Genomic DNA, 57,671 nt, shown 5'->3' with positions numbered 1-57,671 from the left:
TGCCCACGGTGTTGGTCAGCGCGCGCGCCTCGCTCATGAAGCGGTCGATCCCCAGGATCAGCGCCAGCCCGGCCACCGGCACGCTCCCCACCGCGCTGAGCGTGGCGGCCAGCACGATGAACCCGCTCCCCGTCACCCCCGCGGCGCCCTTGGAGGTCAGCAGCAGCACGGCCAGCAGCGTCACCTGGTGCATCAGCGTGAGCGGCGTGTCGGTGGCCTGGGCGATGAAGACGGCGGCCATGGTCAGGTAGATCGCCGTCCCATCCAGGTTGAACGAGTACCCCGTCGGCACCACCAGGCCGACGACGGATTTCGCCGCGCCCAGGTTCTCCAGCTTGGCGATCAGCCGCGGCAGCACCGCCTCGGAGCTCGACGTCCCCAGCACGATCAGCAGCTCTTCCTTGATGTAGCGCACGAAGCGGACGATGGAGAATCCGTGCAGCCGCGCGATGATTCCCAGCACGACGAAGACGAAGAGGAGGCAGGTCGCGTAGAAGCTCGCCATCAACCCCGCCAGCGACGCCAGCGTGCCGATCCCGAACTTGCCGATGGTGAACGCCATCGCCCCGAACGCCCCGATCGGCGCCACCTTCATGATGATCCCCACCATCCCGAACAGCACGTGCGACACGCGGTCGATCAGGTCGAACACGATCCGCCCGCGCTCGCCCAGCCCGTGCAGCGCGAAGCCGAAGAGGACGGCCACCAGCAGCACCTGCAGGATCTCCCCTTCCGCGAACGCGCCGACGAGGGAGGCGGGGATCACGTGCAGCAGGAAGTCCGTCGGGCCCGCCATCTGCCCCGGCTTCGTGTAGCTGGCGACGGCGCCCGCGTCGAGCGAGGCGGGGTTCACGTGCATCCCCGCGCCCGGCCGCGCCAGGTTGATCACCAGCAGGCCCACGATCAGCGCGAGGGTGGAGACGAGCTCGAAGTAGAGCAGGGCCAGGCCGCCGGCCTTCCCCACCTGCTTCATGTTCTGCATCCCCGCGATCCCCGTGACCACGGTGCAGAAGATCACGGGGGCGATGATCATCCGCACCAGCTTCACAAAGGCGTCGCCGAGCGGCTTCATGGCCGCGCCCGAGGCCGGCGCCAGCACGCCCAGCAGCACTCCCAGCGCGATGGCGCACAGCACCTGGAAGTACAGCGAGCGGTAGATGGGGAGCTTTCGGGCCGGTTCGGACATCGGTGGCTTCTGCAGTGCGGGGGGAGACCACGGGCGGGAGAACCGTACGAAAGTACAGGAAGTACGGAAGTACGATGTCCACCAAGCTGCGCGCCGAAGCCACGGCGCGCCACTCCTGCCCCCCGCCGCGCTGCAGGGACGAACGCGAGAACCGGAGCACACGGGATGCGTGCTCCGGTCCTGTTGCCGGTGCCGTCCGGCCGTCAGCCGATCCGGATCACCAGGCGCAGCGCGGGCTCTGCAGGCAGGTGAGCTGGGTGAAGCCGAACCAGGTGTAGTCCAGCCCGTACGCCACGATGTCCTGCCCCTGGGTCCACGAGGGAAGCTGCACGGCGAAGCGGTGCGCGGTGCCGCCGTTGCACAGGCTGTTCACCGCCGGCTCGCTCCCGCCGTTGGCGTAGCCGTACGCCGCGAAGGTGCCGCCGGAGTACAGGTCCACGCGGTTGGACTTCGTGGGCACGTCCTTGTCGCAGGTCCAGCCGCTGGCCACGCCGGTGGCGCTCACCCCGTCCAGGTAGCCGATGGGGTCGTACGAGTCGAACGGCAGGTACTCGCGCGGCGTCTGGATCCAGTCGTACCCCAGCTTGCCGTACGTCTGGTGGCGGCCCCACGAGTAGAAGCCGTTGTCGAACGAGCCGAGCAGGAAGTCGTTGTCGTTGAAGCTGTTGGACGTGTACGTGCCCGCCGTGGGCAGGCTGGTGGTGATGTAGGTGGTGAAGAACTTGTCCAGGCGGTACATCTGCGGCTTGTACTTGTCCGGGCCGCCGCAGTAGTAGGTGGCCGGGCCCAGCTGCCAGTTGCCGCTGCCGTCCTTGTACGGGCTCACGCAGTTGGTGGCGAAGCTGTCGGCCGGCGTGGAGAGCACCGCGCGCTGCATCTCCTCGAAGAGCAGGCTCACGGTGTACTTCTTGGTGCTGCTGAAGGTGTACGGCGCGCCCGAGGCCTCCAGCCCCAGCACCGTGGCCGCGATGCTGGTCATCAGCCCGAAGCCGTACGAGGGCATCTGCTGGCCGTGGTTCAGGCTCAGCGTCTTCGGCGGCACGCCGCCCACGTTCACCCCCGCCACGCCGTTGCACAGCGTGGGCGTTCCCGCGCTCTGGTGGATGCAGACCGCGGTGAAGGTGCTGTCGATGTAGGTGCGCGCCTTGGAGCGGAAGCTCTCCACCCCGGTGGACGCGTCGCCGCGGCGGTACTTGTACGCCGCGATCCAGGCGTACCCCGAGGCGGCGATGGAGTAGTCGTCCACGCACTGGTTGCCGCTCTCCTTCGTGCACCCCAGGTCGCGCCCGGCGGCGAAGGCCGTCTCCACGCGCCGCAGCTGCGTGTCCAGCGCCTGCGTGGCGAAGCCGTTGGCGCCGATGCGGTTGGCCGCCGCGAAGATGAGCGCCACGTTGGCGCCCTGCAGCCACTCGGTGAACTTGGTGGGCGCCGCGTCCATCGTGGCCTTCACCTTGGCGGTCAGCGCGGTGGAGGCGCCCTCGGCGCAGCTCGCGTTCTCGGCGTCGGCGAAGATGCGGGCGTAGTCGTTCAGGTCCAGGTTCACGTCGTTGCGGAACCCGCTGGTGAAGGCGCCGTCGTTCACCCGGCAGCCGGCGGGGTTCACGATGGCCTGCGGTCCGCCGGGGCGCGGCCCCGCCGGCGCCAGCGGCCCCTGGTCCGCGCACGCGGCCGCCGTCACGAGCGCGAGCGTCGCGAGCACGGTCGCGCGCACTGCGTACGAGCTGTTGCGATTCATCCTGCTCCTTGGTGGGAAACGGGGTGGGAATTCCGCCGCATCGGGTTCGCGGCCCCGGTGCCGCACGCGCCCCTCATCCCCACCCCTTTCCACCCATCGCATGCATCACCTTACCCGACTATAAACACATGTCGCAGAGATTGCAAGGCGGTATCATTCTCACCGATGTTGTTGCAGACGCTGGATTTTCAAATCTTCCTCACCTCATTCTTAAGCTCTTTATAGGCTTTTGCATCTCCTGACGTGATCCGACCGTGACGAGATCCGCGAAAATCGGGAGATGGGGATCGCGAGACGGAGATGCACGTTCCGGCGGCGCCTGCCGCGTGCGCGGTACGGGTGCTGCACACGCCCCGCCGCCACGCTCACGTCCCTTTCCCACGCATGATGATTCCGGTTTTGACGGAAGAACGCACGACCCACCGCCCGCTCGTTCTGGCCGCGCTGGTGCTGGCCATGTTCATGTCGGCCATCGAGGGCACCATCGTCGCGACCGCGATGCCGAGCATCGCGGCGGAGCTGGGCGGGTTCAGCCTGTACAGCTGGGTGTTCTCGTCCTTCCTGCTCACGCAGGCCATTGCCATCCCCATCTTCGGCAAGCTGTCGGACCTGCACGGGCGCAAGCCGGTGTTCATCGGCGGCGTGGTGGTGTTCCTCGCGGGCTCCATCCTCTGCGGCTTCGCGCGGTCGATGGGAATGCTGGTGGCCTTCCGCTTCCTGCAGGGGATGGGCGCCGGCGCGGTGCAGCCCATCACCACCACGCTGGCGGGTGACCTGTACTCGCTGGAGGAGCGCGGCCGCGTGCAGGGCTACCTTTCCAGCGTGTGGGGGTTCTCGTCCATCGCGGGGCCGCTGGCGGGCGGGTTCATCGTGCACAGCGTGGGGTGGCCGTGGATCTTCTGGGCCAACGTGCCGTTCGGGATCGCAGCCATCGCCCTGATCGTGGCCTACCTGCACGAGGGGCTGGAGCGCACGCGCGTGCGCACCGACTTCCCCGGCGCGGTGCTCCTCTTCGCGGCGGTGGGCACGCTGATGCTGGCGCTCACGCAGGCCAGCGAGTGGAGCGCCGGCGTGCTGGTTCCCCTGGTGGCCGTATCGGCGCTGGCGTTCGCGCTCTTCGTGCGGCAGGAGCGGCGCGCGCCGGACCCGCTGATGCACATGGAGCTGTGGGCCATGCCGCTGATCCGCTACGCCAACCTGGCCACGCTGACGGCGGGGATCATGATGATCGGCATCATCACCTTCCTGCCGACGTTCGTGCAGGGGGTGCTGGGCGGCTCCGCGCTGCTGGCCGGGTTCACGCTCTCGGTGATGACGCTGGGATGGCCTCTGGCCTCGTTCGCGGCGGGCCACCTGATCGTGCGGGCCGGCGTGCGGCGGCTGGCGCGCCTCGGCGGCGCCGCCACCCTCGCGGGGACGCTGGCCATCGCGCTGCTGGCGGCGCACGGATCGCTCGGCGCGGGCGCGGGGTCGTTCGTGCTGGGGGTGGGGCTGGGGCTGCTGGGCACGACCTTCGTGGTGGCCATCCAGACCAGCGTGCCGTGGAGCCAGCGCGGCGTGGCCACCGCGTCGAACATGCTGATGCGCATCCTGGGGAACGCGCTGGGGGCGGCGCTCTTCGGCGGGGTGCTGAACTGGGGGATGAGCCGGTGGCTGGCGCGGACGGGGCTGCGCGGCCGCGTCTCGCTGGACAGCATCCAGGAGTTGATGGGCCAGGCCGCGCCCCGCGCCGCCGCCCCGCTCCCCGCCGCGGTGACGGCGACGCTGCGCGCGGGCCTGTCGCACAGCCTGCAGCTGGTGTTCTGGGGGATCATGGGGATGGCGGTCATCACCCTGGCCGCCGCCTTCCGCGTCCCCGAGATGGAGCGCATCGACGACCCGTCTTGATCGTGGGATGATCCCGGGAATCAGCGTCCGGCGCCGATGGACGAAGAGCGAGGCAGCCCACGCGCACGCGGGCTGCCTCGCTCTTGCCACAATGGAAGTGCGCGCTCCGGCTTCCTCAACGGCGGCTGAAGCCGCAGCAACAACCACGGGAAGCCTCGCAAACTGCGCGAGGCTGTTCGGCCCGGCAACTGGTTCCGGCCGCGGAAGACGCCTCCCTTTTCATCCGCCGTGGCCGCGCAAACCCACGGTGTTCAACGCTGGATGAGATTACGGGCGCGTTCTCGCCGTTACGCGCCGAGGGCCTTCACCAGGCTCTTCAGATGATCCTTCAGCACGGCCCAGTTCGGCGCGCCCTCCGCCGGCAGCGCGGCGCGAACCCCTTCCGCCTCCGCACGGGCGGTTCCGGAGAGCTCGCGAAGCGCGAGGATCTTCGCCACCTCCTCGCGGCCGTCCGACTTGCGGAAGAACTCCGCGTCGTGCGCTATCGCCGCGAGCCGCGCCGCCTCGCTCCATGCTCCGGCGGCGAGGTACGCCTCATCGAAGGATTCCTTCGTGCTTTGCCGCGCTTCGTCCAATTTCAACTTCAGCTGCGCGGGCGGCTTATCCGCATTACTGCCAATGCTGTCGAACATCTGGACCAGGAACGTTGCGCCGGGCACGTTCGCGGCGTTCGCGGCTGCCTGGGCGCTGGCGTGAATGGCAGCGGTATCTCCCGCCCTGACCGCGAGCTCCAGGTCCACCAGCAACGCGCCGAGCCGGCCGGCGCGGTGCAGGTCCTCGATGTTCTCCTCCGGCGCGCCGCGCTTGAGGAAGAAGACGTTACTGGTCCACGGCTCATCCGGTGACGACGCTGGCGTCTGCAGCCGCGCCGCGAGCCGCGCGGGGTCGTACGGGTCGCCGCCGCGGGAGCGGAGCACGGGGATGAGCGCGAGCCCCACGAGCACGGCGGCGATCGCGCCCCAGGCCGCGATCGGAATCCGTCGGCGCGAGCGGATCGGAATCACGCGCGCGTCCGCTGCCTCCTCGGACACCACACCCACCTCATCCGTCGGCGCGATGTCCGGCGCGGGTGAGATGTCCGGCGTCGGTGAGATATCGTCCGTGGACGCGATGGCGGGAGCCGCGATGAAGGTCTCCATGTCTCCATCGTCCGCCCCGAGCTCCGGCGCGGGCACTTCCGATGCCGGCTCGCGCTCGCGGAGAATGGCCGCGGCGTCGGCGTAGACGAGGTAATCCTCGTCGCTATCCGAGAGGCGCGCGAGCAGGTCCTCCCGCTCGGCATCGGCCAGCCGGCCGTCGAGCAGGGCGGCGAGCCGCGCGTCGTCGATCGAAGTATCCTTCACCCCATCCTCCATGGGTGCATGCGTCCCATTGTCATTGGATGGCCCCGAAGACCCGGGATTTCCGATTCCGCCGCTCACGAGCCGGGCTCCTCGAACATGTCGTGCACGTCGCCGCCCGAGATTCCCTGGTTCTCCATCGACACCTTCAGCTGCTGGCGCAGCCGCTCGATGCGGCGGTAGAGCGCGCGCTGGTCCAGCTTCAGCGCGCGCGCCACGTCGGCCACGCTGCGCCCGTCCGCCAGGTTCATGCGCACGATCACCCGCTCCTCGGGCTTCAGCGTGCGCATGGCGCGGAAGAGCGCGGCGCGCACGGTCCGGCGCTGCCGCTCCATCTCCTCCGCCTGGATGCGCTCGTCGGCGCGGCTGGCGGCGGGCGACAGGTCCAGCGGGTCGGCGCCCACCTCTACCGGGCGGAGCGGCGAGCGCGCGGGGAGCCGGGCCAGGAGCCGGGCCAGCTCGATGTCGGACATGTCCGTGCGCCCCGAGGTGCGCAGCCGCTCGCCGGCCTCCTGCAGCGTGCACCCGTCGCGGTTCACCAGCACCTCCAGGTCCTTGGCCACCTGCCCCAGCCGCTCCGCCACCGCCGACGGCCGCCAGCGCCCCAGCCGCTCGCGCGTGTGGGCGTGGAAGAGGCGCGTGACCACCACGGTCAGGAAGGTGTTCAGCTCGCTTTCGCCGCGGTATTTCCGGAGCACGGCGTAGTCGTCCTCCATCAGCCGTTCCTTGGCCCAGCTGGCGAACTCCTCGGCGTCGTCGCCCCACACGCTGTACATGCGGCAGATCGACGCGGCAATGCCCTCGATCGCGGGGAGCGAGTCGAGGAAGAGCGTTCGGGGATCCATTCGGTCGAGCATCACCGGAGGGGACATAGGTGACCCGAAGGGGGCGGGAGGATGGGTGCCCCAAGGTAGATCGCATGCGTAGCAGAATGCAACAGCTTCGACATCCAAAAGTTCCCGGATCTTCGATCTCCTACCTTTGAAGAAGGTTCGGCGGGTGCGAGCGGTGGCGCGGCGCAAGCGGCCCGCTGGGCGGATGCCTGGCGGTGGAGGGCGAATGAATTCGCATGCAACAACAGCACAAAGTCCCTGCGGGACTGCCGTCCAGCTCCCCCGCGCGTGGGCAGCACCGGTGTTGGAAGACTCGGGCTGCACCGGTGCCGGAGATCAGCCCCGAAGCATCGGCAGCAGTCCCGCAGGGACTTCGTGCCCTTGTTGCCGCGAATTCATTCGCCTTCCCCGAGCTTTCCAAGCCTTTTCCAAGTCTTCCTGCAAGCACCAACAACAAAAGCGGGGAGACCGAAGTCCCCCCGCTCGCCCTGCCGCGTCTCGCGATACCGGCTTACCGCGCCGCGGCGTCCGGCAGCGTTACCGTGAAGCGCCGGTCGATGGCGGGCGCCAGGCAGGTGCCCTCGGTGCACGCCATGTACGTCACCGACAGCTCGGCGGTGGCGGCGCCGGGGCGCGCGAAGGTGACGGGCTGGCGCAGCGTGACCGGCCCGGCGGGATAGACGGGAAAGCGCAGCCCCAGGATGCCGACAACCAGGTCGCTCACGGCCCTGTCCGCCACCATCGGCCCGGCCGCCCGCAGCGACGGGGAGGAGGCGATCTCCAGCAGCGTGGGGCGGCCGATCCCGCGGATCCCTTCCTTCGGCAGGTCCTTGCCGTAGAGGTGGAAGCCGGGCTTGGTGGGCGTGAACGTCCCCGTCAGCCAGGTTTTCCCGGCGGCGTCGCGTTCCAGCCGCACCTCCACCGCCACGTCGCGCGCGGTGAAGCTCTCCAGCGCCCACGGACCATGCGCCGCGCCGGCATCGCCGCGGCGCGCGAGCCAGGTGCCGCCCACGCCGAGCGCGCCTGCCGCAGCCACGACGGCGATCAGGAGACGGAGGGAGAGGCGCATCTCAGGAGCGCGGCCCGGCGGCCACCCACTGCTCCAGGCGCCGCCGCACGTCGGCGGCGGTCATCCGGCGCGCGCCCTCCATCGAGCCGTCGCGGGTGTTGGCCAGGATGGCGCCGCTGGGCGCCAGCACCACCACCGCCGGCACGCCGCCCTCGATGGGGCTGCCGTACTTGCGCACGATCTCCAGGTTGTGGTCGAACTGGCCCACGTCGACCTTCACCACGTGGAAGTGGCCGCGCAGGTACGGCTGCACCGCGGCGTCCTGGAAGAGCCGCTCCAGGATCACGCAGTCCAGGCACCAGTCCGCGCCGAAGTCCAGCAGCACCAGCTTGCGGTCGCGCGCCGCGGAGGCCAGCGCGGCGCGGATCTCGGCGTGGGCGTCGGCGCGCGGGTCGTACAGCGGCCGCTGCGCCTGCTGCGCGCGGGCGTGCGCGGCGCCGGCCAGCGTGAGCGCGGCGGCGGCCGCGAGCGTGCGCAGCGCGCGAAGGGTGCGGTGGGTCATCGGAGATCTCCTGCGGATCACCGGCGGGCGGGAGGGGGGACTTCGAATCGTTCGAACCGCGTCCTCGAAAAATGCAGGAAAACGCGCTCCGCCACAACGGGCGTTCCCGGCGGAACGGCGCGGATCTGCGTGGACACGCCGGGTCCGCGCCCGCCGGGTCACATCGCGAAGGAATTCACCACGGTGAAATCGGAGTTCAGCACCAGCAGGGGGGAGAACCCGGTCCATATACGGCCGTCCGGAACCACCCACGTAAAGGCGACGAAGTAGAAGCCACCTGCCCTGTAGTAGCTGAAGACCTGCGGGTAACGCGCATTCACGGGCTGGACCATCGCGCGGAGCCGCTGGCACGCGGCGGCGTCCGATCCATCCGTCAGGAGGACGAGGCTCGACTCGGCCGCGGTGATTCCGTACTGCTGGCGAGGCGTCGCCCAGTTCTCCGCGGTGAGGAAGCGCCCCACTGTGGCTCGCGTCCGAGGGGCCTCGGGAGGACATGTGCTTTGCGCGGCGGCGGCGGACGCTGCCGCCCCAACGATCATGCAAGATCCGATCACCGCGAGGAGTACGTTACGCATAGGGCGGCTCTCTTCCGGCCAGAGGCCTGGTTTCTCAGTAACCACAGCGGTTCACCCGGCTGGAAGCCGTGTAGTTGCAGGCACTCAGGACCAGTGCTCCCGCGAACAGCCCAGCCCGCGCCGGGATCACGACCTTCGCGGTACGTGCGTGAAAATCTTCCACATCTGTATCCACTTTTTGGCGTGATGTTCCCTGAGGGATGACATCGCTGCACGCTCAGAGTGCGAGACCGGAAACGTCCGCCTCCCTGCCTTGATCGGATCACCGCCCGCCACTGAATTCAAATAACGCTCTACATGGATCGTTTCTGACGCGTCATCTTCCGTGCGGCTCCCGTACCGTACGGTCGCGCACCCGGTTAATTGCTCGTTGTTACAGAACAATTCACGTCCACTTGTGAACGCAATGTCGATTGCGGAGCGCTCCGTGTGCGCGGCGGCGGTCCGGGAGCGATTCCGGCATCCGAAGGCGGCGAGGCGGCCACGGGCGCTTTTTGCGCCGCAGGGACGCCAATGTGCGCGCAAGTGCACGCCTGTGAACGAAGTGCAGATTTTATCCTAACCCCAAAACTACTACAATTCGTCTCACGGCCGTGTTAGATTGGCGGCCACAGCACCCCGACGGCGCAGGGCGAAGGCGGACTGGCGAGCGGCTGCTCGCCGGTCCCGAAGTGGCTTCGTCCCGCACGTCCCACCACGTTCTGTCACGGGATGCGCGCAGCGGCTCGCCGAGCCGCGCGATGCAAGCTCATGCGCTCCACGGCTTTGTCCGGAGGAGTGCAGAGCGCCTTTTTAGCCACGAGATGAACACTCTGTCACTCTGGTGTCGCTACGATTCGGTCCGGCCGTTCCCGTCCACCGGGTGCGAGTGTTGAGCGCGGGCGGCGAAGGGGCCACGCCGCGGACGATTTCCGCCACGCGCGGGTGGGCGTGCGCGCACCATCCGTTCGAGGCGCACGCGGCGTCCACGCCGGACGCGCCCGCGGTCTCCGGCGGCGGGCGCGCGGCGACGTACGCGCAGGTGGAGCGGACCGCGCGCGCCGTGGCCGCGCGTCTTCGCGCGCTGGGCGTGGGCCCGGAGCGGCGCGTGGTGGTGCTGATGGAGCCCGGCCCCGCCTTCGCGGCGGCGCTGATCGGCGTGCTGAAGGCGGGGGGCGCGTACGTGCCCATCGACCCCGAGTACCCGGCGGAGCGCATCGCCTTCGTGCTGGAAGACTCGGGCGCGGCGGCGGTGCTGACGCACGGGGATGCCGCGCATCGCCTTCCCCCGACCCATCTTCCCGTCCTCGACGTCGAGGCGATCGATCCCGCGGCGGGGGGTGGGTTCGTGGCAGCGGAGGTGGACCCGGACAACCTCGCGTACGTCATCTACACCTCGGGATCGACCGGCCGGCCCAAGGGCGTGGGCGTCACGCACCGCGCGCTCGTCTCCCTGCAGCGCGTCACGACGAACCTGTGGGGGCTCGCGCCGGGCGACCGCGTGGGGCAGCTGCCGTCCGTCGGGTTCGACATGAGCGTGGAGCCGATCTGGGCCGCGTGGGCGGCGGGCGCGGCGCTCCTTTTCCGCCCGCGCTCGGTCCCGGCGCTGGGGCCGGGGTTCTGGCGCTGGGTGGCCGACGAGCGGATCTCCATCCTCAATCCCCCCACGGCTTTGTGGCACGCGTGGGTGGCGGACATGGCCGCGTCCGGCGCGCGCGTTCCGGAGTCCGTGCGCCTCCTGGTCACCGGCGGCGAGAAGCCGCAGGCCGCGGCGCTCGCCCGGTGGCGCGAGATCGCCCCCGGCGTGCGGTGGATGAACTGCTACGGCCCGACCGAGGCTACCGTCTGGGCGACGAGCTGGGAGCTCCCCGCGGACGGCTGGCAGGGCGACGCGCCGATCGGCTCCGCCCGCGCCAACGCGCGCGCCTACGTCGTCGGCGAGGATGGATCGCAGGCGGCGGAGGGCGAGGTGTGCATCGGCGGGGTGTGCGTGGCGCGGGGATACCTGGGCCGCGCCGCGCTGACGGCGGAGAAGTTTGTCCCCGACCCGTTCGCGGAGGCGCCGGGCGCGCGGATGTATCGCACCGGCGACCGGGCGAGATGGACGGAAGCGCACCCGGGTTCGTCGCGCGCCGAACCCACTTTCGCACTTTCACACTCTCGCACTTTCGCACTTCTGTTCCTGGGCCGGATCGACAACCAGGTGAAGGTCGGCGGGTTCCGCGTGGAGCCGGGTGAGGTCGAGGCGGTGCTCTCCGAGCACCCGGACGTGGCCGCGGCCGCCGTTGCCGCGCGGCGCGGGGAGGATGGGGCCATGCGGCTGCACGCATGGGCCGTCCTCCGCGACGACGCGGCGGACGGCGACGCCGGGGCGCTGCGAGGGTGGCTGGGCGAGCGGCTTCCCGCGTACATGGTGCCATCCACGCTCACCTTCCTCGACTCCCTGCCGCTGAACGCGAACGGGAAGATCGACCGGCGCGCGCTCCCCACGCCCGCGTCCGCATCGCCCGAATCCCCCGATCTCCCTGCCGGGCTGGGCGAGACGGCGCGCGGGGTGATGGAGATCTTCCGCGAGGTGCTGGGCGCCGCGGTGGGGCCCGACGACGACTTCTTCGCGGCGGGCGGGCACTCGCTGCTGGGGATGCTGGTGCTGTCGCGCGTGCGGCGGCGCTGGGGGGTGGAGCTGCCGGTGAGCGCGGTGTTCGACGCGCGCACGGCGGCCGCGCTGGCCGAGCGCATCGACGCCGCGGCGGGGACGGAGACGGCGGGGGAGCCGCCGCTCGCCCCGATCGCGCGCGACGGCGCGCCGCTGCTGCCGTCGTTCCAGCAGCAGGGGCTGTGGCTGCTGCACGAGATGGAGCCGGCCGGGTTCGCGGCGTACAACATCCCCCTGGCCGTGCGGCTCTCGGGCGCGCTGGACGCCTCCGCGCTGCGGCGGGCGCTGGCCGGGATCGTTCGCCGGCACGAGGCGCTGCGCACGGTGTTCGCCACCACCGCCGACGGGCTGGCGCAGGTGGTCAATCCCCCGGCGGACGATTTCGATCTCCCGCTCGACGATTTCTCCGCGCTGCCGCGGGATGCGGCCGAGGCCGAGGCGCGGCGCGTCTCCGAGGCGGTCGCCGCGGAGCCGTTCGACCTTGCCGCCGGCCCCATGCTGCGGGGGCGGCTGGCGCGCATCGCCCCGGACGAGCACCTGCTGGCGCTGAACGTCCACCACATCGCGGCGGACGGGTGGTCGCTGGGCATCCTCTTCGGCGAGCTGTCGAAGCTGTACGAGGCGATCGTCTCCGGGCGTCCATCTCCCCTTCCCCCTCTCCCGCTGCAGTACGCGGACTTCGCGGCGTGGCAGCGCGCGCGGCTGACGGACGAGGTGCGCGCGGCGCAGCTGGACTACTGGCGCGCCCGGCTGGACGGCGCGCCGGGCGTCCTCGATCTCCCCACCGACCGCCCGCGCCCCGCCTCGCCCTCGCACGAGGGCGGCATCGTCCGCTTCACCGTGCCCGCCACTCTGGCCGCGCGGCTGCGGGAGGCGGCGCGGCGCCACGCGGCCACGCCGTTCATGGTGCTGCTGGCCGGCTTCGACCTCCTCCTCCACCGCCTGGGCGCGGGGGATGATCTCGTCGTGGGCTCGCCGGTGGCGGGGCGCGCGCGGCCGGAGACGGAGGGGCTCATCGGCTTCTTCATCAACACCGTGGCGCTGCGCGCCGAGCTGCGCGGCGACCCCACCATCGGCGAGCTGATCGGCCGGGTGCGCGAGGCCACGCTGGGCGCCTACGCGAACCAGGAGCTGCCGTTCGAGAGCGTGATCGAGGCGCTGAACCCGCAGCGCGTGCCGGGGGTGACGCCGTTCTTCCAGGTGTCGTTCGCCATGGGGAACGTGGAGATGGACCCCGTGGACCTGGGCGGCGTGCGCGCGCGCCCCGAGGACGTGTACAGCGGCAGCACCAAGGCCGACCTGTTCCTGGAGATCCGCGAGAGCGGGGGCGCGCTGCACGGCGACCTGGAGTACGCCGCCAGGCTGTGGGAGCCCGCCACCGCGGAGCGCATCGTCGCCCTCTATCTCCGCCTGCTGGAGGCGGTCGCGGGGGATGCGGATCTCCCGCTCTCCGCCGCCATCGCACGGGTGGACGAGCCGCGGGCGCGCGCCGAGGCCGAGGCGTGGAACCGCACCGCCCGCCCCTACCCGCGCGAATCGACCATCCACGCCGAATTCGCCGCCGTCGCCGCATCCAGGGCTGACGCGGTCGCGCTGCGCTGGGACGGCGGGGAGATGACCTACGGCGCGCTGGACGAGCGGTCGAGCCGCCTGGCGAACCATCTCCGCCGCCACGGTGTGCGTGTCGACCAGCCGGTCGCCGTGCTGCTGCCGCGCGGGCCGGAGATGGTGATCGCCTTCCTCGCCGTGCTGAAGGCGGGCGGCGCGTACGTCCCGCTGAACCCGCAGTACCCGGCCAGCCGCAACGCGCTGATGCTGGAGGATTGCGGGGCGCGCGTGCTGGTGACGGCTGAGGGGACGATCGAGGGGACAAGGGACAGGGGACAGGGGACAGGGGGGATCGGGCACGACAGGGTGACGGTCGTGCGGGTGGATGCGGACGCGGGGGCGATCGCGGCGGAGAGCGCGGATGCGCCAAGCGTCGCGGTGGATGCGGAGAACGCGGCGTACGTCATCTACACCTCGGGGTCGACGGGGCGGCCGAAGGGCGTGGTGGTGCCGCACCGCGCGGTGCTGCGGCTGGTGATGAACGGCGGCTTCGCGGAGATGGGCGCGGGGGAGACGTGGCTGCAGATGGTCCCCGCGTCGTTCGACGTCTCCACCTTCGAGGTGTGGGGGCCGCTGCTGAACGGCGCGCGGATGGCGCTGTATCCCGCCGGCACGCCGGACCCGGCCGCGGTAGGCGCCTTCATCCGCCGCCACGGAGTGACCTCGGCGTGGATGACGTCGGCGCTCTTCCACCAGGTGGTGGACCAGGACCTGGCCGCCTTCGCCCCGCTGCGGCAGCTGATGTCCGGCGGCGACGTGGTGTCCGCGCCGCACGCCGCGCGGGTGATGGAGGCGCATCCCGCGCTGCGCGTGATCAACGGCTACGGGCCGACGGAGAACACCACCTACTCCACCTGCCACACGCTGGAGCCGGGGGACGCGGAGCTCGTCTCCATCCCCATCGGCACGCCCATCTCCAACTCCACCGCGTACGTGCTGGACGCGGAGATGCGCCCCGTGCCCGCCTGCGTGCCCGGCGAGCTGTACGTGGGCGGCGACGGACTGGCGCGCGGATACCTGAACGCCCCCGCGCTCACGGCCGAGCGCTACCTCCCGAACCCCTTCGCGGCCGACGGGTCGCGATTGTACCGCACCGGCGACCGCGTGCGCCGCCGGGCGGACGGCGTGCTGGAGTTCCTGGGGCGGCTGGACCAGCAGGTGAAGATCCGCGGCCACCGCACCGAGCCCGGCGAGCTGGAATCGCTGCTGGCGCGCCATCCCGCCGTCGCCGACGCGGTGGTGACGGTACGCGAGGCGGCGCCGGGGGACCGGCAGCTGGTGGCCCACGTGGTTCCCGCGCGCGGCTACGAAGGCGTGGCGGCGGAGCTTCCGGCGCGGCTGCGGGAGCACGCGCGCGGCGCAGTGCCGGAGCACATGGTGCCCGTGGCCGTGGTGGTGATGGACGCGCTGCCGCTGACCGCGAACGGAAAGGTGGACCGCCGCGCCCTTCCCGCGCCGAAGCTGGGCGGCGACGCGGCCGCCACGGGCGCCGAGCCGCAAACGGCCACGGAGCGGCTGCTGGCGGCCACGTGGGCCGAGCTGCTGGGCGTGGAGCAGGTTCCCGCCGACGCCAGCTTCTTCGAGATCGGCGGGCACTCGCTGCTGGCCGCGCAGATGGCGGCGCGGGTGCGCGAGGAGTTCGGCGTTCCCCTGTCCCTCCCGCAGGTGCTGGCGGCGCCGACGGTCTCCGCGCTGGGCGCGCTGCTGGACGCGGAGATGGCGGCGCTGCGCGCGGAGCTGGAGGCCGAGCTGTCGATGCTCACCGACGAAGAGGTCCGCGCGCTCCTGGAGGCCGAGGAAGCGTGGGACGGCACCGCGGCGGCGGGAGATTGAACCGAAGATGACCGACGTCGTGAACCCGCTGACCGAGCTTTCCCCCGAGCGCCGCCGCCTGCTGGAGTTGCGGATGCGCGCGCGCCAGGCGCAGGCCGCCGGCCCCGAGCTGCGCCCCGTCGCCCGGCCGGACGGCGTCGCGCCGCTCTCCGCCAGCCAGGCGCGGCTCTGGGTGATGGAGCGGATGGAGACCGGCGGCAACGCCTACAACGCCTCGTTCGCCGTCCGTATCCGCGGGCCGCTGGACGTCGCCGCGCTGCGGGGCGCGCTGGACGCCGTCGTGGCGCGCCACGAGACGCTGCGCACCACCTTCGCCGAGCGCGACGGGGTGCCGGTGCAGATCGTCCACCCGCCCGCGCCCTTCCCCCTCGCCACCCTCGACCTCTCCCATCTACCGGGCGAGGAGCGGGAGGCGGAGCTGATGCGGCGGGGGAACGAGGACGCGCGCGCGGGCTTCGACGTGGTGGCCGGCCCCGTCTTCCGCGTCACCCTCGTCCGGCTGGGGGAGGAGGAGCACGCGCTCTTCGTCGCCATGCACCACCTGGTGACCGACGGGTGGAGCCTGGGAGTGCTGGCGCGCGACCTGGGCGCGGCGTACGCGGCGCTGCGCGAGGGGCGCGCGCCCGATCTCCCCCCGCTGCCGGTGCAGTACGCGGACTTCGCGGCGTGGGAGCACGAGCGCCTGCGCGGCGCGGAGCTGGAGCGGCTGGTGGCGTACTGGCGCGGCGCGCTGGAGGGCGCCCCGGCGGCCATCGACCTTCCCACCGACCATCCCCGCCCGGCGCAGGCCAGCCACCGCGGCGGCCGGGTGTACGCCCGCATCCACCCCGCGCTGGCGGCCCGCCTGCGCGAGCTGGCGCAGGGCGAGGAGGCCACGCTCTTCCACGTCCTCCTCGCGGCCTTCCGCCTGGTCCTCGCGCGCCACGCGGGGGAGGAGGACGTGGTGATCGGCACCCCCGTCGCCAACCGCCCGCGGAGCGCGCTGGAGGGGTTGATCGGCTTCTTCATCGACACCGTGCCGCTGCGCGCGCGCGTCCGCCCGGAGGCGACGTTCCGCGAGCTGGTGCGCGCCGAGAAGGCGGCGGCGATGGCGGCGTTCAGCCACAGCGGTCTCCCCTTCGACCGGCTGGTGGAGGAGCTGCGCCTGCCGCGCGACCCGGCCCGCAACCCCGTGTTCCAGGCCGCGCTGAACCTGCAGAGCGCGCGGGTGGACCTGCTCCGCCTGGCCGGCGCGGAGGTGACGCCGCTGGACACCGAGCACGGCTCCACGCCCTTCGAGCTGGCGCTGGACAACTGGCCGGACGACGACGGCGGGGTGACGGTCCACGCCGAGTACGCGGACGCCGTGTACGCGCGCGAAACGGTGGAGCGCATCGCCGCGCACGTGGTGCAGGTGCTGGAGCACGGCGCGTCGTCGCCCGACACGCGGCTGGCGGAGATGCCGCTGGCCTCGGCGGAGGAGATGGCGCGCGTGGCGGAGTGGGGGCGCGGCGGCGAGGGGCTTCCCGCGCCGGAGACGCTGCACGGGATGATCGCCGCGCGGGCGGCGGCGCGCCCCGATGCCCCCGCGCTGGCGTGGGACGGCGGCGCGCTGGGCTACGCGGAGGTGGAGGCGCGCACGGACGTGCTCGCGCGGCGGCTCCGCGCGCTGGGCGTCGGCCCGGAGACGGTGGTGGGGATGATGCTCCCGTCGTCGCCCGAGGGGATCCTGGCGATTCTCGGCATCCTGAAGGCGGGCGGCGCGTACGTCCCCCTGGACCCCGGCTTTCCGGACGCGCGCATCGCCCACGCGCTGGGGGATTCGGGCGCGGTCGCCGTGGTCGCGCGGCCGGCGGACGCGGCGCGGGTGGCGCCCCTCCCCGTCATCCCCATCGACTCGATCGAGTGGTTCGAGACGGGGAATGGAGATGCGGATCGGGATGGGGATGCGGATCTCCCCCGCTTCGCCGCCGGGCCGGACAACCTGGCGTACATCATCTACACCTCCGGATCGACCGGCATGCCCAAGGGCGTGGCCGTGTCGCACGCGGGGGCGGTGGCGCACGCGCATGCGTCGGTGCGGGCGTACGGCTTCCGCGCGGACAGCCGCTGTCTGCTCTTCGCCTCGCTGACCTTCGACGGCTCGGTGGAGCAGATCTTCGCCACCTGCGCGGCGGGAGGATGCGTGATCCCGCGCGGCCCCGAGGTCCCCGGCCCGGCGGAGCTGGCGGAGCGCGTGGAGCGGCTGGGCGTAAACATCGCCCTGCTGCCGACCGGCTACTGGACGCAGCTCACGCACGACACCACCGCGCTCGCCGCGGTGAAGCGCCAGCTGCGCGTGGTGATCGCCGGCGGCGAGGAGATGCGCGCCGACGCGCTGCGGCGCTGGGAATCGACCCCCGGCGAGGCGCGGCTGATCAACGGCTACGGGCCGACGGAGATCGTGGTCGTCGCCGCGGCCTTCGCCGTCCCGCGCGGCTTCGCGGCCACGAACCCGGCGCGCGTCCCCCTCGGCCTGCCCCTGCTGGGGCGCGAGCTGCGGGTGCTGGACGCGGAGCGGCACCCGGTCCCCGCCGGCGTCCCCGGCGAGCTGTTCATCGGCGGGGCGATCATGGCGCGCGGCTACCACGGCGGCCCCGCGCTCACGGCGGAGCGCTTCGTCCCCGATCCGTTCTCCGGCGTGCCGGGGGCGCGGATGTACCGCACGGGCGACCGGGTGAGATGGTTCGAAGAAGTGCGTGAGTGCGGAAGTGCGGAAGTGCGTGGGTTCGGTGGCGCCGAGGGTTCGGAGCGCGAAGCATGCACTGACGCACTGACGCACTCCCGCACTCCCGCACTCCCGCACTTCCGCACTGGGGTTCTCGAGTTCCTGGGCCGCGGCGACGCGCAGGTGAAGGTCCGCGGCTTCCGCGTGGAGCCGGGGGAGATCGAGGCGGCGCTGCGGACGCACCCGAACGTCGCGGAGTGCGTGGTGGCGGCGCGGCCGGACGCGGCGGGGGTGCTGCGGCTGGCGGCGTACTTCGTCCCGCGCGGCGCGGCGCCCAGCGGCGGCGAGCTGCGGGCGCACCTGGCCACGCGCGTGCCGGAGTACATGCTGCCGACCGCGTACATGGCGCTGGACGCCATCCCGCTCAGCGCCGCGGGGAAGGTGGACCGCCGCGCCCTTCCCGATCCCGGCGCGGGCGATGCCGAGGCGTTCGCCGCGCCGGAGACGCCGGACGAGGCCGCGCTCGCCGCCATCTGGGCCGAGCTGCTGGGCGTGGAGCGCGTGGGGGTGGAGGACGACTTCGTCTCGCTGGGCGGGCACTCGCTGCTGGGCATCCGCGTCGTCTCCCGTGTCGCCGCGCGGCTGGGGGTGGAGCTGCCGCTGCGCGCCGTCTTCGAGGCGCCCACCGTGCGCGCCCTGGCCCGCCGCGTAGCCGAGGCGCGCGTGGAGAGCGAGGGCGCGCCCGCGGGCATCATCCCCCCCGCCGACCGCGCGGCCCCGCTCCCCGCGAGCTTCGCGCAGGAGCGGATGTGGTTCCTGCAGCAGCTCGATCCCCGGTCGCCCGCGTACAACGTCGCCCTCGCGCTGCGGCTGTCCGGCGCGCTGGACGGCAACGCGCTGCATCGTGCGCTCGCGGAGATCGTCCGGAGGCACGAGGTGCTGCGCACGGTGTTCAGGGAACAGGGGACAGGAGACAGGGGACAGGGAACGGAGGGGATCGAGCAGATCGTGCTCGGCGCCGATGCGTTCGGGTGGGAGATGCTGGATCTGTCGCATCTCCCGAAGTCCCAGGCGGATGCGGAGGCGAAGCGGCGGGCGGGGGACGAGGCCGCGGCGCCGTTCGACCTGGCGCGCGGGCCGGTGCTGCGCGCGGTGCTGATGCGCATCTCCGACGGCGAGCACGTGCTGTCGCTGGTGATGCACCACGCGGTGAGCGACGCCTGGTCGTGGGAGGTGATGGAGCGCGAGCTGGCCACCCTCTACGCCGCCTTCCGCCGCGGCGAGCCAAGCCCGCTGCCGCCGCTTCCCGTGCAGTACGCGGACTTCGCGGCGTGGCAGCGCGGGTGGCTGCGCGGCGAGGCGCTGGAGCGGCAGGCCGCCTTCTGGCGCCAGCGGCTGGCCGGCGCACCCGCCGTGCTGGAGCTGCCGTCCGACCGCCCGCGGCCGCCGGTGCAGGACCTCCGCGGCGCGCTGCTCCCCTTCCGCCTCTCGGGCGACGCGGCCGACGGCGTGCGCGCGCTCGCCGCGGCGGAGGGGGCCACGCCGTTCATGGTGCTGCTGGCGGCGTTCTCCGTGGTCCTCCAGCGCTGGAGCGGGCAGGACGACCTGGTGGTCGGCACGCCGGTGCTCAGCCGCCCGCGGCCCGAGCTGGAGCCGCTGATCGGCTTCTTCAGCAACACCCTTCCCGTCCGCGCGGACCTCTCCGGGCGCCCGGCGTTCCGCGAGCTGCTGCGGCGCGTGCGCCAGACCACGCTGGACGCCTTCGCGCACCAGGACCTGCCCTTCGAGCGGATGGTGGACGAGGTGCGCGCCGAGCGCAGCCTGAGCCACACCCCGCTCTTCCAGGTGATGCTCGCGCTGCAGCACGGCGGCCACGCCGGGCTGGCGCTGCAGGGCGTCACCGCCGGCGAGGTGGAGATCGCGCACGGCACCTCGCGCTACGACCTGACGGTGATGCTGGCGCAAGGCGCCGACGGCTCGTTCACCGGCCAGGCCGAGCTCGCCACCGCGCTCTGGGACGAATCCACCATCGCGCGGATGATGCGGCACCTGGACGCCGTCGTCCGCGCCGCCGCGGCGGACCCGGACGCGCCCGTCGCCACGCTCCCGCTGCTGGACGCGGACGAGCGCGCGGCGGTGACGGACGCCGTCAACCGCACGGAGCGGGGATGGGACGCCGCGCTCGTCCACGACCTGGTGAGCGCGCAGGCGGCGCGGACGCCGGACGCGCTCGCCGTGGAGTTCGCGGGCGAGCGCGTGACCTACGCGGAGCTGGAGGCACGCGCCAACCGCCTCGCGCACCGGCTCGTCCGGCTGGGCGTGCGGCCGGACGCGCGGGTGGCGGTGGCGATGGAGCGGTCGGTGGAGATGACGGTCGCCGTGCTCGCGGTGCTGAAGGCGGGGGCGGGCTACGTGGCCGTCGACCCCAACTACCCCACCGAGCGCATCGCCTACATGCTGGGCGACAGCCGCGCCGCCGTCGTGCTGACGACCTCCCCCGTCGCCGCCCGTCTCCCCGCGACGGACGCGGCGGTGGTGCGCGTGGATGCGGAGGACCTCGCGGCGGAGCCGACGGACGCACCGCGGGTCCATCTCCATCCCGACAACCTGCTGTACGTGCTGTACACGTCGGGGTCCACGGGCCGGCCGAAGGGCGCCGCGCTCCCGCACCGCGCGCTGGCCAACGTCGTCCGCTGGCAGGCGGAGCGGTTCGGGGATGCGGCGCCCGCGCGGACGCTGCAGTTCGCGTCGCTGTCGTTCGACGTCTCGTTCCAGGAGATCTTCTCCACCTGGGCCAGCGGTGGCGCGCTGGTGCTGATCGACGACGACACGCGGCGGGATGCCGAGGCACTGACCGCATATCTGCGCGAGCACCGCATCGAGCGGCTGTTCCTCCCCTTCGCCGCGCTGCAGAACGTTGCCGAGGCGGCGGACGCGGGCGATGCACGTCTCCCCGACCTGCGCGAGATCATCACCGCGGGCGAGGCGCTGCGCTCCACGCCGCAGCTGCGCGCCTTCTTCCGCGCGAACCCGCAGGCGACGCTCGACAACCACTACGGCCCCAGCGAGACGCACGTCATCTCCGCGCACATGGTGGACGGCGACCCGGAGGCGTGGCCCGCGCTGCCGCCGATCGGCGCGCCGGTGGCCAACACGCGCCTGTACGTGCTGGACGCGGTGATGCAGCCCGCCCCCCTCGGCGTCCCCGGCGAGCTGTTCGCGGGTGGCGCCAACCTGGCGCGCGGCTACCTGGCCCGCCCGGCGCTGACGGCGGAGAAGTTCGTCCCCGACCCGTTCGGAGCGCCGGGGAGCAGATTGTATCGCACCGGCGACCGCGTTCGGTGGATGTGCGAAAGTGAAAACCCGGCACTCCCGCATCCGACGCTCGCGCCGCCGGTCGCAGGCCCCGCGAACCCCGTCCCTCCCCCAGGCAGTTTTGGGGGAGGGACAGGCGAGGAACGAGCCAGGGAGAGGGCCGCGGGAGGTGCCGAAGCGCGTCCGGATTCGTCTCGCGATGAGTCCACTTTCGCACTCTCGCACTCTCGCACTTTCGCACCGTCACTCGCGCTCGAGTACGTCGGCCGCACGGACTTCCAGCTGAAGATCCGCGGGTTCCGCGTGGAGCCGGGCGAGGTCGAGGCGGTGCTGACCGAGCACCCCGCGGTCGTGCAGGCGGCCGTCACCGCCCGCGGCGACGGCGCGGAGCGGCGGCTGGCGGCGTACGTCGTCCCCGCGGCGGGCGCTTCTCCGTCGCTCCCCGAGCTGCGGGCGCACGTGGCGGCGCGGCTGCCCGAGCACATGGTGCCGCGCGCGTGGCGCTTGATGGACGCGCTCCCGCTCACCCCCAGCGGCAAGGTGGACCGCCGCTCGCTCCCCGAACCCGACGCCGCGCCGGAGGAGGAGGCGCGCGTCGCCCCGCGCACGCCCGCCGAGGAGCTGGTGGCCGATGCGTGGGAGGCGGTGCTGCACACGCGTCCCGGCGCGCACGACGACTTCTTCGCGCTGGGCGGCCACTCGCTCGCGGCCACGCAGGTGATCGCGCGCATCCGCCGCGCCTTCGGCATCGAGCTGCCGCTGCGGGCGCTGTTCGAGGCGCCGACCGTGGCCGGGCTGGCGGCGCGCGCGGCCGAGGCGCGGCGCGGAACGCATCTCCATCTCCCCCCGCTCGTTCCCGTGGAGCGCGGGGCCGGGTCGCCGCTGTCGTTCGCGCAGCAGCGCTTCTGGTTCGTGGAGCGGATGGGCGCGGCCGGCGCGGCGTACAACATCCCCATCGTCCTCACCCTCCGCGGCGAGCTTGACGCCGATGCGCTCCGGGCGGCGCTGGACGGGCTGGTCGCGCGGCACGAGTCGCTGCGGACGAGCTTCAGGGGACAGGGGACAGGGGACGGGGGACAGGGAGGACCGGTGCAGGTGGTGGCGCCGGCGTCGCCCGTGGACCTGCATCTCCATGACCTGACCGCGTTTATGGGGAATGGGGATGCGGAGATGGAGCGCATCACCCGCGCGGAGGCGGCGGCGCCGTTCGACCTGGAGCGCGGGCCGCTGATGCGGGCGCGGCTGGTTCGCCGCTCGCCCGATGAGCACCGGCTGATCCTGAACTTCCACCACATCGTCTGCGACGCGTGGTCGCTCGCCGTGGCCTTCCGCGAGCTGGGCGAGCTGTACGCCGCCGCGCGCGAGCGGCGGCCCGCGCGATTGGCGCCGCTGGCGGTGCAGTACGCGGACTACGCCGTCTGGCAGCGCGAGCGGCTCACCGGCCAGGCGCTGGCGCGCGAGCTGGACGCCTGGCGCGCGCGGCTGGAGGGCGCCGCCGTGCTCAACCTGCCGACGGACCGCCCGCGCCCCGCGGTGCAGAGCTTCCGCGGCGCCATTCTCCCCTTCGCGCTCGGCGCGGAGACGGCCGGGCGCGTCCGCGAACTCGCGCGGCGCGAGGGGGCCACGCCGTTCATGGTGCTGCTCGCCGCGTTCGACGTCCTGCTGTCGCGGTGGACGGGGACCGAGGACGTGGTCGTCGGCTCCCCCGTCGCCGGCCGGGTGCCGGAGGAGACGGAGGCGCTGGTGGGCGTCTTCGTGAACACGCTGGCGCTGCGCACCGACCTCTCCGGCGACCCGACGTTCCGCGAGGTGCTGGGGCGCGTGCGCGAGGGAACGCTGGACGCGTACGCGCACCAGGAGGTGCCGTTCGAGCGGCTGGTGGAGGAGCTGAAGCTGGGGCGCAGCCTGGACCGGCACCCGCTCTTCCAGGTGATCTTCTCCATGCACGCCGGCGGCTACGGCGCGCCCGACCTCCCCGGCCTGTCCGTCTCCACGGACGAGATGGACAACGGGACCGCGAAGGTCGACCTCGTCCTCGGCCTGACGGACGCGGGGGATGTGATCGAGGGGGCGTTCCAGTACGCCTCGGACCTGTTCGACCAGGCCACGATCCGGCGGATGGCGACCCATCTCGCCACGCTGCTGGACGCGGCGCTGGCGAACCCCGCGACGCCCATCGCCGCGCTGCCGCTGATGCCGGCGGATGAGGAGGCGCGGCTGGAGTCGTTCCACGGCGCCGTCGCCGACTACCCGCGCGGTCTCACCCTCCCCGCGCTTTTCGAGGCGCAGGTGGCGCGGACGCCGAAGGCGGACGCGGTGCGCTGGAACGGCGCGGCGGTGACGTATCAGGAGCTGAACGCGAACGCCAACCGCCTCGCGCACCGCCTGCGCGCGCTCGGCGTCGGGCCGGAGGTGCGCGTCGCCGTGTGCATGGAGCGCACGCCGGAGCTGATCGCGGCGCTGCTGGCGGTGCACAAGGCGGGCGGCGGCTACGTCCCCATCGACCCGAACTATCCGGCGGACCGCATCGCGTACATGCTGGACGATTCCGGCGCGCCCGTGCTGCTGGCGCACGCGCGCATCGCCGAACGTCTCCCGTCCCACGCCGCGGCGACGGTGCGGGTGGATGCGGACTGGGCGGAGATCCAGCGGGAGATGCCGGAAAACCCCGGCGTATCGATCGATCCGCGCAATCTGGCCTACGCCATCTACACCTCGGGGTCGACCGGGCGGCCCAAGGGCGTGCAGATCGAGCATCGCAGCGCGGTCACGCTGATGCACTGGCTGCGCGAGCACGTGTCGGACGACGAGCGGCGGGCGGTCCTCGGATCGACCTCCATCTCCTTCGACGTCTCCATCGCCGAGATCTTCGGCACGCTGTGCTGGGGCGGCACGCTCGTCCTGGTCCGCGACGCGCTGGCGCTGCCGGACGCGGGCGAGGACGTCATCCTCGCCAGCATGGCCCCGAGCGCCGCCGCGGAGCTGCTGCGGATGCGCGCCATCCCGCCGACGCTGCGCGTCCTCAACCTGGGCGGCGAGGCGCTGCCCAACGCGCTGGCGCAGGGGCTGTACGCGCTGGGGACTGTCGAGCGCGTGGGCAACTTCTACGGCCCGACGGAGGATACGACCTACTCCACGTGGTCCATCGTGGAGCGCGGCGGATCGCGCGTCTACGTCGGCCGTCCGGTCGCCAACACGCGGGCGTACGTGCTGGACCGCCATCTCCGGCGCGTGCCGGTCGGCGTCCCCGGCGAGCTGTACCTGGCGGGCGACGGCTTGGCACGCGGCTACCACGATCGCCCCGCGCTCACGGCCGAGCGCTTCATCCCCGACCCGTTCAGCGCGGTACCGGGGGGACGCATGTACCGCGTCGGGGATCTCGTCCGCTGGAAGGACGAAAGTGCGGAAGTGCGGGAGTGCGGGAGTGCGCTGGATCCGCGCGAGAACGCACGCACTGACGCACTCACGCACTCACGCACTTCGTCGCCGGCCACCGCGGTTCTCGACTACCTCGGGAGATTGGACCACCAGGTGAAGATCCGCGGCCACCGCGTGGAGACGGGCGAGATCGAGGCGACGCTGGCCGGGCATCCGCGCGTCCGCGAATCGGCCGTGATCGCGCGCGAGGACACGCCGGGCGACGCGCGCCTGGTCGCCTACGTGGTCGCGGTGGACGCGGCCAGCCCGCCCGCGCCCGCGGAACTGCGCGAGCACCTGAAGGCGCGGCTGCCGGAGTACATGGTCCCGGCTGCGTGGGTCCCGATGGACGCGCTCCCGCTGAACCCCAACGGCAAGGTCGACCGCCTGCGCCTCCCCGCCCCCGGCGAGCGCGAGCGCGTGCAGACCGAGACGGCGCCGCGCACCGCGGCGGAGCAGGCGATCGCGCGCGTGTGGCGCGAGGTGCTGGGCGTGGAGCACGTGGGCGTCGACGAGAACTTCTTCGAGATCGGCGGCCACTCGCTCCTCCTCGCGCGCCTGCAGGAGCGCCTGAACGAGGAGATGGGAAGCGCCCTCACCTTCGTCGATCTCTTCCAGTTCACCACCATCGCCGCGCTGGCCGGGCACCTGGCGCCGCGCGCGATGGAGAACAGCGACACCGATCTGGAGGAGACGCAGGCACCGAGCGAAGCACGGGGGCGCGGGGCGAGTCGAAGAGAGCTGATGCGGCGCGGGCGGAGATAGGTGCGACTCCGCGTCCCCGCGGAGCCCTCCCCCCCGCGGCTTAGGCCGCGTACCCCGTCCCGATAACGGGAGGGGGTAACGTCGAAAGCGGCGCGCGGCGTGTGGAGCGCGCGTCGGCGGTGGTGATGCGAGGCCCGAGGCCAGCATCGCGGCGGCTCGGAGGCCTGGTAGTGAGGAGTGAGGACCGCCGGGCGGGCAGGATGGAGATTTTCAGCGCGGATGCCATCCAGCTACCTCTCCCGGTACGGGAGAGGTGGACGGCCTGAGCCGGCCGGAGAGGGCGCGAGGCCGTGGAAACGCTCCACCGCCAGCCCCACGCTGAGTTCTCCCCCTCCCCCGCGGAGCGGGCGGAGGGGGCTAGCCGGGCGGGCAGGGCGCAGCCCCAAAGCACGAACGTAACCGAGCAACAGCACCGAATTCTGTAGACGCACGGGCTCATCGCAGCCCCGATCTGGAGATAGACGGATCTACATGAGCATCATCGAACCGCATTCGAACGGCACGGCCGAAGGGCCCGACATCCCCGAATCCGCCGACCTGGAGGTGGCGATCATCGGGATGGCGGGGCGCTTTCCGGGCGCGGACGACCTGGACGCGTTCTGGGCCAACCTGCAGGCCGGCATCGAATCCATCTCCCGCTTCGGCGACGACGAGCTGCGCGCGGCGGGCGTCTCCGAGGCGGAGCTGGCGAACCCGGACTACGTGAAGGCCATCGGCCGCCTCCGCGACGTGGAGCACTTCGACGCCGGCTTCTTCGGCTACTCTCCGCGCGAGGCCGAGGTGCTGGAGCCCGGCCATCGCCTCTTCCTGGAGTGCGCGTGGGAGGCGCTGGAGGACGCGGGCGTCGATCCGGACCAGGTCGCCGGCCGCATCGGCGTGTACGCCGGCGCGGGGTCCAGCGGGTACGCGGAGCGGCACGTGAAGCCGAACGCCGCGCTGATGGAGTCGGCCGGCGGCTTCCAGGTGAGCCTGGGGAGCGAGAAGGACTTCCTGGCGACGCGCGTCTCGTACAAGCTGGACCTGCGCGGGCCCAGCCTGGCGGTGCAGACCGGGTGCTCCACCTCCCTCGTGGCCATCCATCTCGCCGCGCAGAGCCTGCTGCGCGGCGAGTGCGAGCTGGCGCTGGCGGGTGGCGCCAGCGTCATCATCCCCCAGACCACGGGCTACCTCTGGCAGCACGGCGGCATCGTCTCGCCCGACGGAAGCTGCCGCGCCTTCGACACGCGCTCCGGCGGCGCCGTCTCCGGGAGCGGCGTCGGCGCCATCGTCCTCAAGCGCCTCTCCGACGCGCTGCGCGACGGCGACGCGGTGCGCGCCGTCATCCGCGGCAGCGCCATCAACAACGACGGTGGAGCCAAGGTCGCCTTCACCGCGCCGGGCGTGGAGGGCCAGTCCGCCGTCATCGCCGAGGCGCTGGAAGCCGCGGACGTGGACCCCGACACGGTGACGTACGTCGAGGCGCACGGCACGGGGACGGAGCTGGGCGACGTGATCGAGATCGCCGCGCTGACGCGGGCCTTCCGCGCGTTCACCAACCGCGAGGGGTACTGCGCCGTCGGCTCGGTGAAGACCAACATCGGCCACCTGGACACCGCCGCGGGCGTCGCCGGGCTGATCAAGACGGTGCTGGCGATGGAGCACCGCCGCATCCCGCCGACCGTGCACTTCGCGGCGCCCAACCCGCGCATCGCCTTCGCGGGGAGCCCCTTCCGCGTCGCCGCGGGGACGACGGTCGACTGGGCGGCCGACGGGCCGCGGCGCGCGGGCGTCAGCTCGTTCGGCATCGGCGGGACCAACGCGCACGTGGTGCTGGAGGAGGCGCCCGCCGCCTCGCCGTCCGGCCCCTCGCGCCCGTGGCAGCTGCTGGCAGTGAGCGCCCGCGGCGCCTCCGCGGCGCAGGCGCAGGCGGCGCGGCTGGCGGACCATCTCCAGAATCATCCCGATCTCCCGCTGGCGGACGTCGCGCACACGCTCCGCGAGGGGCGCCACGCCTTCGCGCACCGCCGCATCGCCGTCGTCCGCCAGGGCGAGGACGCGGCGGCCATCCTGCGCGGCGCCGTCCCCGAGCGGATCGCCGCGGGCGTGGCCGAGGCGGGCGCGCGCTCCGTCGCCTTCCTCTTCCCGGGACTGGGGGATCACTACCCCAACATGGCGCGCGGGCTGTACGAGGCTGAGCCCGCCTTCCGCGCGGAGGTGGACCGCTGCGCGGAGATCCTGCGCCCGCTGCTCGGCGCCGACATCCGCGAGGCGCTCTTCCCGGGCCACGCGCCGTCCGACGCGGCGCCCGCGCAGGCGCTCGACCTGCGCGCGATGGTGGCGCGTTCGGCGCCCACGCCCGAGGCGGCGCAGCTGAACCGCACCGCGCTGGCGCAGCCCGCCGTGTTCGTGGTGGACTACGCGCTCGCGCGGCTGTGGATGAGCTGGGGGATCGCTCCGGACGCACTGATCGGCCACTCGCTGGGCGAGTACGCGGCCGCGTGCATCGCCGGCGTGCTGTCGCTGGAGGACGCGCTCACCCTGGTCGCCGAGCGTGCGAAGACCATCGAGCCGCTGCCGGGCGGGGCGATGCTCGCCATCTCCCGCGATCCCACGGAGATCCAGCCGCACCTCGCCGGCGGTGTCGCGATCGCGACGGTGAACGCGCCGGGGCTCTGCGTCGTCGCCGGACCCGAGGACGCGGTGGCCGATCTGGAACGGCGGCTGGGGGATGCGGGGATCGTCGCGCGGCGGCTGCCCACGACGCACGCCTTCCACACGCCGATGCTGGCCCCGGTCGCCGGGCGGCTGACGGAGATCGCGCGATCGGTGCGGCTGCGCCCGCCGCGCATCCCCATGATCAGCAACGTCACGGGAACGTGGATCACCGACGCGGAGGCGACCGATCCGGAGTACTGGACGCGCCACATGCTCGGCACCGTGCGCTTCGCGGACGGCGTCGGCGAGCTGCTGCGCGAGCCGGGGCGCGTGCTGCTGGAGGTGGGTCCCGGGCAGACGCTCTCCACCTTCGTCCGCCAGCGGCCGGGCGACGGGGAAGAGGCCCCCGTCGCCGTCATCCCGTCGATGCGCCACGCCTTCGACCGGCGGCCGGACCAGGGGGTGCTGCTGGAGGCGCTGGGACGGCTCTGGCTGGCCGGGGTGAAGCCGGACTGGACGGCCTTCCGCGGCCCGGAGCGGCGCCGGAAGGTCCATCTCCCCACGTACCCGTGGGAGAAGCAGCGCTACTGGGTGGATGCTCCCACGCTGGCCGCTTCGGCGCACCCCGCACGCGCCAGCGCCGACCCGGCGGAGTGGACCTATCTCCCCGACTGGCGCCGCTCCCCCGCCCCGCCGTCGTCCGCCGAGATCCGCCGCGTCCTCGTCCTCGCGCAGGATGATTCGGGAGATGCGCTCGCCACCGCGCTGCGCCAACTCGGGCGCGAGGCGACGGTGCGCCGCATCCCCGCCTCCGCGGAGCGAGACGGCGTCCGCGCGGTGGTGGATGGGGATTCGGACGCGGTCGCCGTCATCACCCCCGATCCCGTCACCCTGCTCATGCTGGGCGCGGCGATGGCGCACGCCGGCAGCCGCGCGCGGCTGATCGCCATCACGCGCGACGCGCACGACGTCACCGGCCGCGAGGCGCTGGACGTGGGCGCCGCCGCGGTCGCCGCCGCCGCGCTGGTGGTGACGCAGGAGCACGCGCCCATCCGCGCCCGCACGGTCGACGTGGAGGCGGACGCGCGCGACCTCGCCCGCCTCGCCGCTGAGCTCGTCGCGGACGCGGACGACCAGGTGATCGCCCTGCGCGGTCCGCACCGCTGGGCGCGCGGCTTCCGCGCCGCGAAGCCCGCCGCGCCGGCGGCGACGGTGCGAGAAGGCGGCGCGTACCTGCTCGTCGGCGGCGTCGAGGGCCAGAACGCCGTCTTCGCCCGCGCGCTCGCCCGCGTCCCCGGCGTGCGCCTGGCGGCGATCACGGTGGACGGCCGGGTCTCCGGGCCGGAGGAGCCATCCGTCCTCGCGCTCCGGGCCGATCCGGCGGACGCGTCGTCGCTCGCCGCCGCGATCGGCCAGGCGGAGGCGCGCTTCGGGCGCATCGACGGCGTGCTGTGGACGCCGTCCGGCGCGGACATCTCCCTCGCCGCCGCGGACGAGGCGAAACCCGCGTGGCGCGCGGAGCTGGCTCGCATCGCCGCGCAGCTGGATGCGCTCGATACGGCGCTCGGCGGGCGGGAGATGGACTTCTGCCTGACCGAATCGTCGCTCGCGGGCGTGCTGGGCGGCGTCGGCCTGGTGCGCGCGGCGCTGCTGCACGCGCAGGCGGACGCCATCGCCCAGCGCCACGCCCGCGGATCGCGCCCGCGCTGGACCAGCGTCGCCGCCGACCGCTGGCTGCAGCCGGGAGAATCGGCGAGCGGCATCCCCCTCGACGCGGCGGAGGCGGTGCTGAGGCATGCGCTCGCGCTGGCCGCCGAGCCGGTGGTGCTGGTCTCGCCGACGGAGCTGGAGGCGCGCCTGCGCGGCGCCGCGCACCCGGAGCCGCATCGCCCCGAAGCCGCGCGCTACGCCCGTCCGGACGACCTGGGGATCGATTACGCGGCGCCGCAGACGGAGCTGGAGGAGCGGATCGCGGCGGTGTGGCAGGAGCTGCTGGGGCTGGAGCGGATCGGCGTGCACGACGACTTCTTCGCGCTGGGCGGCCACTCGCTGCTGGCCACGCAGATCGTCGGCCGCCTGCGCGACCTGTTCGAGCTGGAGCTGCCGCTGGCCGTGATCTTCGAGGCCCCGACCGTGGCGAAGATGGCCGTTCTCGTCGAGGACGCCTTCTTCGCCGAGATCGAGGCCATGACGGACGAAGAGGCCGCGGCGATGGTGGGCAGGTGAGGGAACCTCTCAGACGAGGATCGGCGATGGGAAACTCAGCGGGAGATTGGCGGCGGTGCGCTTCGGCAGCGCCGCAGCCCTCCCCCCGCGGCTCAGGCCGCGTACCCCGTCCCGATAACGGGAGGGGGTAACGTCGAAAGCGGCGCGCGGGGCTGGGAGCACGCCTCGGGTGGTGGTGGGATGCGTGGCCCGAGCCCATCATCGCAGCGGCTCGGAGGCCTGGTAGTGAGGAGTGAGGACCGCCGGGCGGGCAGGATGGAGATTTTCAGCGCGGATGCCATCCAGCTACCTCTCCCGGTACGGGAGAGGTGGACGGCCTAGGCCGGCCGGAGAGGGCGCGAGGCCGCGGGCGCGCGCCGCCGCCCATCCTCACGATGAGGTCTCCCCTCCCCCAGGCAGTTTGGGGGGAGGGGCCGGGGGAGAGGGCCGCGGCGCCAGGCGATGAAGAAGTTCGATGGACGAGCCTGAATCTCGTCCCCGATGTGTAACCGGATCCCGAACAGGGCTGAGCTTTACATGGACACGATCAACCGGCGCGACACCCTCTCCGACGCCAAGCGCGCGCTCCTCGAGGCGCGCATGCGCGGCCAGGCCCACGCGCCGCGCCAGCGCGAGGTCATCGGCCGCTGCGCCGGCGAGGGGCCGGAGTTCCCCGCGTCGTACATGCAGGAGCAGATGTGGCTGGCCATCCAGCTCGACCCCGAGCGCGCCATCTACAACGTCCCCGTGGCCGTCCTCGTCCGCGCGGACGCCGACGTGCCGGCGCTGGAGCGCGCCTTCACCGAGGTGGTGCGGCGCCACGAGGGGCTGCGCACCGTCTTCCGCACGGTCGGCGGCGAGCTGCGGCAGGTGGTGCTCCCGCCGCACCCCGTGACCGCCGACGTGCGCGACCTGCGCGCCGAGGTGGGGCCGGACTTCGACGCGGGCGTGCGCCGCATCGTCAGCGAGGCCGGGGCGCGCACGATGGACATCGAGCGCGGGCCCATGGTGCAGCTGTCGCTGCTGCGCGTGTCGGACGAGCGCTCGGCGCTGGTCATCACCCTGCAGCACATCGTCACCGACGGGTGGGCGTATCCGCTCATCCTGCACGAGCTGTGGGAGCTGTACGCCGCCGAATTGCACGGCCGCCCCGTGACGCTCCCCGAGCCGACGCTGCGCTACGCCGACTACGCCGTGTGGCAGCGCGAGCACCTGCGCGGCGAGACGCTGGACGCGCACGTGGCCTTCTGGCGCGGGCTGCTGGAGGGCGCGCCCGAGACCGAGCTTCCCGGCGACCGCCCGCGCCCGGCGCAGTCCAGCTACCGCGGCGCCATGCACCACTTCGTCTTCCCCACTGAAGCCAGCGCCGCCGTCCGCGCGCTCTGCCGGCGCGAGGCGGCGACCGTGAACATGGTGCTCTCCGCCGCCTTCTCCGCGACGGTGGCGCGCTACACCGGGAGCGGCGACGTCGTCTTCGGCACGCTGTACGGCAACCGCAGCCGGCCGGAGCTGGAGCAGGTCGTGGGCTGCTTCGTGAACTCCGCGGCGCTGCGGCTCGATCTCTCGGACGACCCGCCGTTCGCGGAGGCGGTGGGGCGCGCCAAGCGGCTGGTGCTGGACGCCGAGCGCCACCAGGAGCTGCCGTTCGAGAAGGTGGTGGAGCACCTGCGGGTCCGCCGCGACCCCAGCCGCAACCCGCTGTTCCAGCTCATGTACTTCCACCACACCTTCGTCCCGCAGCACGCGCAGGCGTCGGTCAGGGAGCTGGACCCGCAGGCCGTCTACCGCGCGGCGTCGCTGGTCGACACGGGCCTCGCCAAGCTGGACTTCATCCTCACCACGCTGGAGGAGGGCGACGAGCTCTCCGCCATCGTCGAGTACGCGACGGACCTGTTCGACGCGGCCACGGTGGAGCGCTTCTGCCGGCACTTCGTGACGCTGGCCGGGCGCGCCGCAGCGAACGCCCATCTCCCCGTCTCCGCCATCTCCCTGCTCGACCGGGAGGAAGAGGAGACGCTGCGCGAGTGGAGCCGCGGCCCGTCGCTCGCCGCCGAGCCCGCGCCCGTCCATCGCCAGTTCGAGGCGCGGGCCGCCGCGGCGCCGGACGCGGACGCCGTCCGCTTCGGCGCGGAGACGACGTCGTACGCGGAGCTGGACGCGCGCGCCAACCGCATCGCCCGGCGGCTGCGGGAGATGGGCGTCGGACCCGAGACGCGCGTCGGCCTCTCCATGGAGCGCTCGCCGGATCTGCTCGCCGGGGTGATGGGGATCTGGAAGGCCGGCGGCGCCTTCGTCCCGCTCGACCCGGCGTACCCGGCCGAGCGGCTGGCGTGGACCATCGCCAACGCCGCGCTCCCCGTCGTCGTCACCGCGGGCGACGTCGCGGACGCGCTCCCCGCACACGCCGCGGAGCTTCTCCGCATCGAGGAGCTGGGGGATGGAGATGCGACGGCGGGTGCGGAGGAGATCCCCATCTCCGCCGACCATCTGGCGTACGTCATCTACACCTCGGGATCGACCGGGCGGCCGAAGGGGGTGCAGGTGCGGCACGGCTCGCTGGCCAATCTCCTTGCCGCCACGCGCGATGCGTTCGGCGCCGGGCCGGGGGACGTGATGCCGCCGCTGGCCTCGTACGCCTTCGACATCTGGCTCTTCGAGGCGCTGCTTCCGCTCGTCTCCGGCGGCGCCACGCGGGTGGTCCCGCGCGAGCGGCTGCTGGACGTGGCCGCGCTGGCGGAGGAAGCCGCCGACGCCACGCTCCTGCACGCCGTTCCCGCGCTGATGCGCGAGATCGCGCAGGCGGAGCGCGCCGCGCCGCGGATGACGCGCCTCCGCCACGTGTTCACGGGGGGAGATTCGGTGCCGCCCGCGCTCCTGGCCGAGATGCGCGCCGCCTTCCCCGCCGCGGAGGCGCACGTCCTCTACGGCCCGACGGAGGGGACGATCCTCGCCTCCGCGCACGCCGTCGACGGCGACGTGGAGGGGCACCCGATCGGCCGGCCGCTGGCCGAGATGCGGCTGTACGTCTGCGACGAGACCGGGGGGCTGCAGCCGCCCGGCGTCCCCGGCGAGCTGCTGATCGGCGGCCCCGGCGTGGCGCGCGGCTACCTGGGCCTCCCGGCGATGACGGCCGAGCGCTTCGTCCCCGACCCGTTCGGCGGCTTCCCCGGCGCGCGCCTGTACCGCACGGGCGACCGGGCGAGGTGGAAGGAAAGTGCGGAAGTGCGGGAGTGCGGAAGTGCGCTGGATCCGCGCGAGAGCGAGCGCACTGACGCACTCACGCACTCCCGCACTTCCGCACTTCCGCACTCACGCACTGCGGTTCTGGAGTTCCAGGGCCGCCTCGACCGCCAGGTGAAGATCCGCGGCTTCCGCATCGAGCTGGGCGAGGTGGAGGCGGCGGTCGCGGGCGTTCCCGGCGTGCGCGAGGCCGCCGTGGTGCTGCGCGAGGACACCCCCGGCGTGCGCCGCCTGGTGGCCTACGCGGCGGGCGACGGGGTGACGGGCGATGCGGTTCGCGCCGCGCTGCGCGAGCGCCTTCCCGACTACATGGTCCCGTCGGCGGTGGTGGTGATGGACGCGCTCCCCCGCACCGCCACCGACAAGCTGGACCGCCGCGCCCTGGCCGCCCCCGAGGCCGAGGTGGGCGACGCGGTGGAGTACGTGGCCCCGCGCGACGAAGTGGAGACGGCGATCGCGCAGGCGTGGGCGCGGGTGCTGGGGCGCGACCGCGTGGGCGTGCACGACAACTTCTTCGAGCTGGGCGGCGATTCGATCCTGGTGATCCAGACCATCGCCCGCGCCGCCGAGGCCGGGGTCGCGCTCCAGCCCTGGCAGATGTTCCGCTTCCACACGGTAGCCGAGCAAGCCGCCGCCGCCCGCGACGCCGCCGAAACCGCGGCCTCGGAGGCGGCATCGCCCGCGACGGAAGCGGAAGCGGGCGATGACGATGCCTTCTTCGGCGACGGGCTGGACGGCATCGACGACGGGCTGCTCGACGCGGTGCTGGGGCAGCTCGGGAGGGATTGAGTAACGAGCCACGGTGCGCGCCCGCGGGGCCCTCCCCCCGCGGCTTAGGCCGCGTAGCGCACGCGTCGGACGGTGGTGTGATGCGGGGCCCACCCCAGCATCGCAGAGGCACTGAAAAGCTTGGTAGCGCGGAGTGAAGGATCGCTGGGCGGGCAGGATGCAGCCGCCCAGCGCGGATGTCATCCAGCTACCTCTCCCGGTACGGGAGAGGTGGACGGCCTGAGCCGGCCGGAGAGGGCGCGGCACCGCGGGCGCGCACCGCCGCCAATCCCCGCGCTGAGGTCTCCCCCCCGGGCAGTTTTGGGGGAGGGGGCGGGGGGAGAGGGCCGCGGCACCGGAGCCCACATGGAGTTCCGCCTCCGCGCACGGTGGAAGTTCGGGCTGGGTTTGCATCGGCACCGAATCGGGAGAGGGCCGCGCACCGTGAGAGTTTCGCCCGAGTTCGCATCACCCCGTCCTTCACGTGCCGTCACGAGCGGCCACGTTGGACGAGAGCCACACATACGGAGCGGCCGCGCGGAAGTCCCGCGCGCCGCGGACACGATCGCGACAGAAATCGCCGGATGAACCGCAAGGACCTCGAGGCCGTCTACCCGCTGTCTCCGCTGCAGCAGGGAATGCTCTTCCACACGCTCGACGCGCCGGAAGCCGGCGCGTACGCCGAGCGGCTGGTGCTCCGCACGCGCGGCGCGCTGGACGCCGACGCGTTCCGGCGTGCGTGGCAGCTCATGGTGGACCGCCACGCCGCGCTCCGCACCGCCTTCGTCTGGGAGAACGTCCCCCAGCCGCTGCAGGCCGTCCTCCGCAAGGCCGAGCTCCCCTTCGCCTTCCACGACTGGAGCGCGGAGCCCGACGCCGAGGCGCGGCTGGAGGAAATGCTGCGCGAGGAGGGCGAGCGGCCGTTCGCCCTCGGGCGCCCGCCGCTGCTGCGCGTGATGCTGGCGCGGCTGCCGGAGGGCGAGCACGTCCTCGCCGTCTCCATGCACCACGCGCTCACCGACGGCTGGTCGCTCTCCATCGTTCTGGGCGAGCTGTTCACCGCCTACGCCGCGTACCTCGACGGCGTGGAGCCCGAGCTCCCCGCCCGCCGCCCGTTCCGCGAGTACATCGCGTGGCTGGCCAGGCGCGATCCGGTCGCGGCCGAGGCGTTCTGGCGCCAGCGGCTGGCCGGCTTCCGCGCGCCCACCCCCGTCCCGCTGGACGCGGCGCCGGAGCGCGCGGGGATGTCGCCCGAGGCGTACGGGCGCGCGCAGCAGGTCGTCGCCCCCGCGCTGGGCGAGGCGCTGCGCGAGGCGGCGCGGCGGCGGCGGGTGACGCTGAACACGCTGCTGCACGCCGCCTGGGCCGCGCTCCTGGCGCGCCACACGGGCACCGGCGACGTCGTGTTCGCCACCACCGTCTCCGGCCGCCCGCCCGAGCTGCCGGGGGTGGAGGGGATGGTGGGGATGTTCCTGAACACCCTCCCCGTGCGCATCCCGGTCGATGGCGATGCGCCGGTGGACGCGTGGCTGGCGGCGGTGCAGGACCGCGCGGGCGAGGCCACGCGCCACGAGCACGTGCCGCTCACCGACATCCGCGCGTGGACGGAGCTTCCCGCGGGGGCGCCGCTCTTCGAGACGCTGTTCGTGCTGGAGAACCACCCCGCCGGCGACCCGCTTTCCGGCGAGGGCCCCGAGGACCCGCGCATCCCCTACTTCACCACCGAGGCGGTGGGGCAGCGCACCAACTTCGCGCTCGCCGTCACCGTCACCCCCGCGCCGCACGGGCTGGTGCTGACCGCGACGTCGGACGCGGCGCGGCTGGACGACGCGGCCGCGGCGCGCCTTCTCGCCGGCTTCGAATCCATCCTCCGCCAGATCGCGGCGGGCGATGCGCGCACCGTCGGGGACCTGGATCCCCTGACGGAAGCCGAGCGCGCCCTCGTCCTGCGCGACCTGAACGCGACGGAGACGGAGTATCCGCGCGACCTTTCCATCCACCGCCTCTTCGAGCACGTCGCCGCCGCGCGGCCGGATGCGGTCGCGCTGCGGACGGACGCGGGCACCGTCACCTACGGCGAGCTGAACGCGCGCGCCAACCGCCTCGCGCGGCGCCTGATCGCCCTGGGCGTCGCCCCCGAGTCGCGCGTCGGGGTGGCGATGGAGCGCTCGCCGGAGCTGATCGCGGCGCTGCTGGCCATCCTCAAGGCGGGCGGCGCGTACGTCCCCCTCGACCCCGGCTATCCGCGCGCGCGGCTGGAGATGATGCGCCGCGACGCCGGCGTTTCCGTCGTCATCGCGGCGGGGGATGGGGACCGGGGGGATTGGGGCGACGCGCGCGTCCTCTCGCTCGCCACCGCGCGCGCGGGGATCGAGGCCGAAGCGGCGGACGATCTCCCGGTCGACGGCGATCCGCTCTCCATCGCCTACGTCGTCTACACGTCGGGGTCCACGGGGACGCCGAAGGGCGCCGCGGTGCCGCATCGCGCGGTCGTGCGGCTGGTGCGGGGGCAGACGTACGCGCGCTTCGCGGCGGACGAGGTGTTCCTGCAGCTCGCCCCCGTCGCCTTCGACGCGTCCACGTGGGAGATCTGGGGCGCGCTGCTGAACGGCGGCGCGGTGGCCATCCACCCCGCCGGGCCGGCGGACCCGCGCGAGCTGGGCGCCTTCGTCCGCCGCCACGGCGTGACCTCGGCGTGGCTCACCGCCGGGCTCTTCCACCAGGTGGTGGACGCGGGCGCGGAGGGGTTCGCGGGCGTGCGCCACCTCCTGGCCGGCGGCGACGTCCTTTCCCCCGCGCACGTGCGGCGGGCGATGGAGCTGCTGCCGGAGACGCGCATCGTGGACGGCTACGGGCCCACCGAGGCGACCACCTTCACCTGCTGCCACGCGGTCTCGGCGGAAGATGCGGAGCGGGGTGCCATCCCCATCGGCGCGCCGATCGCCAACACGCGCGTGTACGTGGTGGACGCGCGGCTGCGCCCCGTCCCCCCCGGCGCCCCCGGCGAGCTGCTGATCGCGGGCGACGGCCTGGCGCGCGGCTACCTGGGCCGCCCCGCGCTCACCGCGGAGAAGTTCGTCCCCGATCCGTTCGGCACGGGCGGGCGGCTGTATCGCACCGGCGACCTGGTGAGATGGACGGAAGTGCGTGAGTGCGTGAGTGCGGAAGTGCGGAAGTGCGGAAGTGAAAACCCGGCACTCCCGCATCCGACGCGCGCGCTGGCCGATGCAGGCCACGCCGACCCCGTCCCTTCCCCAGTCGGTTCTGGGGGAGGGACAGGCGAGGAACGAGCCAGGGAGAGGACCAGCGATGGCGAGGAAGCGCACGGAGATTCGTCCCGCGACGAACCCACTCTCGCACTTTCGCACCCTCGCACTTTCGCACTTCAGTTCCTGGGTCGCATCGACCAGCAGGTGAAGATCCGCGGCTTCCGCGTGGAGCCGGGCGAGGTCGAGGCGGTGCTCGCGCATCACCCCGCCGTGGCCGGCGCCGCGGTGGACGTGCGCGCCGACGCGTCGGGCGAGAAGCGGCTCGTGGCGTGGATCGTTCCCGCCGCGCACCTGGAGAGCGCGGCGTACGGCGACCCGGGCGCGGCGGTGCACCAGTGGGAGGGGCTGTTCGACGACCTGTACGCGGGGAGCCGGGGGACGGAGGACGGGGGCGAGACCTTCGACATCGTGGGCTGGAACTGCTCGTACACCGGCCAGCCCATCACCGCGGCCGAGATGCACGAGTGGGCCGACGCCACCGTCGCCCGCATCCTGGCGCTCGGCCCGCGCCGCGTGCTGGAGATCGGCGTGGGAACGGGGCTCCTCCTCTTCCGCATCGCCCCCGACGCCGAGTCGTACACGGGGACCGACGTCTCCGCGCAGGTGCTGGAGACGCTGCGCGGCCGCATCGCCCGCAACGAGGAGGGGATGCACCTTCCCCCCGTGACCCTGCTGCACCGCGAGGCGGCCGACTTCTCGGGGCTGGAGCCGCGCGCCTTCGACACGGCGATCCTCAACTCCGTCTCGCAGTACTTCCCCGGCGCGGAGTACCTGGCGCGCGTCGTCCAGGGCGTCGCCGAGGCGCTGGGGGATGGGGGATCGTTCTTCATCGGCGACGTGCGCGCGCTCCCCACCCTCCCCGCCTTCCGCGCCGCGGTCGAGCTGGGTCGCGCGGATGCGGACGAGCCCGCGCACGACGTCCTCCGCCGCGCCCGCCACGCCGCGGACGAGGAAGAGGAGCTGGTGGTCGATCCCGATTTCTTCGCCGCCGTGGCCGCCACCATCGGCCGCGGCGCGCGCGCGGAGGCGCGGGTGAAGCGAGGGCGCCACCACAACGAGCTCACGCGCCACCGCTACGACGTCGTCCTCACCGTCGCCCGCGGCGACGCGCCCGCCGCCGCGCCGTCCATCGACTGGCGCGCGGACGGGCTCTCGCTCGACTCGCTGCGGGCGCGGCTGGCGGCCGACGCGGCTCCGCTCGCCGTGCTCGGCATCCCCGACGCGCGGGTGGAAGCCGAGCTGCGCGTGCTGGAGCTTCTCCAGTCGCCCCAATGCCCGGGGACGGCGGGCGAGGTGTGCGCCGCCGTCGCCTCCGCCCCCGTCAGCGCCGTCGACCCCGAGGCGCTGTGGGCGCTGGGCGACGAGCTGGGGATGGAGGTGGAGATCCGCCCCACCGGCCGCGAGGCGCCGGGGCACGTGGACGCGCTCTTCCGCCGCCCGGACGTCGACGCCGCCTTCCCCCCGCGCGCGCTCCCCGCTCTCGCGCTCGACGGGCTGGCGAACGATCCCGCGCGGGGGACGGAGCTGCGCACGCTGGCGCCGCGGGTGCGCGAGTGGCTGCAGGAGCGCCTTCCCGAGCACCTGGTCCCCTCCGCGGTGGTCGTACTGGACGCGCTCCCGCTCACCCCGAACGGAAAGGTGGACCGCCGCGCGCTGCCGGACCCGGACCCGTCCGCCCCCGCGCAGGACGAAAAGGACGAGACTCCGCTCACCCCGACCGAGGAGCTGCTGGCGGGGATCTGGCGCGAGGTGCTGGGGGCCGAGCGCGTCGGTCCGGGCGATGATTTCTTCGCGCTGGGCGGCCACTCGCTGCTGGCCATGCGCCTGGTCTCCCGCGCCCGCGCGCTCTTCGAGGCCGACGTGCCGGTGCGCGCGGTGTTCGAGGCGCCCACGCTGCGCGCGCTGGCGCTGCGCATCGATGCGCTCCGCGGCGGGGCGGAGACGGCGCCGCCGCTGGTCCCGCTGGAGGGCGACGGACCCGCGCCGCTGTCGTTCGGGCAGGAGCGCGTCTGGCTGACGGACCGGCTGGCGGCGGGGGAGATGGCGTACGCCGTCGTCTCCGTCCAGGAGTTCCCCGAGGACGCGGACGCCGCGGTGCTCTCCCGCGCGCTGGACGAGGTCGCGCGCCGGCATCCGCCGCTGCGCACCGTCTTCCGCACGGCCGAATCCGGCCCGGTGCAGGAGGCGCTTCCGCCGTCCTCCATCCCCCTCCCCGTGCAGGACCTGCGGGAGATGGGGGAGGCGGAGCGCGACGCCGCCGTCATGGCCGCGTACCGCGACGAGAGCGTGACGCCGTTCGACCTGGAGCGCGGCCCCATCGTCCGCGCGCGGCTCCTGCGCGTTCCGGGCGAGGCGCGGCTGGTGGTCTCCATCCACCACATCGTCTCCGACGGCTGGTCGATGGCGGTGCTGCACCGCGAGATGCGCGCGCTGTACGCCGCCTTTTCGCGCGGCCTCCCGTCCCCCCTCCCCGAGCTGCCGGTGCGCTACGCGGACTGGGCGGCGTGGCAGCGGCGGTGGATGGCCGAAGGGGGGATGGACGAGCAGACCGGGTTCTGGTCGCGCGCGCTGGCCGGCGCCCCGCCCGCGATCGACCTCCCCGCCGACCGGCCGCGCGTGGGCTCGCGCGGGTTCGAGGGCGCGGACCGCTGGTTCCGCATCCCCCCCGCCACGGCGCGGGCGGCGCGGGCGCTGGCCCAGCGCGAGGGCGCCACCCTCTTCATGGTTCTCCTGGCCAGCGTGGACGTGCTGCTGGCGCGCGTCTGCGGCACCGACGACGTGGTGGTGGGCACGCCGGTGGCCGGGCGCACGCGTCCCGAGACGGAGGGGCTGATCGGCTTCTTCGTGAACATGCTGCCGCTGCGCGCCGACCTTTCCGGCCAGCCCAGCTTCCGCGAGGTGGTGGCGCGCGTGCGCCGCGGCGCGCTGGACGCGTACGCGCACCAGGACGTGCCCTTCCAGATGCTGGTGGACGCGCTGGGCGTGGAGCGCACGCTGCGCCACTCGCCCATCTTCCAGGTCTCGTTCGCGCTGCAGACGCGCGGCATCGAGGACGCCCCGGCGCTGGAGGACGACGACGATCCGTCCGGCTTCCCCACCGACCCCGCGCCCTTCTCCACCGAGTTCGAGCTCGGGATCGACGTGCGCGAGACGGGCGAGGCGCTGCTGGTGCGCGCCTCGTACAGCACGGGGCGGTTCGACGACGAGACGGCGCTGCGCCTGGTGCAGCGCTGGGAGCGCCTGCTCGCCGCGCTGCTGGCCGACCCCGCCGCCCCCGTGCACGCGCACGACGTGCTGGACGACGCCGAGCGCCGCGCCCTCCTCGCCGCGCCGTCGGGGGAGATCGAGGGAGATGAGGATACGCTCGCCACGCGCTTCCTCCGCGTCGCGGCGGAGCGGGCCGACGCGCCGGCCGTCGTCTACGGCGGCGAGACGCTGAGCTACGCGGACGTCGCGGACCGCGCGGGACGCCTGGCCGCGTATCTCCGCGAGCGCGGGGTGCGGCCGGAGTCGCGGGTGGCGGTGGTGCTGGAGCGGGGGATGGAGCTGCCCGTCGCCCTGCTCGGCATCCTCGGCGCGGGCGGCGCGTTCGTGTGCATCGATCCCGCGTACCCGGCGGAGCGGATCGCGTGGATGCTGGAGGATTCGGGCGCCGTCGCGGTCGTCACGCACTCGCGCCATCTCCCCGCGCTCCCGGCGACGGTCCCCGTCATCGCGCTGGACGTGGAGCGGGACGCGATCGCGTCGGCATCTCCCGCGTTCTCGGGGGATGTGGATGCGGCGAACGCGGCGTACGTCGTCTACACCTCGGGATCGACGGGGCAGCCGAAGGGCGTGGTCGTCACCCACCGCGCGGTGCTGGGCTACGCGCGGGCGGCGGTGCGGCGCCACGGCTTCCGCGCGGACGACCGGATGCTGCAGCAGGCCTCGCCCAGCTTCGACGCGTCGGTGCTGGAGATGTTCGGCGCGTGGGAGGCCGGCGCCGCCGTCGTCGTGGCGCCGCCGGGGCCGCTGGCGCCCGCGGAGCTGGCGCGGCTGGTCGCGGCGGGCGGCGTGACGCTGATGGCTATCACCGCCGCCGTCTGGCACGAGTGGGTGCGCGAGCTGGAGGCCGGCGGCGCGCCCGTTCCCCCCGCGCTGCGGCTGGTGATGGTGGGCGGCGAGCGGATGCACCCCGCCGCGGCCGCCGCCTGGCTGCGGCACAGTGGCGCGACGCTGCAGAACCTGTACGGCGTCAGCGAGTGCACCGTCACCTCCACCGCCCACGACGTGCGCGCGGAGGACGGCGCCGCGCCGGAGGTCCCCGTCGGCGGGCCGATCGCGGGCACGCGGCTGTACGTGCTGGACGCGCGGCTGCGCCCCGCTCCCCCGGGCACGCCGGGCGAGCTGTGGATCGCGGGCGCCGGGCTGGCGCGCGGCTACCACGGCCGCCCCGCGCTGACCGCCGAGCGCTTCACGCCGGACCCGCTCGCCGCCGAGCCCGGCGCGCGGATGTACCGCACGGGCGACCGGGCGAGGTGGAAAGAAAGTGCGAAAGTGCGTGAGTGCGGAAGTGCGTCCTCCGCGCACGATGGACGCACTTCCGCACTTCCGCACTCTCGCACTTTCGCACTGGAGTATCTCGGTCGCACCGACCGCCAGCTGAAAGTCCGCGGCGTGCGCGTGGAGCCGGGGGAGATCGAGGAAGCCCTGCGCGCGCACCCCGCCGTGGCCGACGCCGCGGTGGACGTGCGCGGCACGCCGGCGCGCGTGGTGGCCTGGGTGGTGCCCGCCGGGGACGAGGCGCCCACCGCGGCGGCGCTGCGCGGCTGGCTGGCGGCGCGCCTCCCGGCGCACCTCCTTCCCGCGGCCATCGCCCAGGTGCCGCGGCTGCCGCTGAACGCCAGCGGCAAGGTGGACCGCGCCGCGCTCGCCGAGCCGGCCGGCGACGAGCGCACCGGCACCGCGCCGGCCACGCCGACGGAACTGGTGCTGGCGGAGATCTGGGGCGAGCTGCTGGGGCGCGGCGCCGTGCACGCCGACGACGACTTCTTCCTGGCCGGCGGCCACTCGCTGCTGGCCATGACGCTGGTCACGCACGTCCGCCAGCGGCTGGGCGTGCAGCTGCTGCTGGCCGAGGTCTTCGAGCACCCGCTCCTGGCCGACCTGGCCGCGCACGTCGACGCGCTCCCGCGCCTGGCCGACGAGGCCGCGCCCGAGCGCCTGCGCGAGGGCGACGCGCCGCTCTCGTTCGCGCAGGAGCGGCTCTGGTTCATCGACCGGATGGACCCCGGGACGCCCGTCTACAACCTTCCCCACCCCGTGCGCCTGCGCGGCGCGCTGGACCTGGACGCGCTGCTCGGCGCGCTGCGCGAGATGGTGCGCCGCCACGCCGTGCTCCGCACCCGCTTCGCAGTGGCCGACGGGCACGCGGTGCAGCGCGTGGAATCTCCCGACACCTTCCAGCCCGGGGTGGACGACCTGTCCGCGCTGGCGCCGGAAGAGCGCGAGGCAGAGCTCGCGCGGGTGAACGACGACTGGTGCTGGGCGCCGTTCGACCTGGAGCGCGGCCCGCTCTTCCGCGCGCGGGTGCTGCGGCTGGCGGCCGACGACCACGCGCTCCTGGTCGCCATGCACCACGCCGTGTCCGACGGGTGGAGCATGGGCGTGTTCCGCCACGAGCTGCTGGCGCTGTACGAGGCCTTCCGGCGCGGTGAGCCGTCCCCGCTGGCCGAGCTCCCGCTCACCTACGCCGAGTTCGCGGTGTGGCAGCGCTCGCGCATGGCGGGCGGCGAGCTGGAGCGGCAGCTGGCGTGGTGGCGCGACGCGCTCTCGGGCGCGCCGCCGGTGCTGGAGCTGCCCACCGACCGCCCCCGCGCCGCGCGCCCCAGCCAGCGCGGCGGCACCGTCACCTTCGCCGTTCCCGCGCGCGTGGCGGGGGCGCTGCGGGCGCTGGCGCACGGCGAGCGCGCCACGCTGTTCATGGTGCTGCTGGCCGCATGGGACGTGCTGATGTCGCGCTGGAGCGGACAGACGGATCTCGTCGTCGGCACCCCGGTCGCGGGCCGCACGCACCGCGACACGGAGGGGCTGATCGGCTTCTTCTCCAACATCCTCCCGCTCCGCGCCGACCTTTCCGGCGGCCCCGCCTTCCGCGCGCTGGTGGGCCAGGTGCGCGACTTCGCCATGGGCGCGTTCGCGCACCAGGAGGCGTCGTTCGAGAAGATCGTGGAGGAGCTGGTGCCCGACCGCGTGCTGAACCACGCGCCGCTGGTGCAGGTCCTCTTCCAGCTCCTCAACACGCCGGAGAAGAAGTCGGAGCTGGGCGATCTGGAGATCGACTACATCGAGGTGGAGACCCGCGCCGCACGGGTCGACATGACCACGGGGCTGGTGGAGATGGAGGACGGCTCCCTCCGCGGCGCCATCGAGTACGCCACCGACCTCTTCGATCCGGACACCGTCGAGCGCCTGGCCGCCCGCTTCGTCGCGCTCCTCCGCGCGGCGGCGGCCACGCCCGACGCCTCCGTCGCCGCGCTCCCGCTCCTCTCCGCCGAGGAGCGAGGCGAGGTGCTGGCGCTCGGCGCGGCGGCCGCGTCGTTCCCGGTGGCCGAGACGCTGCACGGCCGCTTCGCCGCGCGCGCCGCCGAGGCGCCGGACGCGCCCGCGCTGACTTTCGAGGGGGCGACGATCTCGTACGCGGAGCTGGACGCGCGCGCCAACCGCCTCGCCAACCACCTCCGCGCGACCGGCGTCGGCCCCGAGTCGCTCGTCGGCCTCTGCGTCGAGCGGTCGCTGGAGACGGTCATCGGCATCCTCGCCATCCTCAAGGCGGGCGGCGGCTATCTCCCCCTCGATCCCGCGTACCCGGCGGACCGGCTCGCGTACATGCTGGACGATTCGGGGGCGGAGATCGTCGTCACCACGGCCGAGCTCGCCGAGCGCATCCCCGCCGAGGGGCGGCGGCTGGTGCGGCTGGACGCGGACGCGGGCGTCATCGCCTCCGCATCTCCCGAATCCCCTGAAGTCGAGCTTTCGGCGGACGCGCTGGCGTACGTCATCTACACCTCCGGCTCCACCGGGCGGCCCAAGGGCGTGCAGGTGACGCACGGCAACGCGCTGCGCCTGTTCGACGCGACCGACGGCTGGTTCCGCTTCGGCGCGGGCGACGTGTGGACGCTCTTCCACTCGTACGCCTTCGACTTCTCGGTCTGGGAGATCTGGGGCGCGCTGCTGTACGGCGGCCGCGTCGTGGTCGTCCCCTTCTACGTCTCGCGCAGCCCGGAAGCGTTCCTGCGGCTGCTGGCGGACGAGCGGGTGACGGTGCTGAGCCAGACGCCGGGCGCCTTCCGCCAGCTCATCCGCGCGGACGAGGAGGCGGGGACGCCGGAGCTCGCGCTGCGCGAGGTCGTCTTCGGCGGCGAGGCGCTGGACCCGGCCACGCTGCGCGGCTGGGTGGAGCGGCGGGGGATCGATACGCCGCGGCTGGTGAACATGTACGGCATCACCGAGACGACCGTGCACGTCACCTTCCGCGTGGTCACGGAGGACGACGTGCGGACCGGCGGCGTGAGCCCCATCGGCGTGCAGATCCCCGACCTCTCCGTCCACGTCCTCGACCCGCGCGGCGAGCCCGTCCCCCTGGGCGTCCCCGGCGAGATGCACGTCGGCGGCGCCGGCGTGGCGCGCGGCTACCTGGGCCGCCCCTCGCTCACCGCCCAGCGCTTCATCCCCGACCCGTTCTCCGGCATTCCGGGCGCGCGTCTGTATCGCAGCGGCGACCGGGCTCGGTGGACAGAGGTGGGAGAGTACGAAAGTGCGAGAGTGCGAGAGTGGAACGGCACCGGCGCACCGGCACTCGAGCGTCCGACGCTCGCGCAGCCGGATGCAGGCCGCGCCGATTCCGTCCCTCCCCCAGGCAGTTTTGGGGGAGGGACAGGCGAGGAACGAGCCAGGGAGCGGGCCCGCGGGGGCGCGGAATCGCACCGGGATTCGTCCCGCGACGAGGCCACTTTCGCACTCACGCACTCACGCACTTCGGTTCGTCGCACTTTCGCACTTCAGTACCTGGGCCGCATCGACGACCAGGTAAAGATCCGCGGCTTCCGCATCGAGCTGGGCGAAATCGAGTCGGTGCTGCGCGCCCACCCCGCCGTCCGCGAGGCCGTGGTCCTCGCGCGGGGCGAGGGCGACGAGAAGCGCCTCGTCGCCTGGACGGTCGCGGAGGGGGATGCGCCCTCCGCCGCCGAGCTGCGCGAGCACGCGCTGGAGCGCCTGCCGGAGTACATGGTGCCCTCGGCGTTCGTGGCGCTGGACGCGCTCCCGCTCACCCGCAACGGCAAGGTCGACCGCCGCGCGCTCCCCGACCCCGCCACCGACGCGTCGGGCGACTACGTGCCGCCGCGCACGCAGACGGAAGAGGTGCTGGCCAGCGTCTGGGCCGAGCTGCTGGGCGTGGAGCGCGTGGGGGCGGACGATGGGTTCTTCGCGCTGGGCGGGCACTCGCTGCTGGCCACGCGCGTCGTGTCCCGCGTCCGCGAGGCGTTCGGGGTGGAACTGCCGCTCCGCGCCACCTTCGAGCAGCCCACGCTCTCCGCGCTGGCCGCCGAGATCGACCGCCTCCTGCGCGCCGACGGTGGCACCGACGCCCCGCCGATCGTCGCGACGGCGCGGGATGGAGATGCGCCGCTGTCGTTCGCGCAGGAGCGGATGTGGTTCGTGGACCGGCTGGAGCCCGGCTCGTCCATCTACCACATGCCGTTCACCTTCCGCGTCCGCGGCGCGCTGGACACCGACGCCTTCCGCCGCGCCCTGGACGAGCTGGTCGCCCGCCACGAGTCGCTGCGCACCAGCTTCCCCCTGGTCGACGGCACCCCGGTCCAGCGCGTCCACGCGCCCCGGCCGGCGGACTTCGTGGTGCACGACCTCAGCGGCCCGAGGGCGAATGAATTCGCGGCAACAACTGCACAAAGTCCCTTCGGGACTGCGGCCTTGCCCTCCCGCCACGAGTCCGCATCCCAGTGGGACAAAAAGGACAAGATCGGCGGCGATGAATCTTCCCCCGCCGGCGATGGTGCCTCGCGAGTCCGCGAAGGCGGACTTCGGGCCGTTGTAGCCGCGAATTCATTCGCCCTTGCTGAGGCGGTCGAGCCGGGTGCCCCTGGTGAGCCGGTTAAGCCCGGCTCCCTCGCGAGCGAGGCCGACGCCGACATCATCGCCCGCGACGCGGCCGAGCGCGCCTTCGACGTCGAGAACGGGCCGCTCTTCCGCGCGGTGCTGGTGCGGACGGCGGAGGACGAGCATCTCCTCGTCCTCAATCTCCATCACCTGATCAGCGACGGGTGGTCGTACGGCGTGCTGGCGCGCGAGCTGGCGGCGCTGTACGGCGCCTTCCGGCGCGGCGAGCCGTCGCCGCTGGCGCCGCTCCCCATCCAGTACGCGGACTTCGCGGCGTGGCAGCGCCAGTGGCTGCAGGGCGAGGTGCTGGACGCGCAGCTCGGCTACTGGCGCCGCAAGCTGGCCGGCGCCCCGCCGCGCCTGGAGCTGCCGACGGACCTCCCCCGCCCCGCCGTCCAGCGCCACCGCGGCAGGCTGGAGCAGCTGGAGATCCCCGCCGATGCGGCCGACGCGATCGCCGCGCTCACGCGGCACGAGGGCGCCACGCTGTTCATGACGCTGCTGGCCGCGTGGAGCGTGGTGCTCGCGCGGTGGGCGGGGCAGGACGACGTCGTGGTCGGCACCCCCATCGCCGGTCGCAACCGCGGCGAGACCGAGCCGCTGGTCGGCCTCTTCCTCAACTCGCTGGCGCTGCGGACGGACCTGGGGGGCGATCCCACCTTCCGCGAGCTCCTGCACCGCGTGCGCGAAACCACGCTGGAGGCGTACGCGCACCAGGACGTGCCCTTCGAGCGCATCCTGGAGGACCTGCACCCCGAGCGCAGCCTGGCGCACGCGCCGGTGTTCCAGGTGATGCTGAACCTGGCCAACTTCGGCGACGCCGAGCTGGCCCTCCCCGGCGTCGACGTCGAGCCCGCGATGGGCACGGCGGAGGTCGGCAGCAAGTTCGACCTCACGCTGTACGCGGCGGAGTGGAACGGCTCCCTCGTCTTCTCCCTGGTCTACGACGCGGAGCTGTTCGCCGCGGAGCGGATGCGGGAGATGCTGGCGCAGCTCGGCTCCGTCCTCCGCCAGGCCGCCGCCGCGCCGGAGCGCCCCGTCTCCGCCCTCTCCCTGCTGACGGACGAGGCGCGCGCGGCGCTCCCCGACCCCGCCGCGCCGCTCTCCGCCGAGTGGCGCGGAAGCGTCCCCGCGCTCTTCGCGGCGCACGCGCAGGCGACGCCGGACGCGCTCGCCGCCGCCGACCCGCGCGAGCGGTGGACGTATGCCGAGCTGGACAAGGCCACCAGCCGCATCGCCCGCGCGCTCGCCGAGTCCGGCGTCGCGCCGGGGGATGTGGTCGCCATCTGGGGCCACCGCTCCGCCGCGCTGGTCCGCGCGCTCGTCGCCACGCTGAAGACCGGCGCCGCCTTCCTGGTGCTGGACCCCGCGTACCCGCCGGCCCGTCTGGCCGCGTACTGCCGCGCCGCCGCGCCGAAGGCTTTTCTGCGCGTGGCCGCCGCCGGCCCCGTCCCCGACGCCGTGGCCGACGCGCTGGACGACACCGTGCGCCGCGCCATCACGCTGGGCGAAAAGGCCGAGCGCGACGGGCTCTTCGGCGTCCCCGCCGAGGCGCCACAGGTGGAGATCGGGCCCGATTCGCTCGCCTACCTCTCCTTCACGTCCGGAACGACGGGCGAGCCCAAGGCCGTGATGGGGCGCCACGGCTCGCTCACGCACTTCACCCCGTGGCTGGCGGAGACCTTCGGCCTGGGCGCCGCCGACCGCTTCTCCATGCTGAGCGGTCTGGCGCACGACCCGCTGCACCGCGACGTCTTCACCCCGCTGCAGCTCGGCGCCTCCGTCGTCGCCCCCGTCCCGGAATCCGTCGGCGAGCCGGGATATCTCGCCGCGTGGATGCGCGAGGCCGGGATCACCATCGCCCACCTGACGCCGGCGATGGGGCAGCTGCTGGGCTCCGCCGATGCCGCCGAGCCCATCTCCACCCTCCGCCGCGCCTTCTTCGTGGGCGACGTGCTCACGCGCACCGACGTCGCCCGTCTCCACGCGCTGGCGCCGGGGCTGGAGGTCATCAACTACTACGGGTCGACGGAGACGCAGCGCGCCGTCTCCTTCTTCCCCGTCCCCCGACCCGCCTCGCTCCTGCCCAAGGAGACGGTCCCCGCCGGGATCGGGCTCCCGGACGTGCAGCTCGTCGTCCGCAACCCGGCGGGCGCGCTGGCCGGCGTGGGCGAGGTGGGCGAGATCTGGATGCGCAGCCCGCACATCGCCCTGGGCTACCTGGGCGACGAGGAGATGACGGGGGACCGGTTCGCCGCCAACCCCTGGACCGGCGACGCGGCGGACCGCATGTACCGCACGGGCGATCTGGGCCGATACCGCGCCGACGGCGTGGTGGAGATCGCCGGGCGCGCCGACCGCCAGGTGAAGGTGCGCGGCTTCCGCATCGAGCCGGGAGAGATCGAGGCGGTGCTCCGCGCCCATCCCGCCGTCGCCGACGCCGCCGTCCTGGCCCGCGGCGAGGGAGACGCGCGCCGCCTGGTGGCGTGGATCGTCTCGCGGGACAAAACGGACAACGGGCTGGACACCTCCGTGCTCCGCGCCTACCTGGCCGCGTCGGTGCCGGAGTGGATGGTCCCCGCCGCCTTCGTCTTCATCCCCGCGCTCCCGCTGACGCCCAACGGCAAGCTGGACCGCGCCGCGCTCCCCGACCCGGAGCTCGCGGCCGAGACGTACGTCGCCCCGCGCACGGAGACGGAGCGCGCGCTGGCGGCCATCTGGGCCGAACTGCTGGACGCGGAGCAGGTGGGCGCCGAGGACAACTTCTTCCACCTGGGCGGCCACTCGCTGCTGGCCACGCGCCTGGCCGCGCGCGTCCGCGCCGCCTTCGAGGTGGACCTCCCGCTCCGCGCGCTCTTCGAGCACCCCACCGTCGCCGCGCTGGCCGCGGACATCGACGCGCGCAAGCCGAAGCGCGAGGAAGCGCACTCACGCACTCACGCACTTCCGCACTCCCGCACTTCGGGCGAAGCCGAGAAAATCTACCCGGTCACCTTCGCCCAGCAGCGCCTCTGGCTGCTGGACCAGCTGGAGCCCGGCAACCCGGCGTACAACCTGGCCGGCGGCGTGCGCCTCCGCGGCGCGCTCGACGTCCCCGCGCTGGAGCGCGCGGTGGGCGAGGTCGTCCGCCGCCACGAGACGCTGCGCACCCGCATCGACACGCACGGCGACGAGCCGGTGCAGGTCGTGTCGCCGCCGGCCGATCTCCATCTCCCCATCGTCGACCTTCCCGGCGCGGACGACGCGGCGCTGGCGGAGCTGCTGGGCGAAGAGGGCGCGCGGCCGATGGACCTGGCGCGCGGGCCGCTCTTCCGCGCGTGGCTGGTGCGCGCGGGGGCCGAGGACCACACGCTGATGTGGCAGGTGCACCACGCGGTCAGCGACGGCTGGTCCACCGGCGTGCTGGTCGGCGAGATGGCGGCGCTGTACGAGGCGTTCGCGGCCGGAAAGCCGTCGCCGCTCCCGCCGCTCCCCACGCAGTACGGCGAGCACGCCGCCCGCGAGCGCGAGCGCCTGTCCGGCGACGCGCTGGACCGCGAGGTCGGCTGGTGGAAGCGGACGCTCGGCGGCGCGCCCGCGCTGCTGGAGCTGCCGACCGACCGGCCGCGCCCGCCGGTGCAGAGCTACCGCGGCGGCTCCATCCAGTTCTCCCTTCCCGCCGGCATGGCGGCGCGCATCGACTCCGTCGCCCGCCGCGAGGCGGTGACGCCGTTCATGATCGTCCTCGCCGCCTTCGACGCCGTCCTCGCGCGCTGGTCCGGGCAGACCGACGTGGTCGTCGGCACCCCCATCGCCGGGCGCGCGACGGTGGAGGTGGAGCCGCTGGTCGGCTTCTTCGCCAACACGCTGGCGCTGCGCGCGGACCTGTCGGGCGACCCCGCCTTCCGCGAGCTGCTGGGCCGCACCCGCGAGGCTGCGTTCGGCGCCTTCGAGCACCCCGCGCTGCCGTTCGAGCGGCTGGTGGAGGAGCTGGCGCCGGAGCGCAGCCTGGGGCACGGGCCCGTCTTCCAGGTGATGCTCGCGTGGCAGAACCTTCCCGGCGGCGGCGGCAGCGGCTTCGGCGGGCTGGATGTGTCGATGGTGATGCGGGAGATGCAGGCCGCCAAGTTCGACCTCTCCCTCGCGCTCTTCCCGCACGGCGAGGGCGTGGAGGGGATGGCCGAGTTCGCCACCGACCTGTTCGACGTGGAGACGGTGGAGCGCCTCGTCCGCCAGCTCGGCACCCTGCTCGACGCCGCGCTGGCGAGGCCGGAGACGCGCCTCTCCGCGCTCCCGCTGCTGCGCCCCGAGGAGCGCGCCTCGCTCCTCCGCCTCTCCGCCGGCCCGGCCGTCGACCGCGCGCCGGGGCTGACGCTGCACGGGATGTTCGAGGCGCAGGCCACGCGCACCCCGGACGCGGTCGCGGTGACGTTCGAGGGAGATTCGCTGACCTACGCGGAGATGGATGGCCGCGCCAACCAGCTCGCGCACCTTCTCCGCGCCCGCGGCATCGGCGTGGAGACGCCCGTCGCGGTGGTGATGGAGCGCTCGCTGGAGATGGTGGTCGCCCTCTACGGCGTGCTGAAGGCGGGCGCCTTCTACATCCCCGTGGAGCCCGAGCACCCGGCCGAGCGCGTGGCGTGGATGCTGGAGGACAGCGCCGCCCGCCTCGTCCTCACGCAACGGCGGTGGACGGCGAATCTCCCCGCGTCCGCGGCGACGGTCGCGCTGGACGACGCGGGCGTGCTGGACGCCTTCCCCTCATCTCCCGTGGATGTCGATGCGGATCCCGGCGCGCTGGCGTACGTCATCTACACCTCCGGCTCGACCGGCAAGCCGAAAGGCGCGGGGAACGCGCACCGCGGCGTGGTGAACCGCGTGCTGTGGATGCAGGAGACGTTCGGGCTGGACGAGAGAGACGTGGTGCTGCAGAAGACGCCGTTCGGCTTCGACGTCTCGGTGTGGGAGTTCTTCTGGCCGCTGATGGCGGGCGCGCGCCTGGCCGTGGCCGCGCCGGGCGCCCACCGCGAGCCGCGCCTCCTCAGCGACGCCATCCGCCGCGAGGGGGTGACGACGCTGCACTTCGTCCCCTCCATGCTGCAGCTCTGGGTCGACGATGCATCGGCGGCGAGCTGCACGACGCTCCGCCGCGTGATGAGCAGCGGCGAGGCGCTTCCCGCCGACCTGCGCGACCGCTTCTTCGCGCGGCTCCCGGGCGTGGAGCTGCACAACCTGTATGGCCCCACCGAGGCCGCGGTCGACGTCACCTGGCACCCCTGCGCGCCGGGCGAGGGCGGCTCCGTCCCCATCGGCCGCCCCATCGCCAACACCCGCATCCACGTCCTCGACGCGGCGGGCAACCTGGCGCCTGTGGGCGTCCCCGGCGAGCTGTGCATCGCGGGGGTGCAGGTGGCGCGCGGCTATCGCGGCCGCCCGTCGCTCACCGCCGAGCGCTTCGTCCCCGACCCGTTCTCGCGCACTCCCGGCGCGCGCATGTATCGCACGGGAGACCGGGCGCGGTGGAGAAGTGCGGAAGTGCGGGAGTGCGGAAGTGCGCTGGATCCGCGCGAATCCCGACGCACTCACGCACTCACGCACTCACGCACTGCGGTTCTCGAGTACCTGGGCCGCCTGGACTTCCAGGTGAAGCTCCGCGGGCTGCGCATCGAGCCGGGCGAGATTGAGGCCGCGCTCACCACCGAGCCCGCCGTGCGCGAGGCCGTGGTGGCCGTGCGTCCGGGTCCTACGGGCGATCCGCGCCTCGTCGCCTGGGTGGTCGCGGCGGAAGGACGCAGGATCGACGCGGAGGCGCTGAGGGACGCGCTGGGGCGGCGGCTGCCGCAGCACATGGTTCCCGCCGCGTTCGTGGAGATGCCCGCGCTCCCGCTGACCGCGAGCGGGAAGGTCGATCGCAAGGCGCTCCCCGATCCCGACGCCGAGGCCGCGCGCTTCGTCGCCCCGCGCACGCAGGTCGAGGAGGTGCTGGCGGGGATCTGGAGCGAGGTCCTGCACCGCGACCGCATCGGCGCCGGCGACGACTTCTTCGCGCTCGGCGGGCACTCGCTGCTCGCCACGCTCGTCGTCTCCCGCGTCCGCGACCGGCTGCGCGTGGAGCTTCCGCTGCGCGCCATCTTCGAATCTCCCAGACTGGCCGCGATGGCGACGGCGGTGGAATCGCGGATGCGCGACGGCGACGCGCCCGACGTCCCGCCGGTGGAGCATGGGGAGGGGAACGACTTCCCGCTCTCGTTCGCGCAGGAGCGGATGTGGTTCCTGGACCGGCTGGAGCCCGGCGCCACCACCTACAACATGAGCGTGGCGATGCGGCTCCGCGGCGCGCTGGACGCCGATGCGCTGGCCCGCGCGCTCGCCGAGGTCGTCCGCCGCCACGAGCCGCTGCGCACCGTCTTCGCCGAGCGCGACGGGCACCCGGTGCAGCACGTGCTGGATGCGGATTTCCATCTCCCGTCCGAGGATCTGTCGGGCGAAGACGACATCGCGGCGGCGCTGGACCGGCGCGTGGCGGAGTTCACCGGGCAGCCGTTCGACCTGGCCCGCGAGACGCTCTTCCGCGCGCTCCTGCTGCGCCTGGGCGACGGCGACCACGCGCTGCTCACGCTCACGCACCACGCCGCCAGCGACGGCTGGTCGCAGGGGATCTTCTTCCGCGAGATGGCGGCGGTCTACAGGGCCTTCGCCCAGGGGCGGCCGTCGCCGCTGGCCGAGCTGCCGGTGCGCTACGCCGACCACGCGGTGTGGCAGCGGCGCTGGCTGGCGGGCGAGGTGCTGGAGCGGCAGGTGGCGTGGTGGCGCGAGCGGCTGACCGGTGCCCCGGCGCTCCTGCAGCTGCCGGCGGACCATCCCCGCCCCGCGCTGCAGAGCTACCGCGGCGCGCAGCACGTCTTCGCGCTCACGCCGGAAACGGCCGACGCGGTGCACGCGCTGGCGCGGGCCGAGGGCGCCACGCCCTTCATGGTGCTGCTGGCCGCGTACCAGGCCGTGCTCGCGCGCTGGTCCGGGCAGGACGACGTGGTGGTCGGCACCCCGGTCGCCGGGCGCACCCGCCGCGAGACCGAGGGGCTGATGGGGCTCTTCGTCAACACCCTCGCCCTGCGCGGCGATCTGGGCGGCGACCCGGCATTCCGCGAGCTGCTGGGCCGCGTGCGCGAGACCACGCTGGGCGCGTACGCCCACCAGGAGCTCCCCTTCGAGCGGCTGGTGGAGGAGCTGCACCCAGAGCGCAGCCTGGGGCACGCGCCCGTCTTCCAGGCGATGTTCGTCCTGCAGAACGCGCCCACGGGCCACGCCGAGCTGCACGGGCTGGAAGTCTCCAGCATCCCCCGCGAGGCGGGCGCCGCGCACGTGGACCTCACGCTGATGCTCGAGGCCGCCACCGGCGGCGGCCTGTACGGCACGCTCGACTACGCCACCGACCTATTCCGCGCGGAAACGGCCGAGCGCTTCGCCGCGCACTTCGCCACTCTGCTCGCGGCCGCGCTCCGCGATCCGTCCGCCCCCGTCTCCGCCCTGCCGCTGCTGGGTGACGGCGAGCGCGAGGAGATGCTTCGCCTCGCCGCCGGCCCCGCCACGCCGTTCGACGCCACGCGCACCGTCGCCCACCGCTTCGCCGAGCGCGCGCGGGAAACGCCGGAGGCCGTCGCGATCGACCTGCAGGGGCGCACGCTGACGTACGCCGTGCTGGACCGGCTCACCAGCCGCGCCGCGCGCCTCCTCCGCGCGCGCGGCATCGGCCCGGAAACATCGGTGGCGATGGTGATGGAGCGCTCGCTCGAAAGCGTCCTCGCCTTCGTGGCCACGCTGAAGGCCGGCGCCTTCCTCGTCCCCATCGACCCCGAATTCCCCGCCGAGCGCATCGCGTGGATGCTGGAGGATTCCGGCGCGCGGCTCATTCTCACGCAGGAGCGGTGGATGGATCGCCTTCCGTCCGGCATCGACGCCCTCGCGCTCGACACCCCCGGCGCGCTGGAAGATTTCGATTCCACGGCGATGGAGATGGAGATCGCCCCCGAATCGCTCGCGTACGTCATCTACACGTCGGGATCGACCGGAAAGCCCAAGGGGGTCGCCGTCCCCCACGCCGCGCTGTCGTGCTACGCGGACTCCGCGGGCGCGCAGTTCGCCGTCACCACCGCGGACCGCGTCCTCCACCGCACGCCCTCCGCGTTCGACCCCGCGGTAAGCGAGATCTGGCTCGCGCTCGCCGCGGGCGCCGCGCTCGTCGTCGCCCCCCCGGGCGCGCACGCCGACCCCGCCGCGCTCGCCCGCGAGATCGCCGAGCGCGGGGCGACGGTGATCGACGTCGTCCCCACCCTCCTCGCCGCGCTGCTCGACGAGCCGGCGATGGCGGGTTGCGGCGCGCTCCGCCTGGTCTTCTGCGGCGGCGAGGCGCTGCCGCCCGCGCTCGCCCGCCGCGCCGCCGAGATCCTCCCGCACGCGCGGCTGGTGAACGCGTACGGTCCGACGGAGACCACCATCACCGCGACGGCGCAATTCGTCGACACGGCGGCCGACGTCATCCCCATCGGCCCGCCCGCACCCAACGTGCGCGCGTACGTGCTCGACCCGCGCGGCGCCCCGTCCCCGCTCGGCGTCCCCGGCGAGCTGGCCGTCGGCGGCGCGCAGGTGGCCCGCGGCTACTGGCGCCGCCCCGCGCTCACCGCCGAGCGCTTCGTCCCCGACCCGTTCGCCCCGACGCCGGGCGCGCGGATGTACCGCACGGGCGACCGGGTGAGATGGTGCGAGAGTGCGAAAGTGCGAAAGTGCGAAAGTAACTCATCGCGAGGTGAGGCTTTCGTTTCCCCGACACTTGATCGCCCGACGCTCACGCCCCCGGATGCAGGCCGCGCCGACCCCGTCCCTCTCCCAGGCAGTTTTGGGAGAGGGACAGGCGAGGAACGAGCCAGGGAGAGGGCCCACGAGGCGTCGGAAGCGAGCCGGAGCGAGTCTCGCGATGAGTCCACTTTCGCACTCGAGTTCCTGGGCCGGATGGACTTCCAGCTCAAGCTCCGCGGCCAGCGCGTCGAGCCCGGCGAGGTCGAGTCCGCGCTGCTGTCCGAATCGTCCGTCCGCGAGGCGGTCGTGGCCACGCGCCCCGGCCCCGGCGGCGACCCGCGCCTCGTCGCCTGGGTCGTCGCCGCGGAGGGAGCGGAGATTTCGGGAGATGCGCTGCGCGACGCGCTGGCCCGCCGCCTCCCGCGCCACATGGTCCCCTCGGCGGTCGTGACGATGGACGCGCTCCCGCTCGCGCCCGGCGGCAAGGTGGACCGCGCCGCCCTCCCCGACCCCGCCGCCTCCGCCGACGGCGACGGGTTCGTGGAGCCGTTCTCGCCCACCGAGATCGAGATGGCGGACCTGTGGAGCGAGGTGCTGGGCGTGCCCAGGGTGGGCGCGGAGGACGACTTCTTCGCGCTGGGCGGGCACTCGTTGCTGGCGGTGCGGTTGATGGCGCGCATCCGCGAGCGCTTCGGGCGCGAGCTGCCGCTGGCCGAGCTCTTCCGCTCGCCCACCCTCGCCGCGCTCGCCGCGGCGGTCGACGCGGCCGGCGACGGCGGCCCGTCGCCCACCCTCGTGGCGCTGCACGCGCGGGGGACGCGTCCGCCGTTCTTCATGGTGCACCCGGCCGGCGGCACCGTCTTCCGCTACGCCGACCTGGCGCGCGCGCTGGGGCCGGACCAGCCGCTGTACGGCATCCAGGCCCGCGGCTTCAGCGACGACCTGCCGCCCATCGACGACATGGACGAGATGGTGGACCACTACGCCGCCGCCATCCGCGCCGCCTTCCCGTCGGGCCCGTACCTGGTCGGCGGATGGTCGGCGGGCGGCCCCATCGCCTTCGCGCTGGCCGCGCGGCTCCGGGAGATGGGGGAAGATGCGCCGCTGGTCGTGATCCTCGACGCCATGGCCCCCGGCTACATCGACGAGCCCGCGGTGTTCGACGAGGTGGTGCTGTACCACCGCATGGCGTGCGACCTGGTGGGCGTGGACCCGGCGGCGGCCGCGGGGCTGATGGACGAGCTGCGCCCGCTCCCGCCGGAAGAGCGCGAGGCGGCGGTGGCGCGGTGGCTGGCCCGCACCGATGCCTCCGTCCCCGCTTCGATGGCACGGCAGATCGGCCGTACGGTGCGCGTCTGGGCGGCCCTGGAGCGCGCGCTGGACGGCTGGCGCCCGCCCTTCTACGAGGGCGACGTGCTGGTGGTCGAGTCCGAGCAGGGCTCGCCCACCCTCCCGCGGCCGGCGGAGGGACTGGGCCCCGGCTGGGCGCCGTACGTCGGCGGCCGCCTGGAGGTCCGCACCGTCCCCGGCATCCACGCCACCTTCGTCCTGGACCCCGAGGTCCAGGCCGTAGCCCGCGAGATCCGCGAGGCGCTGGACGCCGTCGCCTCCCCCGCCCTCACGGCGGGGGATTGAGGCGAGGGGAATGGGACGTTTGGGGGAAAATGCGAGTGAACTCGCGGCTACAAGGCACGCAGTCCGCCTCGCGGACTTCAACGACGTGCGGGGCCAATGGTCGGCTCCGCACGCCTCCCCAACACACCCCAAAAGACGTCATCCTGAGGCCGGCCACACCGCAACCTGCGTCCACACAATCATTTGCAGGCCGAAGGATCCATAGCGGGCACAGCACGTCGGCAGGGAGACGCACAAATCAGGTGGATGACGGGAGTCGCGCACCGAAGCAGAGGCCGACAGGAATCCTCTCCTGCTCCTCTGCTCCTCAGCGTAAGCCCTGCCGTTTCGAATCCCGATCGAGCACGGCGGAAGAGCCATCGCCGCCAACCCGCGAATCACGGGCTGGACTGGCTATAGATCCTTGATAGCAATCTTTTTCGTTGACATCAGGAAAGAGGCACCAGTTGGAAGCTGGCTTTCCGTGCGTTGCTCCAGACGCGCTCGAAGTCGTCGGGGTTGAGGCGCTTCGAGTGACGCAGCCGCAGGAGATGGTCGACACCGGAGATCGACCATCTCCTGCCTACGTCGGTCCTGCGGTTGATCTCGCGCATCTCGCGCTCGATC

12 protein-coding genes and 2 pseudogenes (1 of these 14 running past the window's edge) are annotated in these 57,671 nt (G+C 73.5%); 6 read left to right on the top strand and 8 right to left on the bottom strand.

Going from position 1 to position 57,671, the window contains the following annotated elements; all coding sequences use genetic code 11:
• Positions 1 to 1,186: the 5' portion of a dicarboxylate/amino acid:cation symporter gene (locus tag VLK66_RS11530; RefSeq protein ID WP_325309565.1), read on the bottom strand. The gene continues 122 nt to the left of window position 1, outside the view; 1,186 of the gene's 1,308 nt are visible here — the first part of the coding sequence; the start codon lies at positions 1,184 to 1,186; its stop codon lies off the left edge, out of view.
• A gap of 217 nt (positions 1,187 to 1,403) precedes the next feature.
• Positions 1,404 to 2,921, bottom strand: a complete 1,518-nt coding sequence (locus VLK66_RS11525; protein ID WP_325309564.1) for a hypothetical protein — start codon at positions 2,919 to 2,921, stop codon at positions 1,404 to 1,406.
• Positions 2,922 to 3,320: 399 nt separating this feature from the next.
• Between VLK66_RS11525 and VLK66_RS11520 the strand changes: the two genes are divergently transcribed.
• The gene (locus VLK66_RS11520; protein ID WP_325309563.1) at positions 3,321 to 4,808 is read left to right on the top strand and encodes an MDR family MFS transporter; all 1,488 of its coding nucleotides are present in this window, start codon (positions 3,321 to 3,323) and stop codon (positions 4,806 to 4,808) included.
• Positions 4,809 to 5,095: 287 nt separating this feature from the next.
• On the opposite strand, the gene VLK66_RS11515 is transcribed toward VLK66_RS11520, so the two are convergent.
• From VLK66_RS11515 to VLK66_RS11495, 5 genes are all read right to left on the bottom strand, one after another.
• On the bottom strand, positions 5,096 to 6,151 hold the full coding sequence (locus tag VLK66_RS11515) for a hypothetical protein (protein WP_325309562.1): 1,056 nt from the start codon (positions 6,149 to 6,151) through the stop codon (positions 5,096 to 5,098).
• Positions 6,152 to 6,225: 74 nt separating this feature from the next.
• The gene (locus tag VLK66_RS11510; protein ID WP_325309561.1) at positions 6,226 to 6,993 is read right to left on the bottom strand and encodes a hypothetical protein; all 768 of its coding nucleotides are present in this window, start codon (positions 6,991 to 6,993) and stop codon (positions 6,226 to 6,228) included.
• A gap of 499 nt (positions 6,994 to 7,492) precedes the next feature.
• Entirely contained in the window at positions 7,493 to 8,050 is a 558-nt protein-coding gene (locus VLK66_RS11505) for a hypothetical protein (RefSeq protein WP_325309560.1), read from the bottom strand.
• Between the two features lies 1 nt (position 8,051).
• The gene (locus VLK66_RS11500) at positions 8,052 to 8,552 is read right to left on the bottom strand and encodes a thioredoxin family protein (RefSeq protein WP_325309559.1); all 501 of its coding nucleotides are present in this window, start codon (positions 8,550 to 8,552) and stop codon (positions 8,052 to 8,054) included.
• A 158-nt stretch (positions 8,553 to 8,710) separates the two neighbouring features.
• Positions 8,711 to 9,013: a hypothetical protein gene (locus tag VLK66_RS11495; RefSeq protein WP_325309558.1), complete on the bottom strand. Its 303-nt coding sequence runs from the start codon at positions 9,011 to 9,013 to the stop codon at positions 8,711 to 8,713.
• A 985-nt stretch (positions 9,014 to 9,998) separates the two neighbouring features.
• Here VLK66_RS11495 and VLK66_RS11490 point away from each other — a divergent pair.
• The 5 genes and pseudogenes from VLK66_RS11490 (at position 9,999) to VLK66_RS11470 (ending at position 57,065) form a co-directional block, all read left to right on the top strand.
• Positions 9,999 to 15,203, top strand: a complete 5,205-nt coding sequence (locus tag VLK66_RS11490) for a non-ribosomal peptide synthetase (RefSeq protein WP_325309557.1) — start codon at positions 9,999 to 10,001, stop codon at positions 15,201 to 15,203.
• A gap of 145 nt (positions 15,204 to 15,348) precedes the next feature.
• Positions 15,349 to 25,260: pseudogene (locus tag VLK66_RS11485) on the top strand (amino acid adenylation domain-containing protein); the annotation flags it as partial.
• Positions 25,261 to 25,857: 597 nt separating this feature from the next.
• On the top strand, positions 25,858 to 30,246 hold the full coding sequence (locus VLK66_RS11480) for a type I polyketide synthase (RefSeq protein WP_325309555.1): 4,389 nt from the start codon (positions 25,858 to 25,860) through the stop codon (positions 30,244 to 30,246).
• A 516-nt stretch (positions 30,247 to 30,762) separates the two neighbouring features.
• Positions 30,763 to 34,254, top strand: coding sequence for an amino acid adenylation domain-containing protein (locus tag VLK66_RS11475; RefSeq protein WP_325309554.1), 3,492 nt, complete (start codon positions 30,763 to 30,765; stop codon positions 34,252 to 34,254).
• A 563-nt stretch (positions 34,255 to 34,817) separates the two neighbouring features.
• On the top strand, positions 34,818 to 57,065 hold the full coding sequence (locus VLK66_RS11470) for a non-ribosomal peptide synthase/polyketide synthase (RefSeq protein ID WP_325309553.1): 22,248 nt from the start codon (positions 34,818 to 34,820) through the stop codon (positions 57,063 to 57,065).
• 428 nt (positions 57,066 to 57,493) lie between these two features.
• Here the strand turns inward: VLK66_RS11470 and VLK66_RS28815 are convergent.
• A pseudogene (locus VLK66_RS28815) lies at positions 57,494 to 57,671 on the bottom strand (ISH6 family transposase); the annotation flags it as partial.

The organism is Longimicrobium sp. (genome assembly GCF_035474595.1).
Lineage (GTDB): Bacteria > Gemmatimonadota > Gemmatimonadetes > Longimicrobiales > Longimicrobiaceae > Longimicrobium.
The sequence above is the reverse complement of the archived record's forward strand: the minus strand, read 5'-3'. Positions and strand labels throughout refer to the sequence as shown.

Bases quoted from the DNA above. Each gene is read 5' to 3' on its own strand.
- VLK66_RS11505 (WP_325309560.1), bottom strand. From the start codon at position 8,050: ATGCGCCTCTCCCTCCGTCTCCTGATCGCCGTCGTGGCTGCGGCAGGC.
- VLK66_RS11525 (WP_325309564.1), bottom strand. From the start codon at position 2,921: ATGAATCGCAACAGCTCGTACGCAGTGCGCGCGACCGTGCTCGCGACG.
- VLK66_RS11470 (WP_325309553.1), top strand. From the start codon at position 34,818: ATGAACCGCAAGGACCTCGAGGCCGTCTACCCGCTGTCTCCGCTGCAG.
- VLK66_RS11480 (WP_325309555.1), top strand. From the start codon at position 25,858: ATGAGCATCATCGAACCGCATTCGAACGGCACGGCCGAAGGGCCCGAC.
- VLK66_RS11510 (WP_325309561.1), bottom strand. From the start codon at position 6,993: ATGGATCCCCGAACGCTCTTCCTCGACTCGCTCCCCGCGATCGAGGGC.
- VLK66_RS11500 (WP_325309559.1), bottom strand. From the start codon at position 8,552: ATGACCCACCGCACCCTTCGCGCGCTGCGCACGCTCGCGGCCGCCGCC.
- VLK66_RS11475 (WP_325309554.1), top strand. From the start codon at position 30,763: ATGGACACGATCAACCGGCGCGACACCCTCTCCGACGCCAAGCGCGCG.